Here is a 57,507-nt window from a genome sequence, read left to right on the forward strand (position 1 = left end):
ACGCGGAAGCCGGTGATAGACCAGCGCGCCCGAGCGCAGGTCGTCGGAAATGTAAGACGCCATGGAAACAGTTCCCTACCCGGAAATTCTGGGCGGAGAATAGGCATTCCGGGCGGCGGTACAACGACTTTCCGAATTTGTAATGCTGGCCTTCCGACGGTTGGTTATGGTTTGACCTGCACCGGGGCGGGCACGGGTCTGCCACGGAAAATCGCTTTCGGGTCACCGCCTCATGCGCAAGACGTTTCTCATCGCCCTCGCGGCGCTCCTACTGGCGGTCGGCGCCGGCTATTTCGGGCTGATCTTCTATGCCGACTACGCGGCGCGGCGGCAGATCGACACGCTCGTGGCCGCGCTGGCCGCCGACGGCATCACCGCCAGCCATGGAGCGGTCGATTTCGACGTCTTCGAGCGCCGCCTCGACGTCAAGGATCTGGCGGTCGAAGCGCCCGGCCAGGGCAAGGTGCGAATCGCCGCCCTCACCGCCCGCGGGCTGGACCAGCCGGCCGCCGACCGGGTCTCCGTCCGCGAGGTGGAGATCCGCGAGTTGGAGGCCGACGGCCCGCTGCCGCTGGCTCCCGACGTCACCGGCCGATTCGCCGCGCCGCTGATCTCGCTCACCGATGTGGTCGGGCCGGCGCAGGTCGCCACCGCCGGCCAGCAGCCCTGGCCGCTGGTCCTCGCCATCGTCGAGGCGACTCATATCGGCCGCATCGACATTCCCGCCTCCAGCACCTCCACCGTCACCGGCGAGGGACCGACGCGGGTGGAGACCGACGTCACCTATGGCCCGCTGACGCTCGAGCGTTTCGAGGCCGGCAAGATCGCCCGCCTCGGGGTGGAATCGACCACCTTCCAGGTCGGCGGCACCCCGGCGGTGGCGGCGCAGGGCGAGATGGGACCGGTGGTGGCGGAAAATATCGACATTGTGCCGCTGCTGGTGCTGCTCGACCCGGAGCGCCGCCGCAAGGAGACCGAGTTCCGCACCGTCTATGGCAGCATTCGCGCCGAGAAATACGGCTTCCGTGCCGAGAATGGCACCGCTGAGACATGGGCGGCGATGAAGGTGAACGACGTCGCGCTGCAACCCTCTGGGGTGCCGGCGGAAGACCTGCTCACCATCGGCCGCCGCGTCAGCGAGGTGGCGGCGCAGGGTCGCGAGCCGGCGCCGCAGGAAGTCGCCGATCTGCTCGTCGGCATCGCCGGCGCCTATGACGCGCTGCGCATCGGCGGCGCCAGCTTCGAAGGACTGGAGGCCAAGGAGAAAGACGGCCCTACCGTCACCGTCAAAAGCATCGCCCTCGGCAAGCTGGACGGCGGGCGGCTCGACCTCATCGCCATCGAAGGACTGACCGGCAAGGAGACGGACGGCGCCAGCTTCCGCCTCGACCGGCTGGCACTGGGCGGCCTCCATCCGGGCAACACGCTGCGCTTCGCCGCAGAGGTGGCGACCTCCCCGGCACGGATGCGGGAGCCGGCACAGCTGATGGCGCTCATCGGCATGTTCGGCAGCGTCGAGCTCGCCGGCCTCGAGGCGTCGGTCGTCGACAAGGGCGAGCCGGTGCGGCTCGACACGCTGTCGCTGTCCTGGGACGCCGCCGAGGGCGCGGTGCCGACCCGCCTTGCCTTCAAGCTGCGCGGCTCCGGCCCCACCGCCGGCCTGCCGCCGGGCAGTCCGGTGGCGCTGCTGGTGCCGGACGGCGTGTCGCGCGCCAGCCTGTCGGTCGACCTCGCCGCCCGCTGGAATCCCGGCGACAAGGCGGTCGTCGTCGAGCCGGTCTATGCCGAGATGTCGGATTCCTTCGCGCTGCACGGCAAGGCCCGGCTGGGCAATGTCGAGCCCGCCGCCTTCTCGCCGGACCCGACGGCGGCGCTCGGCGCGGCGATGACGGCGAATGTCGACATGGTCCAGCTGACGCTGACCGATTCCGGCATCTACGACCAGAAGCTCGCCGAGGCGGCGCGCGAGCAGGGCGTGCCGCCGGAAATGCTGCGCCAGCTGTTCGCCGGCTTCGCGGAAATGCTGCTCGGCCCGGTGGTCGGCGATCGGCCGGACCTCGATCCGGCCGTGCAGGCCCTGGTCGCCTTCCTGCAGAAGCCGATGGGCACGCTGTCGCTGCGCGTCACCCCGCGCGGGCCGACGTTGCCTCTGCTGACCGCGGTCGAGGCGCTGCGCAACGACCCGACCAGCCTGCTCGACCAGGTCAATATCCAGGTGGTGGACAATCCGTAGCAGCGGCGGACGGCACGGCCGGTCCGGCGGTGCCGTCACATCGTCCGGGGCCGGCCGTCGGCCGGAGGAGAGTGACTGCCGGAGCCGATGGCGACCGTCGGAAGTCGGCCATCCGACAGCCGCACGCGGCGACGGCGGCGCAGCGGATCACGGCGCACCGGATCATGGTGCGGCGGGAATGGCGCAATCCTCATCCGTCTGGTCGCCGGATTGCTGGCCGCAGGCCAGATAGGCCTGCAGGTCGGTGACGCGCTTCTGCGTCAGATCGGTGGCGCAGATGTTGAAATTCATCGGGTTGATACTGCCGCCCGCCGTGCGAACCGTCGACAGCGCGCACTCGGCATCGCGAAAGGCGACCCATTTCTTCTGGGCGTCGACAAGCAGCTTCCGGGTCGTATCGTCGCCCTTCAGGCGCGCCTGCATGTCCTTGTAGCGCTTGTTCAGCTGGTCATCGACGAGCTTCAGATCATCCACCGAACAGGCGGTCAGCGCGGCCTGGCTCTGCGCCCTGTCGTAGCAGGCCTGATCCGCGTGAGCGGCTGGCGACGACGCGAACGCCGCGAATCCCAGCAGTGTGGCACGGCAGACGGAGGAAGGGCGCATCTCGCTCTCCTGTGGCGGCTCCGAAACGAAGCGTGCGGCAACCAGCCTGCACGCCGCGCGAGGAACCACAAGAGCCCGCCCCGCATCCGGGAGGCGGCGCCACGGCCGCCTTCCGAAGGGGGCGGTTACACGCGTCGGCGCGGCGCGTGCCCCGGCCTCACTTCTCCGGCGCGTTGACGCGGATGTGCAGCTCGCGCAGCTGCTTCGGCGTCGCCGCCGAGGGCGCGCCCATCAGGATGTCCTGCGCCTGCTGGTTCATCGGGAAGATGGAGATCTCGCGCAGGTTCGATACGCCGCACAGCAGCATGACGATGCGGTCGACGCCGGCCGCCATGCCGCCATGCGGCGGCGCGCCGTACTGGAAGGCGCGGTACATACCGCCGAAGCGCTCCTTCACCGTCTCCTCGTCATAGCCGGCGAGTTCGAACGCCTTCACCATCGCCTCGGGGCGATGATTGCGGATGCCGCCGGAGGCGATCTCGTAGCCGTTGCAGGCGATGTCGTACTGGAACGCCTTGATGGTCAGCGGGTCCTGGTTCTTCAGCGCCTCAAGCCCGCCCTGCGGCATGGAGAACGGGTTGTGCGAGAAGTCGACCTTCTTCTCCTCCTCGCTCCACTCGTAGAACGGGAAGTCGACGATCCAGGCCAGCTCGAAGCGGTCGAAATCGACCAGCTTCAGCTCCTCGCCCACCTTGGTGCGGGCGGCGCCGGCGAACTTGACGAACTTCTCCGGGTTGCCGGCGACGAAGAAGGCGGCATCGCCATCCTTCAGCCCCAGCTGGTCGCGGATCGCGGCGGTGCGCTCTGGGCCGATATTGTTGGCGAGCGGGCCGGCACCTTCGCCACCCTCGCGCCACATGATGTAGCCGAGCCCCGGCTGGCCCTCGCCCTGCGCCCAGCTATTCATGCGGTCGCAGAAGGCGCGCGAGCCGCCGGTCGGGCCGGGGATCGCCCACACCTCGTTCTTCGGGTCTTCGAGCATCCGCGCGAACACCTTGAAGCCCGAACCGCGGAAATGCTCGGACACTTCCTGCATCTCCAGCGGGTTACGCAGGTCCGGCTTGTCGGTGCCGTATTTGCGCATCGACACCGCATAGGGGATGCGCGGCCAGCTCTTGGTGACCGGCTTGCCCTCGGCGAACTGCTCGAACACGCCGGTGATCACCGGCTCGACGGCCGCGAACACGTCGTCCTGCTCGACGAAGCTCATCTCCAGGTCGAGCTGGTAGAACTCGCCCGGCAGGCGGTCGGCGCGCGGGTCCTCGTCGCGGAAGCAGGGGGCGATCTGGAAGTAGCGGTCGAAGCCGCTCATCATGATCAGTTGCTTGTATTGCTGCGGCGCCTGCGGCAGCGCGTAGAAGGTGCCGGGGTGGATGCGGCTCGGCACCAGGAAGTCGCGCGCGCCCTCCGGCGAGGAGGCGGTGAGGATCGGGGTCTGGAACTCGAAGAAGCCCTGCCCCTTCATGCGGGTGCGCATGGCGTCGATGATGGCGCCGCGCGTCATGATGTTCTTGTGCAGCTTCTCGCGGCGCAGGTCGAGGAAGCGGTAGCGCAGCCGCGTCTCCTCCGGATAGTCGATGTCGCCGAACACCGGCAGCGGCAGCTCGGCGGACGGGCCGAGCACCTCGATCTCGGTGGCGTAGAGCTCGACCTCGCCGGTTGGCAGCTCGGCATTGGTGGTGCCCTCGGGGCGGTTGCGCACCCGGCCGTCGACGCGGATCACCCATTCGGCGCGCACGGTCTCGGCCAGCTTGAAGGCCGGGCTGTCGGGATCGACCACCACCTGCGTCAGGCCGTAATGGTCGCGCAGGTCGATGAACAGCACGCCGCCATGGTCGCGGATGCGATGGCACCAGCCGGAGAGCCGCGCAGTGGCGCCGACATCGCTGGCGCGAAGGGCCCCGCAGGTGTGCGAGCGATAGCGATGCATGGCGTAACCTCAAACCGGATCGGCGGACGAACAAGAACGCCCTGCGGCGCCGATCCCCGGCGCCATGGGCGGGCGGAGGGGTGCATGCAGGCGCACGGTTTGTCAATGTCCAAGGCGCGGTCCAAGGCACCGGGCGGCGCCTTCTGCCTACTCCGGCGGTGCGGTCGAGGTCCATTTGGCGGCGGAGATCTGCGGCGAGCGGCTGAACTCGCCGACCAGCCGCTCCACCCGCGCATCTTCCTCGCGGCTGCTGAACACCATCGCTTCGACCTCGACGTCGCCGCTGCCCTCGATGAGATGGCTTTCCAGCGCCTGCAGGCGCAGCTCCTGCTTCTGGATGGCGGCGAGCAGCCGCGTGCGGGTCTCCGCCTCGTCCGGCGCCGTGCAGGTCAGCTCGATGATGTAGTAGCGCTCGACCTTCGGTTCGGGTGCCAGGCGCTCCAGCACCACGCTCAGCCGCGGCATGACGAGATTGATGAACACCACCAGCGCCGCGGTTTCCGCCGCCTCGATGGCGAAGCCGTAGCCGGCGAGCGCGCCCACCGCCCCGGTCGACCAGACGGTCGCCGCGCTCGACAGGCCGCGCACGCTCAGCCCGTCCCGCATGATGAGGCCGGCGCCGAGGAAGCCGATGCCGGTCACCACCTGCCCGCCGAGGCGCACATCGGTGGCATCGCCGATCAGCACCGCGAGCGAGGTGAAGGCCGCCGCGCCGAGCGCCACCAGCGCATGGGTGGTGAGCCCGACGAAGCGCTGGCGGAACTGCCGCTCCAGCCCGATCGCCGCGCCGAGCAGCGCCGCGACCAGCAGATTGGGGGCGATCGACAGTGCCGGGTAGCCGTTGGCGAACGACATCACGCCTTTGCTCCTCGCTTGCACGGCCGTGCATATGCCTCGCGGCAGGCTGGCGGCCGGGCCGCCGGCACGCTCACGGCAGGTAGGTCAGCGTCATCTCGGCGACGCCCAGCGCCAGCGAGGCGCCGAGATTACCCTCGACCGAAATCGGGTTGAGGGCGATCGACTTGTCGGTACCGACCAGCGCGTTGGCTCCGACGCCGACGCCCAGCGCCACGTCGGCGGAGACGCCGGCATATTTGCCGGCGAGCGCGCCCGGCGCCACGCTCTTGGTCAGCGCCGCGACGCCCCAGGTCATCATGCCCGCGCCGGTGATGCCGAGATCGAGGCCGACCCGGCTGATGACGCCCTTATAGTTGGCATCCGGCCCGTTCACCGGCTTGAAGGTGCAGCTCAGTTCCTGCTTCGACGACACGATCATGCTGATCGAGGAGCCGACGCTGCACACCAGCACGCCGGCATCCACGCGTTCGGCCGCCGAGGCGGGCACGCTGGCGACGACTGCGGCGGCGAAGGAAAGAGCAAGAAGCGTCTTCGTCATGGTCTATTCCTGTTGAGGGAGCGACCATCCGCCGGGCGCTCATGCCGGCGGACACTAGCGCCCGATGGTTAATGCTTTCGCTAGGTCATGGCGGATTCCCGGTCGTTTCCATCCGCTTAATCGGCTATGAAATTGCCACTATGGACATGATCACGACCACTGATTCCCTCGCCGCCGCGTGCGAACGCCTTTCCCGGCATCCCTTCGTCACCGTCGACACCGAGTTCCTGCGCGAAAGCACCTTCTGGCCGAAGCTGTGCGTGGTGCAGCTCGCCTCGACTGACGAGGCGGTGGTGGTCGACGCCATCGCCGAGGGCATCGATCTCGCGCCGCTGTTCGAGCTGATGGCGAACGAGCAGGTGCTGAAGGTGTTCCATGCCGGCCGGCAGGACATCGAGATCGTGTGGCATCTCGCCGGCATCATCCCGCACCCGGTGTTCGACACCCAGGTGGCGGCGATGGTGCTCGGCCATGGCGACAGCATTTCCTACGACCAGCTGGTGCAGCGCCTCACCGGCGCGGTGCTCGACAAGTCGCTGCGCTTCACCGACTGGTCGCGCCGGCCGCTCTCGGCCGCCCAGATCACCTATGCCGAGGCCGACGTCACCCATCTGCGCGACGTCTACCGCAAGCTCGACGCCGATCTCGTCAAGCGCGGCCGCAGCGAATGGGTGACCGAGGAGATGGCGGTGCTCATCTCGCCGGACACCTATCGGCAGGAGCCGGAGCGGGCCTGGGAGCGGCTGCGCTCGCGGGTGCGCAAGCCGAAGGACCTCGCCGTGCTGATGGAGGTCGCCGCCTGGCGCGAGCGCGAGGCGCAGTCGCGCGACATTCCCCGCTCCCGCATCATCAAGGACGAGGTGCTCGGCGAGATCGCCGCCCAGCACCCGACCACGCCCGAGCGCCTCGCCGGCCTGCGTTCCATCCCCAAGGGCTTCGAGCGCTCGCGCACCGGCGAGCAACTGCTGGAGGCCGTGCGCGCCGGCCTCGCCCGCGACCCCAAGACCCTGCCCGAGATCGAGCGCGAGCGCCCGCTGTCCAACGGCGCCTCGGCGACGGTGGAGCTGCTGAAAGTGCTGCTGCGCATGACCTCCGAGCAGCACGGCGTCGCCGCCAAGGTGATCGCCACGGTGGACGACCTCGAGCGCATCGCCGCCGACCACGAGCCGGCGGTGCCGGCGCTCAATGGCTGGCGGCGCGAACTGTTCGGCGAGAAGGCTCTGGCGCTGAAGGACGGTCGCCTTGCGCTGGCCATGCAGCGCGGCCGGGTCATCGCGCTGGAGCGGCCGGCGGCGGATTGAGCCCGGAGCCGCCACAAAACGGCGGGGCTCGCCTCTCTGATCGTCCCGCCAGCCGCCTCCGTCGAGGCCAGTTCTAGGGCCGGACATCTCGGGATCGCCGAGCTCAGGCGGAAAGCCGAGCCTCACCGGAAACGGACGGCATTCCGCCCGTCCCTTCCTGGCACGTCGCCCTCGACATCCCTCTGTCCCCTCCTGTCCAGACCGCACGGCCTCATCCCGAGGGGCGAGCCCGGCGAGCCTCGAAGGATGGGTCTCCGGACGTCGTCGCGCCTCCATCGCCGCGAGGTTCCCCTTGCGCCGTCGCGCCGGAGGCAAGGCCGCCGGGCCGGAACGACCGTGCCGCCGCCACTTGCGGCGTCAGCCGGCGGGCAACGACAATTGCGGGAAGGCGGCGACCATATCCTCGAAGGTGATCACCGCCCCGAATTTCGGCAGATGCGGAGCGAATTTGCCGAGGCATCCCGACCCGCAAAGCAGAACGGTGGTCGCCGTCATGTGCGGCAGCACGGCCTTGGGCGGCGTGCGCGCCCAGCACGCGGCACGCGGCACGCAAGGCATAGTTTCCAGCCTGATCCTTGTCGGTCGGGAAACGATCCGCGGGAGGCTTCACCTCGAAATGGACAGCGAAGCGACCGCGCGGCAGGTCCTCGAAAACCGCGAGCAGGTCGGTCTCCTGGCCACGACATCCGGGACAGCGGCAGGCTTCGGTGAAATGGGATCTCCACCACGTCGTGGCGGTAGCCCCACGAGCCGCCCTCATCTCCTCGTGGAGAAGCCGCGCCCCCTCGGCCAGATGCCCGAACCGGGTCCGTCGCAAGACCCAGGCCTTGAAGGCAGAATCCGCCGCCAGCGTGTCGGCAACCGGCTGGGCATAGGCGAACTCTTTGTCGCCATACCCCATCGGCCGCCCTCGCGTGTCTTCCTACGTCACCACCGCCGGCTCGCGACCGATCAGCCGGGCCAGCGTGCGCAGGCGGCTGATGATCCGCTCGCTGGCGAGCGGCGCGAGTTCGCCTTCGAGGCGCAACACCAGCTTGCCCTTGTCGACCGTCATCGGCGCGATCGGCAGCGTGCCTGGCATGGCGGCGGAGATGATGTAGCCCACCCGCATCGCCGCGCCGAGGATGCGCGCCCGGTCGAGCAGCCGCGTCGAGACCAGTTCGCGGATGCGCGGCGAGAGGTCCTCGTCGACCAGCCCCATGTGCCGGTAGTAGATCGCCAGCGCCAGGAAGGCGCGGCCGGGATGGTCGAGGCCGATGAAGGAGGCATTGGCGATCAGGTTGAGGCTCTGCTCGCCGCGATAGTCGGGATGCGCCCGCCAGCTCATGTCGGCGAGCAGGCAGGCGGCGTGGCGCAGCCGCTTCTCCTCATGGCTCTCCTCGATGCCGCTGGAGGCCATGAAGCGGTCGGTCCAGGCGATCAGTTCGTCGCCATGCTGCGGCGAGCGCGAACGCAGCGTGTTGACCTCGGCGCTGGCGGCGATCAGCGGGTCGATCTTGCGCTCGTCGGCGTCGAGCGCCTCGAACAGCAGGCCCTCGCGCACGCCCTGGGCGGAGATGTAGACGTTGGACGGCTTGCCGATGCGAAGAATGTGCTCCAGCACCACGGCGCCATAGGCGAGCAGCGGCCGGCGTACGTCGGACACCGTCTCGATGCGCGAAAGCGTGTCGATCGGTACGCGGCGCAGCAGGCGCACGAACTCCAGCGCCTCCTTGGCCGGGATGACGTAGCCATGCATCACATGCAGCGGATAGCCGCGCTGGAACATGTGCAGCCGCGCCACCGCGCGCCAGGTGCCGCCCACCGCGTAGAAGGTCCGGCCCTTCAGATGCTCCAGCCGCGTCTCCTTGGCGAGCGCGTCCTTGACGATCTTGTCGGCCTTCTTGAGCGAGTTCTCGGAGCGCTCCTGCAAGGCGAGGCCGCCGAGCTGGAAGGTCACGCCGGAGCCGATATGCTGGCCGTGCACGTCGGCGAGTTCCAGCGAACCGCCGCCGAGATCGCCGACCACGCCATTGGCATGGTGCACGCCGGAGATGATGCCCATCGCCGAGAGCTGCGCCTCGCGCTTGCCGGAGAGCAGCTCCACCTCGGTGCGGCAGATCTCGGTGCAGGCGGCGACGAAGTCCGGCCCATTCTCGGCGTCGCGGGCGGCGGCGGTGGCGATCACCCGCAGCGTGCCCACCCCCATGCGGTCGCACAGCACGCGGAAGCGGCGGAGCGCGGTGAGCGCCTTGGCCACCGCGTCGGCGTTCAGCCGGCCGGTGGTCGCCACTTCGCGGCCAAGCGCGCAGGAGGCCTTCTCGTTGAAGATCGGCGTCGGCGAGCGCGACAGGCGCTCATAGACCACCAGTCGGACGGAGTTGGAGCCGATGTCGATGACCGCCACCGGCGTGCCGGAAACGAGGCCGTTCGACGCCCCGCGCATCATGTCGCTCATGATGTCACGCACGGCCTCGGCGTCGGATGAGGTTGCGCGGCGAGGAGTCCTTGAGCGATTTGCCACGGCCCGACAAGCTCGGATTGGTCATGAAATATTGCTGCGCGTTGAAGGGTTCGACGCCTTCGTCCGGGACTATGCGTTGCGACGAGCCATCCGGCAAGACGCGCCAGCTCTGCTGGTTGTCCTCGAAATTGGCAACGAGGATCTGGTCGAGGATCTGCATGTGCACCGTCGGGTTGGTGATCGGGCAGAGCGATTCCACCCGCCGGTCGAGATTGCGCGGCATCAGGTCGGCGGAGGAGATGTAGACCGCCGCCTCGGCATGCGGCAGGCCGTGGCCGTTGCCGAAGCAGTAGATGCGCGGATGTTCGAGGAAGCGACCGACGATCGACTTCACCCGGATATTGTCGGACAGGCCCGGCACGCCGGGGCGCAGGCAGCAGATGCCGCGCACGATGATATCGACCGAAACGCCGGCCTGGCTCGCGCGGTACAGCGCGTCGATCACCGTGGGGTCCACCAGCGCGTTCATCTTCAGCCAGATCGTCGCCGGCTTGCCGGCCTTGGCGAATTCGATCTCGGCATCGATGTGGTCGAGGATGCGCTGCTTCAGCGTCAGCGGCGCCACCGCCATCGCCTCCAGCTCCGCCGGCTCGGCATAGCCGGTGATGAAGTTGAAGATCCGCGCCACGTCGCGGCCGATCACCGGGTCGGCGGTGAAGAAGGACAGGTCGGTATAGATGCGCGCGGTGATCGGGTGGTAGTTGCCCGTGCCGACATGGCAGTAGCTGGTCAGCGCGCCGCCCTCGCGCCGCACGACGAGCGACAGCTTCGCGTGGGTCTTCAGCTCCAGGAAGCCGAACACCACCTGCACGCCGGCGCGCTCCAGGTCGCGGGCCCAGCGTATATTGGCTTCCTCGTCGAAGCGCGCCTTCAGTTCGACCAGCGCGGTCACCGACTTGCCGGCCTCGGCGGCCTCGGCGAGCGCTTTCACGATCGGGCTGTCGGAGGAGGTGCGGTACAGCGTCTGCTTGATGGCGACCACGTTCGGATCGCGCGCCGCCTGCCGCAGGAACTGCACCACCACGTCGAAGGACTCGAAGGGATGATGGACCACGAGATCCTTCTCGCGGATCGCCGCGAAGCAGTCGCCGGCATGGTCGCGGATGCGCTCGGGGAAGCGCGGGTTGTACGGCTTGAACTTGAGGTCCGGCCGGTCGATGCCGACCAGCTGGCTGAACTCGTTGAGTGCCAGCACGCCGTCGACCAGGAAGATCTCGTCCTCGGCGACGCCGAGCTCGCGGGCGACGAAGTTGCGCAGTTCCTCCGGCATGGTGGCGTCGACCTCCATGCGGATCACCTGGCCGAGGCGGCGGCGCTTCAGCGCCGTCTCGAACTGGCGCATCAGGTCCTCGGCCTCTTCCTCGACTTCGAGGTCGCTGTCGCGGATGACGCGGAAGCTGCCATGGCCCTTCACCTGGTAGCCGGGGAACAGGCGGCCGATGAACAGGCCGATCATCTGTTCCAGCGTGATGAAGCGCGCCGCCCCGCCCTCGCCGTCCGGCAGGCGGATGAAGCGGTCGATCTTGGCCGGCACGCGGATCAGCGCGTTCATCTGCCGCCCGTCATGGATGCGCGCCAGCTGCAGCGCCAGCGAGAAGCCGAGATTGGGAATGAACGGGAAGGGATGCGCCGGGTCGATGGCCAGCGGGGTCAGCACCGGGAAGACGCGGCTGAGGAAGAAGTCGTCCAGCACCGCGCGGTCGGCCTTCTGCACCTCGGCGCCGTCGACCAGCACGATGCCGGCATCGACCAGCTCGCCGCGCAGCTCGCGCCAGCGCCCCTGCTGGTCATGGCCGAGCTCGGCGACGGCCGCGGCGATCAGCGGCAGCTGCTCGGCGGGGGAGAGCCCGTCCGGGCTCTTGGCGGTGAAGCCCTCGCGCAGTTGCTCCTTCAGGCCGGCGACGCGCACCATGAAGAACTCGTCGAGATTATTCGCCGAGATCGACAGGAAGCGCAGTTGCTCCAGGATCGGATGCGCGCGGTTGGAGGCCTCCTCCAGCACGCGGCGGTTGAACTGCAGCCAGGAGAGCTCGCGATTGATGAAGCGCTCGGGCGAGGCCATCAGTTCCTCGTCCAGCCGCAGCTTGGCGACCACCGGTGTGGGCAGGCTCGCTTCGCTTATGTTCACCTCGGTCTCCATTACCGCTGCCGGCCCTGTCTCTTCCACGCGCTTGGCGACGCGACGCACCCGCCTTTTCGGCGCGGAAGGTCGCTGGGCATCGTGACGGTTGGATGACATAGAACGCTTCACCTTGGGTCAATCCCCTTCGTCGGCCCCTGGGCCGTCCTCGTCGTCGTCATATTCCGCTTCGTCCAGGCCCGCATTGGCGCGCGTCCGCAGTAATTTGGCGGCCAGTGCACGGGTCAGCGGCCGCTTGCGCGCCAGCGCCTCGCGGTCGAGTTCGGCGATCAATTCGCCGATGGCGGCGTAGGAGCGCTCCACCCGCGCCATCAGATAGCCGATCAGCGCCTCGTCGGGGGTGATTTGGCGGTCGGCGAACAGCTTCACCGCCAACGCGGCGAGCAGCGCGTCGTCCGGCGCGCCGAGCCGCACCGCCGGCATCGCCCTCAGGCGCGAGCCAAGGTCGCGCGTCGCCACGGTCTCGGCCAGCACCGCCGGCAGCTGGCGGGAGGTGACGAGCAGATGCGCGCGTTCCTCGCCCACGAGATTGAGCAGGTGGAACAGCGCCGCCTCGTCGAGCACCCCCTCGCCGAGGTCCTCCAGCACCAAAGCCCCGGCCGCCAGCGCCTCGGGCACCGTCTCGCGGGTCAGCGCCGCCGCCGGCATGAGGCGGGCGCCGCTTGCCTCGGCGAACAGCGCGGCGAGATGCGATTTGCCCGATCCCGCCGGGCCGGTGATCGCCACCGCCCGCGCCGGCCAGTCCGGCCAGGCGTCGATCAGCGCCAGCGCCGGCTCGTTGGCCGGGCCGACGAGGAAATCGGCGCGGCCACGGTTCTCCACCGGTGGCAGGTCCAGCGGCAGCTGGCGGCTCGGCACGTCACGCACAGACATGGGTCAGCGGACCTCGGAGCCGGCGTCGGGCTCGCCCTTTTCCTCGCCGGTATAGAGTGGGCTGTCGAGATATTGCCGGATCGCGAAGCGCACCAGCACCCCCACCGCCGCCGCGAGCGGCACGGCGAGCAGCAGGCCGAGGAAGCCGAGCAGGTAGCCGAAGGCCAGCAGGGCGAACATCAGCCACACCGGGTGCAGCCCGACGCTGTCGCCCACCAGCTTCGGCGAGAGGATGTAGCCCTCGATGAACTGGCCGAACACGAAGATGCCGATGACGAGGCCGATCATCGTGTAGTCCGGGAAGAACTGCACGATGGCGACGCCGCCGGCGAGCAAGAGGCCGGTCAGCGAGCCGACATAGGGAATGAAGGTGATGACGCCGGAGACGAGGCCGATGACGAAGCCGAAATTCAGCCCGGTCAGCGTCAGGGCGATGGCGTAGAAGCTGCCGAGGATCAGGCACACCAGCGATTGCCCGCGCACGAAGCCGGCGATGGCGCGGTCCATCTCGCGGGCGAGTTCGCGGATCTTGTCGCGGTTCTTCACCGGCAGCCAGGAATCCACCTTGGCCACCATGTCGTTCCAGTCGTTCAGCAGGTAGAAGGCGACGACGGGGGTGATGACCACCAGCGAGAACAGCGAGATCAGCGCCTGCCCGCCGGTCCAGACCGACTGCACGAAGCTGAGGATATAGGAGGCGCCCTGCGTCACCAGCTGGCTGAGGCTCTGCTGGATGTTGGGCAGCCGGTCGCCGATCGCCGTCTTCAGCCAGAGCGCGCCCTCGCTCGTCACCATGTTCTGCAGCTTGACGATGTATTCCGGCAGCCGCTCCAGGAAGGCGGAGAACTGCGCGCCGAAGATCGGCACCACCAGTAGCAGCAGCAGGATCGCGACCAGCACCGTCAGCGCGATGGTGGCGAGCGACGCCACCAGCCGGTTGACGCCCCAGTGTTCGAGATGCGTCGTCACCGGGTTGAGGAAATAGGCGAGCGCGAGACCGGCGACGAAGGGCAGCAGAACCCCCGAGAGCAGCCAGCAGATCAGCACGATGGCTGTCAGGAAGCTCAGCCAGAACGTTACCTGCTTGTGCCACATCATGCGGTTCGACCGATCCCGGCTGTCACGTTTCGTCACCCGCATTGATATCAGGAATTATTGCGGCGCAATGGCGTCTCCCCGCAATTCAGCGGGCGAGGTGCCGGCTCCACTCGAAAAGATAGGCGAGCGCGGAGAGCGTGGTGAGGCCGGCCACCAGCACCAGCCCCACCTCATAGGCATGGCCGAGCGGGATGTCGAAGCCGCGCGTCCCGAGCATCAGCGCCGCGAAGCCAATCTGCGCGGCGGTGTTGAGCTTGGAGACGATCAGGGGGCGGATCGTCACCGGCCGCTCCATGGCGAAGGCGGCCGCCACCGCGGCGACGATCAGCACGTCGCGCACCACCACGGCGAGCGCCAGCCAGCCCGGCACCTGCCCGGAGAGCGCCAGCGCGACATAGATCGACACCAGCAGCGCCTTGTCGGCCAGCGGGTCGAGATAGGCGCCGAGTTCGCTTTGCAGGTTGAAGTGGCGGGCGATGAAGCCGTCCACCGCATCGGAGATGCCGGCGGCGAGGAAGATCCAGAAGGCGAGCGCGATGCGGCCATCGGCGATGGCCCACACCACCGCCGGCACGGCGAACAGGCGCAGGATGGTGATGGCGTTGGGCAGGTTCACGTCGGGCGGGACTCCTCGCAGCGCACATAGTGCGCAGGACGGGCCTTGCCAAGGCGCCGCCCCCAAGCACACGGGAACCACGTCCCCCCGAGCGCCCGCAGACCCGGGCGTCTTCCCGGCCCACCGGTGCTCCGCCTGTCCGCGTGGACAGCGAGGTCAGGCGCCGCTCCCATGCCTCTCCTGCCTGCCCCTGTCGCCGGACGCACGCCCGCATATGTCCCCCCTCCTCCCTACTCCCTACTCCCATGCGCGGCGGGGCTCAGGTGTGACGGCGACAGGAAAGTCGGCGCCCCGGCGAAGACCGAAGTCTCACGCCCTATGCCGCGAGCGGCCGCCTCGGTTGACAGGCCCGGCGGTACCGCGTTCCCTGCCGCGCCGTCCTTGATGACGCCATCAAGGGCCATGTCACACCATGAGCGCGGACAGGAGGAAGCTCGACATGACCGATGCCCGCCCCCTCCACCACGACCCGCTCTATACCGACGCCGCGCTGGTGGCGTTCTACGATGCCGAGAACGAGGGCGGCGCCGATGTCGCCTTCTGCGCCGAACTGGCGCGCGGCGTCGGTTCGGTGCTCGATCTCGGTTGCGGCACCGGCAGCTTCCTTGCCGGCCTCGCAGCGCCGTTCCGCGTCGGCGTCGACCCGGCCGCCGCCATGCTCGACGTCGCCCGCACCCGGCCGGGCGGCGCGGCGGTGCAATGGGTGGAGGCGGATGCCCGCCTTCTCGATCTCGGTCGCCGCTTCGATCTCGTCGTGATGACCGGCCACGCCTTCCAGGTCTTCCTGACCGAGGACGACCGGCGCGCCGCCCTCGCCACCATCGCCCGCCACCTCGCGCCCGGCGGCCGCTTCGTCTTCGACAGCCGCAATCCCGCTTGCCGCGAGTGGGAGGAATGGCAACCGCACAATTCCCGCCGCCTCGTGTCGCATCCGCGCCATGGCGAGGTCGAGGCGTGGAACGGCGCCGTCCACGACCCCGCGACCGGCATCGTCACCTACGAGACCGTCTACCGGCTGCCGGACGGCCGCGAACTGGTCGCCGCCAGCCACATCGCCTTTCCCCCGCGCGACGAACTGGCCCGGCTGATCACCGAAGCCGGCCTCGTCGTCGAGCGCTGGCTCGGCGACTGGAATGGCGGGCCGCTCGCCGACGACGCCCCGGAATTCATCCCGATCGGCCGCCTCGCCTGACACGCGAAGGACCGGCGCGCGGGACCGGGCTCCTCTCCCCTTCCTGCCCGAGGGGAGGCCGCCTCGTGGCGCCAGGGCGACTGATGCCGCTGGGAGAGGCCGGATGAGCGCCGGCAGAACGAGCGCCGGTACATGTGAGCCGCCCGATCGCCCCCACCCTCTCCGCCCCCCGTCGGCCAGCTGGGGCGGAGGCCGGCTCCGGCGGGACCGAATGCCAGGTTCCCGGCCGTTGCCGGACCCGTCGATGGCGCCGGCGAATCGAGAGCGCGGAAGAAGCGGAAGCCGGAGGAGCGGAAACCCTCTTGGAGGGTCGAACCCAAGCGCCCGATCGCCGCCGCCGCGATCGCGGGATCCGGTCCCGCCCGGCGTGACGCCGCCGCGCCGGCATGGCACAAGCGATGGACCGCAATCTTCTCGTTCTCCGCCCTCGTACCCATCCTCGCCTCCCCGCCGTCCCGCCGCCTGCCGTGGTGCCCGCCCATGCACGCCCCCGCCCAAACCCCGCCCGCCCCTCCTGCCCCCGCCCTGCGCGCCTCGGTCGTCACCTCCGCCGTCGTCGCGGCGCTGGTCGGCTTCGGCGGCACGCTCGCCCTCATCGTCGCCGCCGCCCAGGCGGTCGGGTCGAGCCCGGCGCAGACCTCCTCGGCGGTGATCGGCCTCTGCCTGTCTATGGCGGCGACCTCCGCCTTTCTCGGCTGGCGCTTCCGCATGCCGATCATCACCGCGTGGTCGACACCCGGCGCGGCGCTGGTGGCCGGCTCGCACGGGCTCACCCCCTCGACCGCGGTCGGCGCCTATCTGCTCGTCGCGCTGCTCATCCTCGCCACCGCGGCGGTGAAGCCGCTCGGCGCGCTGGTGCAGCGCCTGCCGGTCGCCATCGCCGCCGCCATGCTGGCCGGCGTGCTGTTCCGCTTCTGCGCCGCCGTGTTCACCTCGGCGCAGGCCGATCCGCTGCTGGTGCTGCCGCTGGTGGTGCTGTTCCTCGTCGCCCGGCGCATCAGCCCGTTCGGCGCGGTGCTGGCGATCCTGGCGCTCGGCATCGCCTTCGCCTTCTTCCTCGGCCGCGTCGGGCCGCTGCCGGACGCCATCCCGGCCCCCGCGCTCACATTCATCTGGCCGCAATTCGACATGGAGGCGCTGATCGGCGTCGGCGTGCCGCTCTACATCGTCACCATGGCCTCGCAGAACCTGCCCGGCCTCGCGGTGCTGCAGGCCGCCGGCTACCGGCCGCCGACCCCGCCGATCCTCGCCGTCACCGGCCTGTCCTCGCTGGTCACCGCCTTCTTTGGCTCGCTCACCTCGAACCTCGCCGCCATCACCGCCTCGATCTGCACCGGGCCGGACACCCATCCCGATCCGGCCAAGCGCTGGCTGGCGAGCCCGTTCTACGCCTTGTCCTATCTGGTGCTGGCCGCCGGCGGCGCCTCGCTGGTGGCGCTGATCGCCGCGCTGCCGCCCGGCCTCATCGCCGCCTTCGCCGGCCTCGCTTTGCTCGGGCCGCTGGTGAACGCGCTCGGCACCGCCATGGCGGATGCGCCCCGCCGTTTCCCGGCGGTGCTGACGCTGGCGGTGACCGCCTCCGGCGTGTCGATGCTCGGCATCGGCTCCGCCTTCTGGGGCCTCGCCGCCGGGCTCGCCGCGCTCGGCATCGACCGCGCCGGCCATCGCTGAGGCCGCACACAAGCACCCGCGCGGGGATCGGCGCGGCCGCCTCGGCTTGCCCCACGCCCGATAAGCGGCTAATCCGCGTGCTTTCCGATGAAGGGGCGCAACATGAGCGGCAACGGGCAGGGTCTCAGCTATCGCGACGCGGGCGTCGACATCGATGCCGGCAACCGGCTCGTCGACCTGATCAAGCCGCTGGTGAAGGCCACCCGCCGGCCCGGCGCCGATGCCGATATCGGCGGCTTCGGCGGCGTGTTCGATCCCAAGGCCGCCGGCTTCAAGGATCCCTTGATCGTCGCCACCACCGACGGCGTCGGCACCAAGCTGAAGATCGCCATCGAGACCGGCCGCCACGACACCATCGGCATCGACCTCGTCGCCATGTGCGTCAACGACCTCGTGGTGCAGGGCGCCGAGCCGCTGTTCTTCCTCGACTATTTCGCCACCGGCAAGCTCGCCCCCGAGGTCGGCGCCAAGATCGTCACCGGCATCGCCAAGGGCTGCACCGAATCCGGCTGCGCGCTGATCGGCGGCGAGACCGCCGAGATGCCCGGCATGTATGCCGAGGGCGACTACGACCTCGCCGGCTTCTCGGTCGGCGCGGTGGAGCGCGGCGAGCTGCTGCCGCGAGCGGATATCGCGCCGGGCGACGTGCTGCTCGGCCTCGCCTCCTCCGGGGTGCATTCCAACGGCTATTCGCTGGTGCGCCGCATCGTCGAATTGTCCGGCCTGTCTTGGGACGCCCCGGCGCCGTTCCACGCCGGCCAGACCGTCGGCGAGGCGCTGCTCACCCCGACGCGGCTCTATGTGAAGCCGGCGCTGTCGGTCATCCGCGAGACCGGCAAGGTGAAGGCGCTCGCCCACATCACCGGCGGCGGCCTCACCGAGAACCTGCCCCGCGTGCTGCCCAAGGGCACCATCGGCCGCATCGACCTCGACGGCCTGCCGGTGCCGCCCGTGTTCCGCTGGCTGGCCCAGACCGGCGGCGTCGCGGCCGAGGAGATGCTGCGCGCCTTCAACTGCGGCATCGGCATGGTGGTGGTCTGCGCCTGCGAGCATGCCGAGACGGTGGCCGATGCCTTCGCCGACCAGGGCGAAGAGGTGATCCACCTCGGCGCCATCGAGCCCGGCGAGGGCGCGGCGCATGTCGTCTATGACGGCGCGCTCGACCTCGCCTGCCCGCTCTGAGCGGAGAACCGGACGTGGCAAGCTCCCGCACCGGCGCCCCCCGCATTGCCGTGCTGATCTCCGGGCGTGGCTCCAACATGATGTCGCTGATCGAGGCGGCGGCGGTGCCCGGCTTTCCCGGCGAAATCGCCTGCGTGATCTCCAACCGGCCAGACGCGCACGGCCTCAACCGGGCGCAGGCCTGCAACATCCCGGTCCGCGCCATCGACCACATGCTGTTCCGCGACGAGGCCGGCAAGCCGGACCGCGCCGCCTTCGACGCCGCCCTCGACGCCGCGCTGGAAGCCGAGGAGATCGACTTCGTCTGCCTCGCCGGCTTCATGCGGCTGCTCACCCCCGGCTTCACCCGCAAATGGCAGGGCCGGATGATCAACATCCACCCCGCTTTGCTGCCGAGCTTCAAGGGGCTGCACACTCATGAGCGGGCGCTGGCCGAGGGCGTGAAGATCCACGGCTGCACCGTGCATTTCGTCACGCCGGAGATGGATGTCGGCCCGATCATCATGCAGGCTGCCGTCCCGGTGCTGGAGGGCGACACGCCCGAGGCGCTCGGCGCCCGGGTGCTCAGGCAGGAGCACGTCATCTACCCGGCAGCCCTGCGCCTCGTCTGCGAGGGTCGCACCCGCATCGACGGCAGCGTCGTGCGCGTCGACGAATTCGAGCTCGACGCCCACGCTCTGGTGGTGCCGCCGGCGGCGGTCGGCTGAGCCCGGCTCAGTCGTAGAGCAGCGCCACCACCCGCGCCGGCGCCGCCGAGGCGCCCTTGATGCGCAGCGGGAACACCGCGACGTCGAAGCCGTGTGTCGGTAGCTGGCCGAGCCCGGCCAGTTGCTCCATGTGCCAATAGGGCTTGCGCCTTCCCACCAGATGCGCGGCCCAGAAGACCTCGCGGTCGTTCTCCGCTCGGCTGCGGCGGATCTGGTGGTGCAGCGGCACGTCCCAGCCCCATTGGTCGATGCCCATCACCTTCACGCCGTGGTCGATCAGCCATTCGGTGGCGGCGGCGCTCATGCCGGTGCCCAGCGTCCAGTAGTCCCGCCTGCCGAGGAAGCGGTCGCGCCCTGTGCGGATCAGCGCGATGGTGCCCGGCCCGACGCTCGCCCCGCTGGCCGCGAGACTGGCTTCGATATCGGCGACGGTGATCTCCTCGCCCTCGCTTTTGTGGGTCATGTCTAACACCACGCCCGGCCCGAAGCCGAGTTCGAGCGGCATCGCTTCGATGCTCGGCAGCCGCCGGCCCTCGGCATCGGTCGGGCCGTAATGCCAGGGCGCGTCGATATGGGTGGTGGCGTGCACGCCGAGGCGGGTGATGACATCGTCCGCCCAGCCGGCGAAAGCGCGGGGAAACAGCCGGAACGGCAGCTTGCCGACGAGACGCACCAGCCAACGCGCGCGACCATGCGGGCGATGGGTGATCTTCACCCGCATGAAGGCGGGGTCGGCCGGATTGTCGGCGATTTCTCGCGAGAGATCGACGATTCGCGAAGGGCGCAGCCCGGTCATTGCTCACATCAGTGCGGGTGCGCGCCGGATGGCGGCGACGCAGCCTGCCGATTAGCCGAGGCCGGCGCCGGCGTCTTGCACGTTCCCACCGTGCCCCGCTGGAAAGCGCCTCCCCTGTCATCCCGGACCACCCACGGGAACGAACCAAGTCGCTTTCCCGAAGGCATCATCCCGAAGAGGTCGTCCCGGACGGTCCGCGGGGCCGATCCGGCATCGCGCAGACATTGGCGAGCGATCCCGGCTCGAAGCTGCACTTTGGCCGGAATGACGGCGAACGGCCGGCTCCCGATGTCGCTCCTGTGCCGAGGGCCTGACCCGAAACGCGACTTCCACCAGTTGCATCCTCATCCTGAGGCGCCCGACCATCGGCCGGGCTTTGAGGGATGCGCGTCCGGGTGCGCTTTACCGAACATCCTTCGAGGCTCATGGAGCCTGTCCTTGGGTTTGCCGGAGGCCAGACCCGAGGGCTCGCACCCGAGTATCTGACCCGTCATTGCCGCAAGAGCGGCAAAGCCCCCTCTCCCGGCGGGGGGTGGGGTGAGGGGTCTCCAACGCTCCGCAATGTCGTCCCCCTCATCGACCCGCTTTGCGGGCCCTCTCTCCCCATTGGGGAGAGGTCGTCAGGAATTGCGGATCAGGCGCTCTCAGGACGAGGGGGACTTTGGGCTTCAAGGGGCTTCAAGGGCAGACGACAAGCGCACCTCGAAGCACGCAGGCCCTCCCCGCCCCGGCAAACCGTGCGAGAGAGCCCTACCCCACCCGCGCGATGCGCACCCGGTTGTCGTGCAGCGCCGCGCCGCCCACCGGCGCCACCGGGTCGGCGCCGGTCAGCGTGTTGATGCCCCGCCCGCCGACGTGCTTGCCGTTCGGCCAGATCGATTCCGCCACCACCACGCCGCGCCGCAGCCCGTCGAAGATCGCCGCGTGCAAGGTCACCGTGCCGCGCGCGCTGGTCACCCGCACCTCGTCCTCGTCGGCGATCCCGAGCCCGGCGGCATCGTCGGGGTGGATCATCAGCGTCGGCCGCTTCTCGCGGGCCAGCGAGCCGGGGGTCTCGGTGAAGGTGGAGTTGAGGAAGCTGCGTGCCGGCGCCGTCACCAGCCGGAACGGGTACTCCTCCGTCGCCTCCTCGATCACCGCCCAATGGTCGGGGAACGCCGGCATGTCCGCCACCGGCCCGAACTTCCCCGGCGATTTGAACGGCACCTTGGCCCAGTCCGGCTTCAGCCGGAACTTGCCGTCCGGCCAGGAGAAGCCCTTGAGGAAGTGCGCCGTCTCGAAATCCGGCTGCACGTCGATGAAGTGCTTCGCCTCCAGGTCCTCGACCGTGCCGCGCCCGGTTGCCTGCAGCGTCCAGTCGACGATCTCGCGCGAGCTCATCTCGAAGCCGCGATGCCGCGCCCCAAGCCGCTCGGCCAGCGCGCAGATCACCTCGTGGTTGGAGCGACACTCGCCCGGCGGGTCCACCAGCTTGGGACCGAGGGTGACATACTGGTTGCCGCCGCCCTGATAGATGTCGTCATGCTCGGTGAACATGGTGGCCGGCAGCACGATGTCGGCCATGACCGCCGTCTCGGTCATGAACTGCTCGTGCACGACGACGAACAGGTCCTCGCGGGCGAAGCCGGCGCGCACCTTCTCCTGCTCGGGGGCGATGGTCACCGGGTTGGTGTTCTGGATCAGCATGGCGGTCACCGGGGGACCGCCGGCCAGCGCCTCCTGCTCGCCGCAGAGAATGGCACCGATGCGCGACTGATCGAGCTGGCGCGTCGCTCTGGCCTCACCGGTCACCCGATCAGTCTGACCATACACCTCACCGGACAGCAGGTCGGTGCCTTCGATCAGGCTCTTGTTCCAGCCGAAGATCGCCGAATTGGAGTGGAAGGCGCCGCCGCCCTCATGCTGCCAGGCGCCGGTAACGGTCGGGATGCAGGTGACGGCATGCATGTTCACCGCGCCGTTGCGCGAGCGGGTGAAACCGTAGCCGGCACGGATGAATGTCTTCGGCGTCCGCCCGACAAGTCGAGCGAAATCAATGATTTCCGAGGCCGGAAGCCCGGTGATCGCGCTCGCCCATTCCGGGGTTTTGCCTTCGAGATGCGCCTCGAAACCCTCGGCGTCGCGGGCATAGCGGGCGAGATAGGCCCGGTCGGCGAAACCCTCCGCGAACAGCACATGCATGATCGCGCAGGCGAGCGCGCCGTCGGTGCCCGGGCGGATCAGCAGCGGGATATCCGCCTGCTCCATGGTTGGCGAGCGGTATACATCCACCACCGCGATCGGCGCGCCGCGTTCCTTGCGTGCCCTAACCGCATGAGTCATCACATTAATCTGGGTCGAGACCGGATTGGTGCCCCAGATGACGTTGAGATCGGCCCGCCCCATCTCGCGCGGGTCCGGCCCGGACAATCTCCCCGCCCCGGCCATGAAGCCGGACCAGGCCGGATTAACGCAAATGCTTGAAAAGAAACGCGAATATCCCTTGGCATGGGTCAGCCGGTTGATGCCGTCGCGCATGACGAGGCCCATCGTGCCGGCATAGTAATAGGGCCACACCGCCTCCGGCCCGTGCGCCGCCTCGGCTGCGACAAATTTTTCGACAACGATATCAAGCGCTTCGTCCCAGGAGATCGGCTCGAAGGCGCCCGATCCCTTGGGGCCTGTCCGCCGCAGCGGCTGGGTCAGCCGGTCCGGGTGATGCGCCCGCTCGGCATAGCGCGCCACCTTGGCGCAGATCACCCCGGCGGTGAAACTGTTGTCCCGCGAACCGCGCACCCGGCCTATCCTATTGCCGGATATCTCGATTTCCAGCGAGCAGGTGGACGGACAGTCATGCGGGCAAGCCGAATGGCCGATACGCACGGACGGGTTCTTCGCAGGGGACGTATGCTGATTCATGAAAAAGCGCTCCGCCACCATCGTAGCGGAGCGCCTGTCTCATTGGAACGGCGTCGGCGGGCTCAGTGCGAGCCGGAAGCCACCGCCTCGGAACGCCGGCTCTTCACGATCCAGCCGAAGGCCACCACGAAAGCCGCGCCGATCGCCGCCGCCAGATAATGCGGCAGCGCAGCTGGCTTCAGCCCCACCGGATCCTCCGGATCGGCAATGGTTTCAACCATTTGCGGCGACATGGTCTGCATCGTCTCAAGCACGATCTTGTCGCTGACCAGCATCTCGCCGGCGATCCAGCCCAGCAGCGCCGCACCGAACCAGATCAGCACCGGGAAGCGCGAGATCAGCTTCAGGATCAGCTGCGAGCCGAAGATGATCAGCGGGATGGTGAGCAGCAGGCCGAAGATGAACAGCTCGGCATGGCCGCGCGCCGCGGCGGCGATCGCCACCACATTGTCGAGGCTCATCACCGCGTCGGCGATGGCGATGGTGCGCACCGCCTTCCACAGGCTGTCGGCGCTCTCGACATGGTGGCCTTCGCCACCCTCGTCGAGCACCAGCTTGATGGCGATCCAGAACAGCAGCAGCGCGCCCACCACCTTCAGCAGCGGCACGCCGAGCAGGTAGGAGACGGCCAGCGCGAAGATGATGCGCAGCCCGACAGCAGCAGCAGCGCCGAGCAGAATGCCCCATTTCCGCTGCTTCTCGGGCAGCGAACGGCACGCCAGCGCGATAACGACGGCATTGTCGCCGGACAACAGCAGATCGATCCAGATGATCTGCAACAGCGATACCCAGAATATGGGACTAGTGAAATCCATCGCGTCCTCTCAGGTCGTCAACGTCTCGATGAGTGGAACGATCCCGCTTCGCGCAGGGAATTCTGGCATACGGAATTATCTGTACCAGAACGCTCCCTGCCAACTGAAGGCGCCCGCAACCTTTTCAGGTGCGGGCGCCTCTCAGGCGACGAGATCGCGAAGCTTGTCAGTGCGTCGCGTCGTGCCGCGCCGAACCGGCGCTGATACGCCGGGCCATGAACCAGCCAATCGCCAGCACCAGCGCCGCCCCGAGAGCCGCCGCCGGATATTCGAAGCGGTGCACGAAGGCCTCGCCGAGATATTCGACGATCTTGATGTCCGACACGAACATCTCGCCGGCCACCCAGCCGAGCAGCGCCGCGCCGGCCCATACCAGGGCCGGGAAGCGCGACAGCAGCGACATGATCAGCGCGGCGCCGGCCACGATCATCGGGATCGAGATGACAAGACCGATGGTGATCAGCACCCAGTTGCCGTCGGCAACCGCGGCGATGGCGACCACATTGTCCAGGCTCATCACCAGGTCGGCCACCGCGATGGTGCCGACGGCGCGCCACAGGCTGTCATGCGCCTGCACGCCGCCCTCGCCGTCCTCGCCCTCGGGCACCACCAGATCGACCGCGATATACATCAGCGCCAGCGACCCGACGATGCGCAGCCAGGGCAGGCCGAGCAGCACCGCGATGATCGCGGTGAACACGATACGCATGCCGACCGCCACGCCGGCGCCGAGGATCATGCCCCAGCGGCGCATATTGTCCGGCAGCGACCGGCAGGCCATGGCGATGACGACGGCATTGTCGCCCGATAGCAGCACGTTGATCCAGATGATCTTGACCAACGCGAGCCAGAATAGAGGCTCAAGATAGCTCATATGATTTCCCTCACCGCCCGTCCGCCCGCGGACGAGGCACGATTATGGTTTTCCCTCGGCGTTGGCGCGCCGGTTTACGGTGAGGCAAGAGGAGGTGGCTCCGGCGGGCCCACTCCCGGGCGCTCTTGGCGCGCCAAATCGGCATCCCCGCTGCGGGCCACTTCTCCTGTGGCCGGACCCCCGCAGCGCCCATGTAAGCAACATACATAATAATCGACGAGGTGGCCAACCCCAGGACGGGAAATTTCCTGCCGTAAATGCTGTTGCGCGTGCAACAAGTCTTCGCCGCCGCACAAAAAACAACACCCCGCCCGGCAAGCCGAACGGGGTGCGGTATTAAAGGACGGCGTAGCGAAGGATCGCGACGCTCAGCCGACGATCTCGTTGCCGGAGAAGAACTGCGCGATCTCGATCGCCGCGTTCTCCAGGCTGTCGGAACCGTGAGCGGAGTTCTCGCCGACGGACAGGGCGAAATCCTTGCGGATGGTGCCTTCCGCCGCATTGGCGGGATTGGTGGCGCCCATCACTTCGCGATACTTGGCGACGGCGTTCTCGCCCTCGAGCACCTGCACGACGATCGGCTCGGAGATCATGAACTCCACCAGCTCGCCGAAGAAGGGACGCTCCTTGTGGACGCCATAGAACGTCTCGGCCTGCGCCTTGGTCAGCAGGATGCGCTTCTGCGCGACGATGCGCAGGCCGGCTTTCTCGATGTGGCTGTTGACCGCGCCGGTCAGGTTGCGGCGGGTCGCATCGGGCTTGATGATCGAAAAGGTGCGCTCGAGCGCCATGACGTTCTTTCCTACGTAGGGGGGAAGCAATTTCGCTGCGGCTTATAGCGATGGTGCGCTGCCGCGACAAGATGATGTCGAAGCCACAGGGAACCGTAAAATCCGGTCGATCACGACTTCATGATCGACCCTTGGAACTTTCCCACTCATCCACACGTTAAGACGGCGTTAACGTTGACAACAGGGTAGATACCCTACGTAGCGTTTGACATCGAAAGACGGCGGTGAAGTCGATTTGAATAAATTGGGTCGCAGTTCAAAGACTTAGATGCCGGCGGCACTGTATCCGCCGGGAGGCGGAGGCGTGTGTCATGACGAAGGCTTTTGTCATTGGATCGATTGCGGCCCTGATGGCGCTCACCGCCATCTTTGTGGGTGGAGCCTCTGCCACCGGTTATTTCCGGCCCACACCCGTCGTCAACACCGTAGAGCTTCCGCTTGACCCGATCGCGGGTGATTGCGTGGTGCAAACGCGGTGGGTCAGTGACGCCGGCCAGATGCGACAGGTCGAGCGAGCCGTCTGCTACTGAGAGATTTACGGTTAGGCTCGCGGCATCCCACTCCCCCAAGCCCCACGCGAGCCCATAGCGCCCCGGCTTCTCCCCCAAGAGGCCGGGGCATTTTTTCGCGCGGCTCGCCGGCCTCCCTCACACAGCACGGGATGAATGGCAGCCAACGGAATGTTCAGCCCCTGTTCCGCTGCCGGGTCCTAGCGTGAATCCTGCCGGTCAAGGCCGGCTGACGACGGTGCGATCCGTTTCGCCGACCCCGGATCCGCGCTGATCCGCCCCGGCTCGCCCAGGCGAGCCGGGGCTTTCCATCTTTGCGGCCCAGAACGTCTCAGCCTCGACACCTCCATACCGTCGGGCCACGAGGCAGGCTCGCAAACGCAACGGGCGGCGAACTCGCGTCCACCGCCCATCTCATCTTCCAAAGGCCGGCTGTCGCGGATTAGTCTTCCAGCAGCTTGGCCCGGAACAGCAACCCGGCCAGCAGGGCGCCGATCGGCGGGATCACGATGAACAGCCAGAGCTGCTCGATCGCCTTGCCGCCGACGAACAGCGCCGGACCGATGCTGCGCGCCGGATTGACCGACACACCCGTCACCGGGATGAACACGATGTGGATCATCACCAGCGTCAGGCCGATGGCGAGGCCGGCCACCGGCGTGACGCCGCCCTTGCTGGTCGAACCGAGGATCACCACAAGGAAGACGAAGGTGCCGATCAGTTCGGCAAGGATGGCCGAGCCCGTCCCATAGCCGCCGCCATAGCCCTCGCCCCAGCCATTCTGGCCAAGCCCGGAGGTCGCGAGATCATAGCCGCCGATCTTGCCGGACACGATGAGATAGAGCAGTGCGGCACCGGCGATACCACCCAGCACCTGGGAGACGACATAGCCGACGAGATCGCCGGTCGACAGGCGGCCGGCCGCCCACACGCCGACGCTCACCGCGGGATTGATGTGGCAGCCGGAGATCGGGCCGATGCCATAGGCCATCGTCGCCACCGACAGGCCGAACGCCAAAGCCACCGCAAGGAACCACACAGGTGAAATTGCAGCGAAACCGGTGACCGCGACAGATCCACAACCGAAAAGTACAAGCACGGCCGTGCCGATAAATTCAGCAAGATACTTTTTCATGGTCAGTGCCCCAGGTCGAACGGTATTTTAAAACCGCACGACTCCCAACAATGCCCCCATATGAAGCACATTCCTTGTGGCGCTCGTCGTCAAGTCCAATAATCCCCCGCCAGCCGTCACAAGTCTTGCGTGCAGAGGTGAAGTCGATGACAGCAACACGCTACCTCACCCTATCCCGCTACAACGCCTGGGCGAACCGACGGATCTATCGGGCGGCCGCACAGCTATCGCCACTGCAATTTCGAGAGGATCGCGGCACCTTCTTTCGCTCCGTCCACGGCACGCTCAACCATCTGCTGGTCACGGACCGCATATGGATGAAGCGCTTTACCGGCATGGGCGAGATTGCAGCGCACCTCGACGCCATCCTGTTCGAGGATCTGGACGCTCTCGAGCGCGCCCGCCTCGATGAAGACGCCCGCATCATCACCTTCGCCACCGCGCTTGACGAGCCGGCGCTGGCCGCCGACATCCGCTACGCCAACAGTTCCGGCGCCAGCTTCACCCAGCCGCTCGACACCGCGCTGGACCATTTCTTCAATCACCAGACCCATCATCGCGGACAGACTCATGCGCTGCTGAGCCACTTCCTCGGCAATGTCGGGGCTCCCTCGCTGGATCTCGTCGCCTTCCAGCGCGAGAGCGGACTGGCCACGCCCCTCTGACCTCGCCCGAATGACACAGCCTCCAGTGCGACGCCGCCTCTTGCCCCGGCTCGCGTGGCAAGGCAAAAGGCGCGGGTGATCACCCTCGACGACATATCGCTGCGCCTCGCGGGGCGCCTGCTCATCGACCACGCCTCCGTCGCCATACCGGAAGGCGCGCGGGTGGGGCTTGTCGGCCGCAACGGTGCCGGCAAGACCACGCTGTTCCGCGCCATCACCGGCGAGCTGTCGCTGGAGAGCGGACAGATCCGCATCCCTAACGGCGCCCGCATCGGTCAGGTCGCCCAGGAGGCGCCGGCCGGCCCGGACAAGCTCATCGACGTGGTGCTCGCGGCGGACACCGAACGCGCGCGGCTGATGGCCGAGAGCGCGACCACGACCGATCCGAGCCGGATCGCCGAGATCGAGACCCGTCTGGTCGACATCGACGCCCATGCGGCGCCGGCCCGCGCCGCCCGCATCCTCGCCGGCCTCGGCTTCGACGATGCCGCGCAGCAGCGCCCCTGTTCGGAGTTCTCCGGCGGCTGGCGCATGCGCGTCGCCCTTGCCGCGATCCTGTTCGCCGAACCGGACCTGCTGCTGCTCGACGAGCCGACCAACTATCTCGATCTCGAAGGCACGCTTTGGCTACAGGATTACCTGGCCCACTATCCGCGCACCGTACTAATCGTCAGCCACGACCGCGAACTGCTGAACGAATCCGTCTCCTTCATCCTGCATCTCGACCAGGGCAAGCTGCAGCTCTGGCGCGGCGGCTATGATTCCTTTGAGCGCCAGCGCGCCGAGAAGCTGCTGCAGAACCAGAAGCTGCGCGCCAAGCAGGAAGCCAAGCGCCGGCACATGGAGGCGTTCGTCGAGCGTTTTCGCGCCAAGGCGACCAAGGCCCGGCAGGCCCAGTCGCGGCTGAAGGCGCTGGCACGCATGGAGCCGCTAGCCGAGGAGGCCGGCGAGGCCGCGGCGGCGATCGCGATCCGTCACCCCGAGCGCATTCCCTCGCCGCCCATCCTGACGCTGGACGGTGTGTCGGTCGGCTATGAGCCCGGCAAGCCGATCTTGCGCAACCTCACCTTGCGCATCGACCATGACGACCGCATCGCCCTGCTGGGTCCGAACGGCAACGGCAAGTCGACCTTCGCCAAACTGATTTCCGGCCGGCTCGAGCCGCTGTCCGGTCGGATGGTCCGGGCGGCCGGCCTCGACATCGCCTATCTGGCGCAGCATCAGCTCGACGAGTTGGTGGCGGATGAAAGCGCTTATCATCACGTCCGCCGGCTGATGCCCGACGCCCCGGAAGCGAAGGTGCGCTCGCGAGCGGCCGAGCTGGGGTTCTCCGGCGGCGCCGCCAACACGCCGGTGTCGTCACTGTCGGGCGGCGAGAAGGCGCGGCTGCTGCTCGGGCTCGCCGCGTTCCACGGACCGCATTTGCTGATTCTCGACGAGCCGACCAATCACCTCGACATCGCCGCGCGTCAGGCACTGGTCGAGGCGATCAACGACTATCCCGGCGCGGTGATTCTGGTCAGCCACGACCGCTCGCTGCTCGACGCCTGTGCGGAACAGCTCTGGCTGGTCGCCGACCGCACCGTCGCCCCCTATGACGGCGATCTCGACGAATACCGCAAGCTGGTGCTGCGTCGCTCAGACCGCAAGGACGACCGCGCCGCCCCCAAAGCCGACACCGCCAGGCAGATCGCAGCACGCCGGCGGGCGGAGGCCGCGCCTTTGCGCAAGAAGCTGAAAGACGTCGAGACACGGATGACACGGCTGGAGCGGCAGATCGCCGAGCTCGACGGCCAGCTGGCAGACGCGTCCCTCTATGCCAAGGATCCGCAAAAGGCCGCCGATCTGGCCCGCCAGCGGAGCGAGCAGAGCGGCAAGCTCGGGCTCGAGGAAGAGAGCTGGATCACGCTCTCTTCGGAAATCGACGCGCTGGAAGCCGCCGAGAGCTGAATCCTTCGATACGCCGCCGCCGGCGAACGGGTTTCGCCGCTTCGCCCTTCCCGCTGAATCCGCCGGCTCGCAGTTCGAAACGTGCGGGGCATAGACGCACGCCCTCTACGGTCGAGCGAATGCCGAACGGCAAGCGTTCCGCCCCAAGGCGGCTTAGCGAAATAGATCGCACCTGAAGGACAGTAACGCGGCCGGAAGGCAAGCGTGGCGCCACGCCATCGCCCGGACGAACCGCAGGAGTGACGCAGGTCCCGGCCGAAACCGGCAGCTCCTTCGCGCAACCGCCACCCATTGCGTGCAGCGGGGGGATGGAGAATGTCCAATGAGACCTGTTGGATCAGCCCTCGTCGATGGATGGGCCAAAAAAGAAACCCCGGCGCAAGGCCGGGGTTTCCAAAACTTCAGATCCGAAAGGATCAGAAGGAGCGACGGACCGACAGGATGACCTGCTGGGCGTCCGAGCTGTCGATGTAGGAACCGTAGGGGTTCAGCACCGGGTTGTCGTAGCTGGTCTGGGCGTAGGTGTACTGCGCAACGAAGACCAGGTTCTTGACCGGAGCCCAGTTCAGGCTGCCGCCGAGGCTCCACAGGCTGAAGTCGGAGAAGAACGGATCGGCGCCCGACGGGACGCTGTTCTCGCCGTAGTTGCCATACAGCACGCCGAAGACCTGGGGCGTGAAGTAGTGGGTGAGTTCGGCGGCGACCGTCCAGGCATCACCCGACTGCAGGGTGTTGGTGGCGGCGTTGTAGTACAGGTCCTGAGCCAGCTGGTCAGAGATGGTCGAGTAACCACCGTTGATGCCGGTGTAACCAACCGCGCCGCTGCCGTAGTTGAATTCGACGTACAGAGTGTCACCGTCGCCGAGGGTCGGCAGGTTGAACTTCACGCCGGCCAGAACGGCCCAACCCACGGAGTCATCGGTGCTGATGCCGAAGGGGTCATAGTAGGAGTCGTCCAGCTGACGGATCGCGCCGGCAACCTGGAAGCCGCCCCACTCGCCTTCGTAGTTGATGTTACCGATCAGCGCCGGGATGTCGGGCTGAGTGGTGACGCCGAGGCTGTCGCCGTTCGAACGCGAGGAGTCGTCTTCGATCGAGATCGTGGCCGTGAAGCCGCCGCCGAAGTCAGCGGTGTAGGCAGCCGCGGTCACGTTGCTGTCGGCCGAGATCGCCGGGGAGTCGAAGCCCCAGATGTTGTTGTCGGCGTAGTAGTCGAAGAACGACTGAACCTTACCGAAGGTGAAACCAGCGAACTGGATGTAGCCCTTGTCGAGGTTCAGAGCGGTCGAGTCGCCACCGTCGCCGTAGACGTTGCCGAGACCGTCGCCGTAGGTGGCGCGCAGGTCGATGAACGAACGCAGGGTGCCGTACTCGGTCTGCGTGCGGGCATCCAGACGGAGCGAAGCGCGCGAGCGGAAGTACGAGGACTGGAAGTCCGCGTTGTTCAGGTAGTCGTAGTCCTGGTAGTAATAGTCGGCCTGCACGAAGCCGCCGACCTTCAGGCAGGTATCGGTGCCCGGAATGTAGTAGAAGCCCGCGCCGTAGGTCGAGCAGATCTTCACATATTCCGCAGCCTTCGCCTTCACAGGCAGATCGGCCGCCGCAGCAGTCCCGACCATCGCGAGCCCAGCCACCGAGCCGAGCAGGATATTCTTCATGACCGTCTTCACTTCATTCTCCCCCAAATTGGACAATGTTGGGTTTTCGATTGTCAGGACCCACCGCACGTGAAGCACGGCATCCGCTGAGGATATTGTTTGAATCGGTTTCGGGGCGCAAAGCCAAAGTGCCGGAATTGGGCGAGGACGCGGCATTCCGCGGGCAGGTGTTGCGCACTAGACACAATTTCGAGAGGGCAGCCGGGTAGGAAACGCCCCGGAACGCCGGAACGGAAAGCTTTTTGAAATCAATGGGTAAGCTTAACCGTTTCTTAACGCGCCGCTAAGGTCATCCACAGGCGCCCGGGAGCGGCGGTCCAACCCGCGCCGCATTGGCCCGCGGACGGCTCAGCATTCCTGCCTTACTTGCGCGTCCAGCGCCCCTGGGCATCCTGCTGCCAGTAGGCGACCTCATGGCCGGCCGCGCGCGCGGCCTTCCAGCTATGCCGTGCCCGCTCGATATGGGCGGGCTCGCGGTCGTCGAACATGTGAATCACGCGCAGATAGGGAGAAGCGTCGTCGAGCTCCGCCGCCTCGACGAGAAAGCGGACCTGCGCGCCGTTCGGATTGCTCTCGCCGTCCGTCAGCAGAATCGGCTGGCGATGCGGTTCCGGCTGTCGGTCCGTGCCGTGCGGGAGGAAGGACGCATCGTCATAGGTCCACAGGTGCTGGTCGAGTGCATCGACCCGCTCGGGCGAGGCGGCCTGCACCACGCAGCGCCAGCCTCGCTCCAGGCATTTGAGCAGCAGTTGCGGCAGGGCGGCCTCGAGCGGCCGCTCCTTGAGGTGATAGAAGAAGACCTCCGCCACGACCGCGCCCCGCCTCAGTCCTCGTACTGGCGCGCCACCAGATGGTCGAGCAACCGCACGCCCCAACCCGCGCCCCAGCTGCGGTTGATCTCGCTCGCGGGCGACGACATGCCGGTGCCGGCGATGTCGAGATGCGCCCACGGCACCGAACCGACAAAGCGCTGGAGGAACTGAGCGGCAGTGATCGAGCCGCCGAATCGCCCGCCCGTGTTCTTCATGTCCGCGAACTTCGAATCGATCAGCTTGTCGTATTCGGGAGAAAGCGGCATGCGCCACACCTTCTCGCCAGTATCGAGCCCGGCCTCGTGCAGGCTGGCGGCCAGCGCGTCGTCATTGGAGAACAGCCCGGCATTCTCGGTGCCGAGCGCGACCATGATGGCGCCGGTGAGCGTGGCGAGGTCCACCATGAAGCGCGGCTTGAAGCGCTCCTTCGTGTACCAAAGCACGTCGCCCAGCACGAGGCGCCCCTCGGCGTCGGTGTTGATGATCTCGATCGTCTGGCCGGACATGGAGGTGACGATGTCGCCCGGCCGCTGCGCCTTGCCGTCCGGCATGTTCTCGACGAGCCCGATGACGCCGACGGCGTTCACCTTGGCCTTGCGGCGCGCCAGGGCATGCATCAGGCCGACCACGCAGGCGGCGCCAGCCATGTCGCCCTTCATGTCTTCCATGCCGGCCGCCGGCTTGATGGAAATGCCGCCGGTGTCGAACACCACGCCCTTGCCGATGAAGGCGACCGGCGCGGAATCGCTCTTGGCGCCGCTCCAGCGCATCACCACGACCTGACTTTCCTCGCTGGACCCCTGCCCGACACCGAGCAGCGCACCCATGCCGAGCTTCTTCAGGTCCTTCTCCCCCATCACCTCGACATCCACGCCGACCTTGGCGAGATCCCCGGCGCGGCGGGCGAATTCATTGGGGGTGAGAACGTTGGCCGGCTCGTTGACGAGATCACGGGCGATCACCACGCCCTCGCCGATTCCCTCGCGCTTGCGCCACGCCCGCTTGGCTGCCGCCTCATCCTTTACATAAAGGGTGACGCGCAGCTTGGTCGCCGAATCCTCGGACTTCTTCTTCGTCTTGTAGCGATCGAAGGAATAGGCCCGCAGCCTCAGCCCGAGCGCCACTTCGGCCGCCGCCTGGGCCCCGGCTTCCGCACCCGGCAGATCGACGAGAATGCCGACCTCGCCCGCCGTGTCCGGCAGCTTGCCCATGATCGTGCCGCCCAGCGTCAGCCAGTCGAGCGGCCGGAGCTCGGGCGCCTTGCCGACACCGACGACGAGAAGACGCGGCACGGCGAGCCCGGCCGGCGCGAGAAGGTCGAGGATGGCTCCGCTCTTGCCGTCGAAGCGGTCCGTACTGCCGGCGCGTTCGACGAGATCGCCAGCCGGAGCGACCAGCGCCTCGGTCGCAGCGGACAGACTCGCTCGCCCACCAGCCGCACCCGAAGCGGCCAGCAGCACGCTGAAGCCTTCGAGAGTCGCAGGAAACGGAGCAAAGCTGATCTTCACGCTGTCGGCCATAATCGGGCACCTTTGTACTGGCAGGTTCGAGCCATCGGGTCTGTTTAGACCATTCGCGACGCCACGACGAGGGGCGCCGTCGAACCGGAGTTAACAGCCTCCGGCGTGTCGGCATTTGCACCGGGCGGCGAGCCCGCTTATTCATCGTGGCGAAAGAGGTCGCGCCCCGGAGCGCGATGGTCGCAGGGGGCGTTTCGGAAGGCATGATGAGGAACGCCCGTTGATGACCCGCCTTGACCGCTACGTGTTCCGCTCGGCGGGCATAGCGTTCGCCGGCACGCTTGCCGTGCTGGCCGGCATGATCTGGGTGACCCAGGCGCTGCGCCAGCTCGACATCATGACCACGCAGGGCCAGACCATCCTGGCCTTCGTCTTCATCACCAGCCTCGCTTTGCCGGCACTGGTGCTGGCGCTGGCGCCCGCCGCGCTGTTCCTCGCGGTCGCCCACACCCTGTTCCGCATGAACAGCGATTCGGAGATCGTCGTCTCCAGCGCGGCCGGCATCTCGACCATCCGCTTCCTCCGGCCGCTGATCATCCTCGCCGTCCTCGTCGCCGCGCTGTGCACCGCCCTTTCCATGGAGCTGGTGCCGGCGGCGCTGCGGCAGTTTCGTTATGAGATCACGCGCGTGCGCGCGGACGTGGTCGCCTTCATCGCGCAGCCCGGCCGCTTCACCACCCTGGCGCCAGGCATGGTGTTCAACGTGCGCGAGCGCAACGCGACCGGCGTGCTGGGCGGCATCTTCATCAACGACGCGCGCAATCCAGAGGAGATCAGCACCTATCTCGCCGACCGCGGACAGATCGTGGATACCGAGAAGGGCACCTTCCTCATCCTCGAGGAGGGCGCGATCCACCGCCGCACCCCCGGCAAGCCGGACAGCAACGTCGTCGAATTCCAGCGCTATGCCTTCGACCTGTCGCCGTTCACCGCCGGCAGCGACAGCCCGGTCTACCGCGCGCCGGAGCGCAGCTTCCGCGAATTGCTGAACCCGCCCGCCGACGATCCTGCTTATAAGAGCGATCCCGGCCGGTTCACCGAAGAGATCCACCGCCGGCTGTCGCTGCCGCTCTATGTCCTGGCCTTCTTCGGTATCGCAGTCGCCGCGCTCGCCGAACCGCGCACCACCCGCGAAGGGCGTGGGCTCGCTTTGGCCGCCACCGCCCCCTTCGTCATCGCGCTGCAGGTGATCAGCTTCGGCCTCATCCAGCAGGTACGCAACAATCCGGCGTTGGTGCCGTTCGTCTATCTGGTGCCGCTCATCGTCATCGCCGGTTCGGCCCTGCTGCTCAGCGGCCGGTTCAAGCCGCGCATGCCGGAGGCGATTCGGCGCCGGCTCGATGCCCTCGCCCAGCGCGTCGTGCGCGAGACGGTGAACTGAACCGCATGTGTACGATTCGGACGATGGGAGCGCGGCGGTGATCGGACGCACGCTCGGATTTTATTTCGCTCGCCGCTTCCTGAGCTCGGTGCTCGGCATCTTTTTCGGCTGCGTGTTCCTCATCATGCTCATCGACTTCCTCGAGATGTCGAGGCGCGTGGGCGAGAGGGACATCGACACGCTGACGATGTTCCTGCTGACCGTCTACCGGGCACCGTTCTTCACCGAGCAGTTGCTGCCCTTCGCGGTGCTGTTCGGCGCCATCGGCACCTTTCTCACCCTGTCGCGCCGGCTCGAGCTGGTGGTGGCCCGAGCCGCCGGCATCTCGGCCTGGCAGTTCATCGCGCCGGCGGCGATCTGCGCGCTGATTCTGGGGATCCTCTCGACCACGCTCTACAATCCGATCTCGGCCGACTTCAAGGAACGCGCGAATCGCATCGAGGCGGAGATCTTCAATCGCCAGACCGGCCTGTTCTCCTCGACCAACAGCGGCTTCTGGATTCGCCAGCAGAGCGTCGACGGGCAGGCCATCATCGAAGCGGCGGCCCAGACCGGCGGCGGACGCCAATTGTCCGGCGTTAACGTCTTCTTGTTTGGTTCCGATGGAAAGCTGGTGGAACGGATCGAGGCCCGCAACGCCACCCTCGAAGCAGGAGCGTGGCGACTCAACCAAGTGCGGGTTCTCACCCCCACGATAGGCATTCAGAACTACGACACCTACATGGTCGCAACCAATCTCACCCCCGATCAGGTTCAGGAAACCCTGCAGAGCGAGACCGTCTCGTTCTGGGACCTGCCGGCGGCCATCGAGGCGGCGACCCGCGTCGGCTTCGGGGCCGAACGCTATAGATTGCAATATCAGAGCCTCTTGGCGCGGCCGGTTCTGCTGCTGGCGATGGTTCTCATCGCCGCCTCGGTCAGCCTGCGGGTGTTCCGCTTCGGTGGCATCGGGCAGACGATTCTCGGTGGCGTGGCCGCGGGGTTTCTGCTTTATGTAGCGACCAAGCTCGCCGAGGATCTCGGAGAGGTTGGGGTCGTGCATCCCATTATCGCAGCGTGGTTTCCAGCAGTCGTTGGGGCATTGGTGGGGGTTCTCATCCTGCTTCACCGGGAGGACGGATGAAGGTCGGCCGCGTACCAGCCGGCTACATTGGCAAGGTCGCCCCGGTGTCCAGCGGACATCGCAGGCGCTTCGCCGGTTGGCTGTTCTCGACGTTTTTGTGCAGTGCGCTGGGCGTTCTCGCTCCGGTGAGCGGAGCTATGGCCCAGGACGCGGCCACGCCCAGCTCGGCGGCGGCGGGCGAACTGCTGACCCAGCGCAAGACCGATCCCAATGCCAAGATGCTCGTGACGGCGGATGAGCTGGTCTACGACTACAACCGCAACGAAGTCATCGCCGACGGCAACGTGCAGATCTATTACGACGGCGCCGTCCTCGAGGCGAAGCGCGTCGTCTATGATCGCGCCAACAACCGCCTGAAAGCGGATGGCGGCGTTCGGCTGAAGGACAAGGACGGCAAGGTCATCGCCGCCGAGAGCCTCAACCTGTCGGAAAACTTCGCCGACGGCTTCGTCAACTCGCTGCGCATCGACACGCCGGACAACCTGCATTTCGCTGCTGCCCGGGCTGACCGCGAGGGCGGCGACACCACGGTGCTGACCAGCGGCGCCTACACGCCCTGCGAACCGTGCAAGACCGACACCACCAAGCCGCCGCTGTGGCAGATCAAGGCGGCGCGCATCATTCACAAGGAGAAGGAGCAGACCATCTATTTCCAGAACGCCAGCCTGGAATTCCTTGGCGTTCCGATAGCATGGGTGCCCTATCTCGAGGCGCCGGACCCGACCGTCAAACGCAAGTCGGGCTTCCTGATGCCGCAGTTCATCAACACGTCCGAAATCGGCTTCGGCGGTACGGTTCCTTATTTCTGGAACATCGCGCCGAACATGGACATCACCTTCTCGCCGCTCATCGTGTCCAAGCAGGGCGTGGTGGTGGACGCCGAGTTCCGCCATCGGCTGGAAACCGGCAGCTACAGCGTGCGCGGCGCCTGGATCAACCAGCAGGACAAGGACGAGTTCCTCGACACGCCGGGCTACCGCGACAATCGCGGCTTCGTCGAGACCCATGGCCGGTTCAACATCAACCAGAACTGGTACTGGGGCTGGGATGGCTGGCTGACCTCGGACAAGACGTTCCTCGAGGACTACAAGTTCATCAAGGACAGCGTGAAGGAAGTCACCTCGCAGGTCTATTTGGTCGGTCAGGGCGACCGCTCCTATTTCGATCTGCGTGGCATGTATTTCCAGGGCCTGACGGAATACGACATTCAGGATCAGCAGCCGGTCGTCGGCGTGCTAGACTACAGCAAGACGCTCGGCCAGTCGGTATTCGGCGGCGAGTTCAGCTACGACTTCAACTTCACTACCCTCACCCGGCAGCAAGCCGATCTGCGCGCTACCTCCGCCGCCTTCGCCATGCCCGACACCTATGAGGGCGCGGCCAATGCGTGCGACCTGACCGCGGTTGGCGCCGATCCGGCGCAGCAGCGCCAGGATTGCCTGATGCGCGGCATGGCGGGCACCTATACGCGCCTGTCCGGCGTCGCCAACTGGCGCCGTACCATCATCGACGACGCCGGCCAGATGTGGACGCCGTTCCTCAACGCGCAGGTGGATGTCGCCTCCGTGCAGGCCGAGGAACAGGACTATCCCTGGCTGTCGAGCAGCGACCAGTCGCTTGCCCGCGCCATGCCCGCCGTCGGCCTCGAATACCGCTATCCCCTCATGTCCACCGAGAAGTGGGGCACGCAGACCCTCGAGCCAATCGCGCAGGTCATCATCCGGCCGAACGAGACCGATATCGGCCAGTTCCCGAATGAAGATGCGCAGAGCATGATCTTCGACGACACCAACCTGTTCGAGATCAACAAGTTTTCCGGCTATGACCGGGTCGAGGGTGGCTCGCGCGTCAATTACGGCCTGCAGTACAACGCCTTCCTCAACAATGGCGGGCAGATCAACGCATTGATCGGCCAGTCCTACCAGTTCGCGGGCCAGAACTCCTACGCCATCGGGGACATGGCCAATACCGGCCTCGAATCCGGCCTGGACGAAGACCTGTCCGACTATGTCGCGCGCCTCTACTACGCGCCGATGCAGAACTTCGCGCTGATCAACCGCTTCCGTTTCGACGAAGACGACTGGTCCGTGGAACGCTACGAGGTCGAAGGCCGCGCCACCATCAACAAGCTGACGCTCGGCGCCATCTACGGCCTCTACGCTCCCCAGCCGCTGCTCGGCTATTACGAGCAGCGCGAGGGCGTGCTGGGCACCGGTAGCTACAAGATCAACCAGAACTGGAGCCTGCAGGCAGCCGCCCGCTACAACTTCCAGGTCGACGAGATCGACTACACGCTGTTCGGCGTGAGCTACATGGACGAGTGCTTCGGCATCACGCTGAGCTACAAGTCCGACTATACCGAAAGCGGCAATCGCGAGCGGGTGGATACCGTGCTGCTGACTCTCACCCTGCGCACGCTCGGAACGGTCGGCGTCTCCACCGGCCTCGGCAGTTCCTCGTCCGAGTGACGGCACCCACGTCGCATTGACGCCACAACCGGCGGCCAGAACAGCCAGGATCGCGGCGACGTCCGCCGGCAAGAGGGAGAAGGAAAGCGGCATGCTTACGACGGGTCATCGCAAGGGGATGGTGCGCGTCCATCCGAACCCGGCGTCCTTCTCGCTGAAGAGCCTCTGCCGCGCCGCCCTGCTGTGCGCCGGCCTTGCCCTGCCGGCGCTTCTGGCCCCTGCCCCTGCCCAGGCGCAGCAGATCCTCGTCATGGTGCAGGGCGACCCGATCACCAGCTTCGACGTCAGCCAGCGCATCAAGCTCGCCCAACTCACCGAGCGACGGTCGCTGAACAACAAGCAGGCGCTGGAAGAGCTGATCGATGAGCGGTTGAAGATCTTCACTGCCAATCGCTACGGCATCACCATCGATGACGCGGAAGTGAACAAGATGTTCGCCAACATGGCGAGCCGTTCCGGCCGCACCTCCGACCAGCTCACCCAGGCGCTCTCCGGATCGGGCATCGATGCCCGCATCCTCAAGCAGAAGATGCGCGCGGACTATGTGTGGAACAACTATGTCCGCGGTCGCTTCTCGTCCGCGACCACGGTGCGCGATTCCGACATCTTCGCCGCGCTGGGCGCCAAGGGCGCCGACGTCGCCCAGGCCCAGCGCACCACCGAATACACCGTGCGCCAGATCGTTCTTGTCGTGTCGCGCACCGCACCGCCGGCGCTGCGCTCGCAGCGCATGGCCGAGGCGAACGCGCTGCGCCGCTCCTTCGCCGATTGCGATGCCGGCGTCGCCGCCGCCCGCCAGTTGCGCGAGACCGTCGTGCGCGAGCCGGTGATCCGCACCTCCGCCGACATGGCGCCGGCGCTGCGCAAGATCATGGACGACACCCCTATCGGCCAGACCACCCAGCCGGAAGTGACGCAGGCGGGCATCGAGATGGTCGCCGTTTGCAACCGCCGCGAAGTGGTCGGCGAGAGCGCGCAGAAGCGCGAGGTGCGTAACGAACTGCAAAACAAGCAGTTCGACTCGCAGTCGGCCCGGCTGCTGGCTGAAGCCCGCAAGGGCGCCATGATCCAGTACCGCTGACACCTACATCCATGGGCGCCCTCCTCTCCCCGCTTGCGCTGTCGCTCGGCGAACCGGCGAGCGTTGGACCAGACATCGTTCTGGCAGCCTGGCTGCGGCGCGAGGAATTGCGCCTGCCGCCCTTCTTCGTCACCGGTGACCCCGCCTGTCTCGCCGCCCGCGCCGCGTATCTCGGCCTGAGCCTCGACATCGCCGAGGTGACGCCGGAAGAAGCGGCAGCGGCCTTCGCCACTGCCCTGCCTGTGGTCGCGACCGGCCCGGCCGTCACCGCGCGTCCCGGCCGCCCGGACGCCTCCAGCGGACCGGCGGCGAAGGCTGCTATCGACGCCGCCGTGGCCTTCGTCCGCCAAGGCCGGGCGCGCGCCATCGTCACCAATCCGATCGCCAAGTCGGTACTCTATGCCAATGGCTTTCCCTTCCCCGGCCATACCGAATATCTCGCCCATCTGTGCGGCGAGCCGGCCCCCCGACCGGTGATGATGATCTGGTCGCCCGAGCTGGCGGTGATTCCCGCCACCATCCACGTGCCCATCGCCGAGGTTCCGCGCCTCCTCACCGTTGAGTTGCTGGTCGAGACCGGCCGTATCGCCGCCGCCGACCTGATCCGGCGGTTCGGCATCCCGGCGCCGCGCCTCGCCGTCTGCGGACTCAATCCGCATGCCGGCGAAGAGGGAACCATCGGGCGCGAGGACGAGGAAATCACGCGCCCGGCGGTCGAGGCTCTGCGGGCGCTGGGCATCGACGCACGCGGCCCGCTGCCAGCCGACACGCTGTTCCACGCCGCCGCGCGCCGGACCTATGACGTCGTCATCGGCGCCTATCACGACCAGGTGCTGGCGCCAGTGAAGACGCTGGCCTTCGATACCGGCGTCAACGTCACGCTCGGCCTGCCCTTCGTGCGCACCTCGCCCGACCATGGCACCGCCTTCGATATCGCCGGCACCGGCCGCGCCAATCCGTCCAGCCTGGTCGAGGCACTACGCCTCGCGGCGCGGCTCGCCAGCGCCGACGAAGCGATGGGAGCCGCGGCATGAGTGGCATCGACGAACTGCCGCCGCTCCGCGACGTCATCCGCACTCATGGCTTGTCTGCGCTAAAGTCGCTCGGCCAGAATTTCCTGCTCGACCTCAACCTCACCTCCCGCGTCGCCCGCACCGCCGGCAAGCTGGAAGAGATGACGGTATTCGAGGTGGGTCCGGGTCCCGGTGGCCTCACCCGCGCGCTGCTGGCGCTGGGGGCGAAGCGCGTGGTGGCGGTGGAACGGGACAGCCGCTGCATCGCGGCCCTGAATGAGGTCGCCGCGCATTATCCGGGCCGGTTGGAGATCATCGAGGGCGACGCGCTCGCCACCGACTTCGCGCCGCTCGCTGCCGGCGGACGCGCCTGCATCGTCGCCAACCTGCCCTACAATATCGGCACGCCGCTGCTCATCGGCTGGCTGTCGGCCGAGCCGTGGCCTCCCTTCTACGAGAGCCTGACGCTGATGTTCCAGCGGGAGGTCGCCGAGCGCATCGTCGCCACCCCGGGCACCGATCACTATGGCCGGCTGGCGGTGCTGACCGGCTGGCGGGCCGTGGCGCGCATTGCCTTCGACGTCGCGCCGTCCGCCTTCGTGCCGCCGCCCAAGGTGACGTCCTCGGTCGTCCACATCGTCCCGCGTCCGGCCCCTCTCGCCTGCGACCGGCGGACGCTGGAGCGGGTGACGGAAGCCGCCTTCGGCCAGCGGCGCAAGATGCTGCGCCAGAGCCTGAAGAGCCTCGGCGTCGATCCGCTCGCTCTGCTGGAAGCCGCGGGCATCGAGCCGACCGAACGCGCCGAACAGGTGCCGGTCGAGGGCTTCGTCGCGCTCGCCAACGCGCTCGTCGCGTTGCGGGCCGGACAGGCTCCCCGTCAGTCGGTGAGCCCGGCGAGTTCCTGATCCAGCCGTTCGATCACCGGCGGCAATCCGAGCTGGCGCTCACGGCGCAGGCGCTCGGCGGCGAGGATGTTGCGCAGGGCGGTGAAGGTCTTGTCGAGATCCTGGTTCACCAGCACGTAGTCATACTCGGTCCAGTGGGCAATCTCGGTGCGGGCGTTGCGCAGCCGCTTCTCGATCACGCCGGACGCGTCCTCGGCGCGGCGCTCCAGCCGCTGCTTCAGCTCGGTTGCCGAGGGCGGCAGGATGAACACGCCGACGATATCGGCACGCATCTTCTCGTAGAGCTGAAGCGTGCCCTGATAGTCGATGTCGAACAGCACATCGCGTCCGGCGGCCAGCGCCGCCTCCACCGGCTCGCGCGGCGTGCCGTAGAAATTGCCGTGCACTTCGGCCGATTCCAGCAAATCGTTGGTGTCGCGCAGCCGCTCGAAGCGCTCCCGGCTCACGAAATGATAGTGGACGCCCTCCACCTCGCTCGGCCGGCGCTCGCGCGTCGTCACCGACACCGAGAGGTGGATCTCGGGGTGCTTCTCCAACAGCAGCCGCGCCAGCGTCGATTTGCCGGCGCCGGAGGGCGAGGACAGCACCAGCATCAGCCCACGCCGGGCGATGGAGATTTCGGTTCGGGCCGGGATCATGCGCCTCACTCGATATTCTGAACCTGTTCGCGAAACTGCTCGACGATGCCCTTCAATTCCAGGCCGATCGCCGTCAGTGAGACGTCATTGGCCTTGGAGCACAGGGTATTGGTCTCGCGGTTGAATTCCTGGGCAAGGAAGTCGAGCCGCCGGCCCACCGGACCGCCCTCCGCCAGCGTGGCGCGGGCGGCCGCCACATGGGCCACCAGCCGGTCGAGTTCCTCACGCACATCGACCTTGCTGGCAAGCATCAGCGCTTCCTGATGCAGCCGGTCGGGATCGAACGTCTTGCCATTGCCGGCCATCAGCGTCGCGATCTGCTCGGCGAGCTTGGCGCGGATCGCCTCGGGCTGGCGAGCGGGATTGGCCTCGGCCGCCGCCGTCAGCCGCTCGATGCCATCGAGTCGCTCGTTGAGAACGATGCCGAGCGCCGCGCCCTCGCTGGCGCGCATGGCGATCAGCGCATCGAGCGCCGCCTCGAAACCGGCGACCACCGCCGCCTCGGTCGCCTTGCGCTCTTCCGGCGTGTCCTCGGCCTCGGCGATCTCCATCACGCCCTTGAGGCCGAGCAGGCTCTCCAACTGCACCGGCGGCGCGTCCATCTCGCGGGCGATCCGCGAAACCGTTGCGGCCACCGCGCGCAGCACATCCTCATTGACCCGCACGCTGACGGCCGAATCGCCGCGCGTCATGGCCAGATTGGCGTTGATGTTGCCGCGCGACAGCTGCTTGGCGGCGATGGCCTTCAGCGGCGCCTCGAGGACGTCCCAGCCGGTCGGAAGACGAAGCCGAAGGTCTAGACCCTTGCCATTGACCGATTTGAGCTCCCACGCCCAATTCCAGGCGCCCGAGAGCCCCTGCGTGCGCGAAAACCCCGTCATGCTGGCCAACGCCATGGACACCACTCCCCACCCGAACCCTTCGGGAGGGCGGGACCATAGCCAGCGATGCCTCGGCCCTCAAGCCATTGCCGCGTTCAATCCGCCGGCGGTGCGCCAGTATTGCCGGAAACGCCGGCGGAGGCCGGCTGCTGGCGCTCGATCTGGCGCCATTTCGCGACGTTCCGGTTGTGTTGGTCAAGCGTCTCCGCGAAGACATGCCCGCCCGTGCCATCGGCGACGAAGTACAGGTCCTTGGTCTTGGCCGGATTGGCGGTAGCCGCCAGCGAAGCCCGGCCGGGATTGCCGATCGGGCCCGGCGGCAAGCCGGGAATCGCATAGGTGTTGAACGGCGTCGGGGTCGCGATATCCGCTCGGGTGATCGGTCGCTCCAACCGCCCCTTGCCGCGCACCAGCCCATAGATGATCGTCGGATCGGACTGGAGCCGCATCTTCTTGTCGAGCCGGTTGATGAACACCGCCGCCACCCGGGAGCGCTCGTCCGGCTCGCCCGTCTCCTTTTCGACGATGGAGGCGAGGATCACCAGCTCCTCGGGGCTCTTCAGCGGGACGGCAGGATCGCGTTTCTGCCAGATCTCCTGCAGCACCGCCTGCTGAGAACGCGCCATGCGCCGCAGGATATCCTCGCGCGAGGTGCCGCGAGTGACCTTGTAGGTCTCGGGCAGCAGGCTGCCTTCGCGCGGCGTCTGGCGCACCGCGCCCGACAGCACCTCGAATTCCGCCAGCCGTTGGACGATCTGGTCGCTGGTAAGCCCCTCGGGAATGGTCAGGTTGTATTCGATGACCTTGCCGGAGACGAGCGTATCGAGCACGTCGCGCGAGGAGGCGCTAGCGTCGAAGGCATATTCGCCGGCCTTCAGCTTGCCTGACGAGCGCGTGCCGACCGCGGCGGCGACGAAGACCCATTTGTCGTTGATGATGCCCTTGGTGGCGAGCAGGTCGGCGATGTCCATCAGCCCGTAGTCGCCGGGAATGATCAGCGTGGTGTCGGCAGTCAGCGGGCCCGGTGCGACATAGCGCGACTTGCCGATCCAGAACGCGCCGCCTCCGAGCAGGATGGCGACCAGCAACAGGGTGAACACCGCGCTGCCGGCCACCACCAGCGGGTGATTCGCGCGGTCCGACGCCTTGCGACCCGGCTTGACCTTCTTCGCGGGGCGCGGAGGCGGAGGCGGAGCAGCGGTGGCGGGCTCGAAGGCCGGGGGCGGAGCCGATGGCTCTCCGGCGGGGTTGGATCCGGGTGCCGGCGAATTCTCGTCAGTCATCGGGAGCCTCGCAGAAAGCCTGTTCCGGGCGGATCGATCCAACCCGCCGGGCGGACCATGCCGCCTATGCCGAATTCGCGGTCCCGCCCGGAAGACCGGACCGCAGCGTCCGCGCCTGGGCGCGACGCAGGAGGCAGACTACCTCCAAATATGGCGAAAGCGGGAAGCCGGCTCGCGACTTCCCCACAGGCAGATCGGTATCGTCCGTTCAATGCGCGTAGCGCTTGAACACCAGCGAGGCATTGGTCCCGCCGAAACCGAAGGAATTCGACAGGGCATAATCCACCTGTCGCTCGCGCGGCGTATGCGGAACGAGATCGATCGCCGTCTCCATCGACGGGTTATCGAGGTTGATGGTCGGCGGCACGATCTGGTCGCGAATGGCGAGCAGCGAGAAGATGGCTTCCACCGCGCCGGCCGCGCCGAGAAGATGGCCGATCGACGACTTGGTCGAGGACATCGAGATGGTCGCCGCCGCATTGCCGACCAGGCGCTGCACCGCGCCCAGCTCGATCTCGTCCGCCATGGTCGAGGTGCCATGAGCGTTGATGTAGTCGATCTCGGAGGCCGAGATGCCGGCCCGCTTCAGCGCCGCGCCCATGCAGCGATAGGCGCCGTCGCCATCCTCCGAGGGAGCGGTGATGTGGAAGGCGTCGCCGGACATGCCATAGCCGACGATCTCGCCATAGATCTTGGCGCCGCGCGCCAGCGCGTGCTCGAGCGCCTCGACCACGACAACGCCAGCCCCCTCGCCCATGACGAAGCCGTCGCGATCCTTGTCATAGGGGCGCGAGGCCTTTTCCGGCGTGTCGTTATAGCTCGTCGACAAGGCGCGGCAGGCGGCGAAGCCGGCAAGGCCGATGCGGCTGACCGGCGATTCGGTACCGCCGGCCACCATCACGTCGGCATCGCCGAGCGCGACGAGTCGCGCCGCATCGCCGATGGCATGGGCGCCGGTCGAGCAAGCCGTGACCACCGCGTGATTCGGCCCCTTGAGGCCGTGGGCGATCGAGACATAGCCACCCGCGAGATTGATCAGGCGGCCGGGAATGAAGAAGGGGGAGACCCGGCGCGGACCGCGCTCCTGCAGCAGCAGGCTGGTCTCGGCGATGCCCTGCAGGCCGCCGATGCCGGAGCCGATCAGCACGCCCGAGACGATCTGCTCCTCATAGGTCGAGGGATGCCAGTCGGCATCGTCGAGTGCCTGCTTGGCCGCCGCCATCGCATAGATGATGAAATCGTCGACCTTGCGCTGCTCCTTCGGCTCCATCCACTCATCCGGATTGAAGCTGCCGGCAGAGCCGTCGCCACGCGGAACCTGGCAGGCGATCCGACAGGGCAGATCGTCTACCTGAAAATTGTCGATGACGCGCGCGCCGCTCTTGCCCGCCAGGATGTTCTTCCAGCTGGTATCGACGCCGCAACCAAGCGGCGTCACCATGCCAAGGCCGGTAACGACGACACGCCTCATTCAATCTCTCCGGAACCAGGAGCACAGCGTGCCGCGACAGCGTTCTCCCCGAGGGAGAACCGGCCATCGCGGCCGCGTTCCACCACCCTCAGGCAGCGTTCTTTTCAAGGAACTTGATCGCGTCGCCGACGGTCAGGATCGTCTCGGCGGCGTCGTCGGGGATCTCGCAGTTGAAGGCCTCTTCGAAGGCCATCACCAGCTCGACAGTGTCGAGGCTGTCCGCGCCGAGATCGTCGATGAAGCTGGCATTCTCAGTCACCTTCTCGGGCTCCACGCCCAGGTGCTCGGCGACGATTTTCTTCACGCGCTCGGCAATATCGCTCATCGGTTCACCCTCGTCCGTATCAGGAGGTTGCTACGTTGTTTCACTCTCGGCCGTCGCCCGGAACTCCGGATGAACGGCCCGCTTATCTGCCCCGATTAGAGGATGTCGCGGACGACTCGCACGCTCCGTGCAGCATCCGCCCCCCTGTGAGCCGAGGCGGTCGTTAGCACACTTCATCCGGCAAAACCAGCGCCCCCGAGGGCGCCGGAATGGCCGGATTCAGCGGCTTTGATCAGATCATCGCCATGCCGCCGTTCACGTGCAGCGTCTGGCCCGTGACATAGCCAGCCTCGTCGGAGGCGAGATAGACGGCGGCGGCGGCGATGTCTTCCGGGGTGCCGAGGCGCGCGGCCGGCACCGAGGAGAGAATCGCATCCTTGGTCTTGTCGTTCAGCACATCGGTCATCGGCGTGGCGATGAAGCCAGGGGCGATGCAGTTCACCGTCACCCCGCGCGCCGCCACTTCCTTGGCCAACGCCTTGGACATGCCGATCATGCCCGCCTTGGCGGCGGCATAGTTGCCCTGGCCAGCATTGCCGGTGACGCCGACGATGGAAGTGATGCCGATGATGCGGCCGGTGCGGCGGCGCATCATGTTGCGCGCAGCAGCCCGCATCAGGCGGAACCCGGCGGTGAGGTTCACCGCGATCACCGTGTCCCATGCCTCGTCGGAGATGCGCACGAACAGGGCGTCGCGGGTGATGCCGGCATTGTTCACGAGAATGTCGAGATTGCCGCCGAAGGCCTCCTCGGCCGACGGCACCAGCGCCTCGACCTCTTCGGTGGAGGCGAGATTGCACGGCAGCACCACGACGCGCTCGCCGAGCTCGCCAGCAAGCGCCTCCAATGCCTCGCGGCGGGTACCGGAAATGGCAACGGTGGCGCCACGCGCATGCAGGCCCTTGGCGATGGCGCCGCCGATGCCGCCGGTGGCACCGGTGACGAGGGCGGTCTTGCCGGTCAGGTCGAACATGAAAACTCCTGCTGCTCAGGCCGAAGCGGGGGAGGCCGTGAAGGCCGCCACGTCTTCGGCAGTGCCGACATTGGCCGAAGCCACCTGCCGGGCGATGCGCTTGGTGAGGCCGGACAGCACCTTGCCGGCGCCGACCTCGACGAGACGGGTCACGCCCTGCTCGGCCATGAAGGTGACCGATTCGCGCCAGCGCACCGTGCCGGTCACCTGGCGGACGAGAAGATCGCGGATTTCATTGGGATCCGTTACCGGCGCGGCGGTCACATTGGCGACGACCGGCACCTTCGGCGCCGCGACCGCGACGGCGGCAAGCGCCTCGCGCATCGCCTCGGCAGCGGAGGCGATCAGCCGGCAATGGAAGGGAGCCGACACCGAAAGCAGAATCGCGCGGGCCGCCCCCTCGCGCTTGGCGATCTCGACGGCACGCTCGACCGCCGCCACGTCGCCGGACACCACGACCTGCCCCGGGGCATTGTCATTGGCGATGTCGCAAACCTGCCCCTGCGCCGCCTCGCCGGCCACCGCGACCACCTTGTCATAGTCGAGGCCGAGAATCGCCGCCATGGCGCCGGTGCCCACCGGCGTCGCCGCCTGCATCGCGATGCCGCGCAGGCGCAGCAGGCGCGCCGCGTCGCCAATGGAGAACGCGCCGGCGGAGGCGAGCGCCGAATATTCGCCGAGCGAATGGCCGGCCACGAAGGCGGCATCGCGGGCAAGGTCCAGCCCGGCCTCGGCCTCCAGCACGCGGATCGCCGCGAGCGAGGTCGCCATCAGTGCCGGCTGGGCGTTGGCGGTCAGGGTCAGCGTCTCGATGGGACCGTCCCACAGCACCGCGGACAGCTTTTCGCCGAGCGCCTCGTCGACCTGCGCAAAGACGTCACGCGCGACGGCGAAGTTGTCGGCGAGCGACTTGCCCATGCCGACCACCTGGCTGCCCTGCCCGGGAAAAACGAAAGCTGTGCTCATGCAGATGTTGTCCGCAGGTTAACGAATGAAGCGCGGGCAGGAACACCGACCCGCCCGCGCTGTCAAGCATGGCCACGGCCGAAAGCAACCGAAAGCGGCGGGAAGACGCCGTCTGCCCACAGCCACGCCCTCGCTCGCGGGCGCGTCGGCACCCGGAATAGGTATGCGGCATCGACGCCGGCAACCTTGATTTCCCGGCATTTTCGCGTATAAGCCCGCGCACTGTCGGTCCCGGCCGGGGGCTGAACGGACGGTCGCGCTCGTCGCGATGTCGGAATTCTACGGATTTCCGCGCGTCCCGTGTCCCCGCCTTCGAGATTGTTCGAGCCTTTCCTGGGCTCGAAGGGCTCGGCGTCGGGACGATAGCCGCAATAGTGCGGAAACAAAAGGAAAGGCACGAGACATGGCTCTTTATGAGCATGTGTTCCTCGCGCGCCAGGACGTGACGGCGCAGCAGGTCGAGGAACTGACCGCCCGTTTCAAGGGCGTGATCGAGGCGAATGGCGGTTCGGTCTCCAAGACTGAATATTGGGGCGTGAAGACGCTCACCTATCGCGTCCGCAAGAACCGCAAGGCTCACTTCTCGCTGCTCAACATCGACGCCCCGGCTCCGGCCGTCGCCGAGATGGAGCGCCAGATGCGCATTGACGAGGACGTCCTGCGCTTCCTCACCATCCGGGTCGAGGAGCTTGAGGAAGGCCAGTCGGTCATGCTGCAGAAGCGCGATCGTGACGATCGCGGCGAGCGTGGCGACCGCGGCTTCGGTGGCGACCGCGGCTTCGGCGGCGGTGGGCGCGGCTTCGGCGGCGGCCGGGACGATCGTCCCCCGCGCCGTGACCGTGAAGAAGCCAACGCCAATGTGGAGAGTGAATGATGGCTTTCGGTAGCACTGGCGGTTCCGCCGCGGGCGGCGCCCGCCGTCCCTTCTTCCGTCGTCGCAAGACCTGCCCGTTCTCCGGCGCCAACGCCCCGAAGATCGACTATAAGGACGTACGTCTGCTGCAGCGCTACATTTCCGAGCGCGGCAAGATCGTTCCGTCCCGCATCACGGCGGTGTCCGCCAAGAAGCAGCGCGAGCTCGCGGCCGCCATCAAGCGCGCCCGTTTCCTCGGCCTGCTGCCCTTCGTGATCCGCTGATCGCGTGACTTTCGGCCTCCGGCAGCCATGCCGGGGGCCTTCGCCTGAAATGTTTCCGACCGGCCCCCGGGATTGTCCCGCCGGCCCACAGCTGAGGCGGACCTTTGCTCCGCTTCTAACCGCCCCAAGGAGCGGGACAGCTCGTCGATGATGATGATCTGGCTCATAGCGTTCGGCGCCGGTGCGGCGTCCGCCCTGATGGTCGCCGCGGTCGCGACCGGCAGCGCCTTGGCCGTGCCGTTGTTCTATCTCGCTCCCCTCCCCGTGCTGATCGCCGGCCTCGGCTGGTCGCAGCTGGCTGCGTTGGTCGCCGCCTCCACCGCGGCCGTGCTCGCCGGCGTGTTCTTCGGGCTTGAACTGATGCTGGCCTATGTCGCCGGCGTCGGCCTGCCCGCCTATGTCATGGCCTATCTCGCGCTGATGGCGCGGCAGGAGACGCCCGACGCGGCGCTGGAGTGGTTCCCGGTCGGCCGGCTGGTGCTGGCGGCGGCCGTGCTCGGCTCCCTTGCAGTTGCCTCGCTGATCCCGCTCATCGCCGGCGATTTCGCCGATTATGAAGCGGCGCTGCGCAGCCTGTTCCAGGCCATGCTCACCGAGCGAGCCGGGGAAGCCGGCCCGGATGCCGAGCGCCTTGCCGACCTTCTCGTCGCCGTGATGCCGCCGGCCGCGGCGGTGGTGACCATGGCGACGCAGCTGGTCAATCTCTGGCTCGCCGCCCATGTCGCCCGGATGTCGGGTCGGCTGATGCGGCCCTGGCCGGACCTCTCCGCCATGGTGCTGCCGCGCACCGCCGCCGTGCTGCTGGTCGGAACCTTCCTCGGCGCCGCCATCACCTCCGGCTTTGTCGGCCTGCTGGTGGAGTTGCTCGCCGCGACGCTGCTGCTGGCCTTCGGCCTGCTCGGCATGGCGGTGGTGCATGCCGTTACCCGCGGGGCGCCGGGGCGCAGCCTCGTCATCGGCACGGTGTGGCTCGCCGCCCTCGCGCTCGGCTGGCCGTTCGCCGCCCTCGCTCTGCTCGGCCTCGCCGAGACCCTGTTCGGCGTGCGCGCCCGGTTTCCCCGCAAGGGCGGCCGTGGCGGACCGCCCGCCGCCAACGACATGTGAACCCCTCGAAATCGACTGCACTGAAGGAGAACCAAGATGGAAGTGATTTTGCTGGAACGCGTGGCCAAGCTCGGCCAGATGGGTGAAGTGGTCCGCGTGAAGGACGGCTTCGCGCGCAACTTCCTGCTGCCGGAGGGCAAGGCCCTGCGCGCCACCAAGGACAACAAGACCCGCTTCGAGAGCATGAAGGCGCAGCTCGAAGTCCGCAACCTCGAGCTGAAGAACGAGGCGGCCAAGGTCGGCGAGAAGCTCAGCGGCACCGAAGTGGTGCTGGTCCGCCAGGCCGGCGAGACCGGCCAGCTCTACGGTTCGGTGTCGAGCCGCGATCTCGCCGATGCGCTGACCGCCGCCGGCTTCACCGTCGCCCGCTCGCAGATCGTGCTCAACCACCCGATCAAGACCATCGGCCTCCACACCGTGCCGGTCACCCTGCACCCGGAAGTCGAAGTGACGGTCAAGGCGAACGTCGCCCGCAGCGCCGACGAGGCTGCCCGCCAGTCGCGCGGTGAGGACCTGTCGATCGTCCGCGACGACGAGGATGAGGACGAGGAAGCCGCCGAAGTCGTCGAAGTCGCCGAATCGGCTGAGGCCGAAGAGGCCGAGCAGGCCTGAAGCTGACCCCGCGTAAGTAACCTTACGTTATCGGTCGAAATGCGTAGCCCGGTCGTTCGCGACCGGGCTTTTTTACGTTCTGAATGGAAAATCGGAGTGTTGCGAGGGTGGCAATGTTGTGATGCAATGAAAAGCATCAAATGCAGACATGCCCTGTGAATGGGCAAGCAGTCTCGGCTGCGGGACTGCTGGTATTGTGGAGCCGGCCGATGGAACGGTTGCTCAGGAGCGCGCTAGCGCGCGTTGTCCGCCGTGGTTCACTTACTATCGCTTTCGCCTCCGGCGAAAAGGTTGTCTTGGGGGATGGGAGTGGGGCACCGCTCGTCCTGCGCTTCACCTCACCGGCTTGGCAGAAGCAGGTTGCACTCGATCCGGAGCTCAAATTCGGCGAGGCCTATATGGAAGGCGGGATGGTCGTCGAACGTGGCGACATTGCCGACCTTCTAGCGCTGTTGATGTCCCAGGTCGGCCTCCAGGTGCCGAGCCTCCCGGCCAAGGCATTGATGAAGCTTCGCTTTCTTTTCCGTCACCTCGCGCAGTTCAATCCCCGCGAACGCTCCCAGGAGAACGTCGCCCATCACTACGATCTCGACGGCCGGCTCTATTCGCTGTTTCTCGACGCCGACCGGCAATATTCCTGCGCCTATTTCGAGCGCCCGGATCAGACGCTTGACGACGCCCAGCTCGCCAAGAAGCGCCATATCGCCGCCAAACTGCTGTTCAGCCAGCCAGATCTTGCCACGCTCGACATCGGTTGCGGTTGGGGCGGCATGGGGCTCTACCTCGCCCAGAATGCCCGTGCCCGCGTTACCGGCGTCACCCTTTCGCAGGAACAGCTCGGCGTCGCCCAGTGCCGCGCCGACGAGCGCGATCTCACCGACCGCGCCGAATTCCGGCTACAGGATTACCGCGATGTCCCCGGCCCCTTCGACCGCATCGTGTCGGTCGGCATGTTCGAACATGTCGGCATCGGCCATTACGACGAATATTTCAGCAAGATTGCCCAGCTTCTGAAGGATGACGGCGTCGCGCTGATCCACTCCATCGGCCGCTCGGAAGGGCCCGGCATCACCAATCCGTGGATCGCCAAATACATCTTCCCCGGCGGCTACATCCCCGCCTTGTCCGAGGTGTTGCCGGCGATCGAGCGGGCGGGCCTCTTCGTCACCGACATCGAGATCCTCCGGCTGCACTATGCGGAGACGCTGAAGGCCTGGCGCGAGCGCTTCCTCGCTCATCGCGAGGAGGTCGAGCGCATCTATGACGAGCGCTTCGTACGGATGTTCGAGTTCTACCTCGCCGCGTCGGAAATGGCGTTCCGGCATCAGGGAATGATGATCTTCCAGGTCCAGCTCGCCAAGCGCGAGGGCGTGGTGCCGATGACCCGAAACTATATCGCCGAGGCCGAGGCGACACTGAAGGCGATGGAGAAAAGGAATCGCCCGGGGTTGCGGCTGGCGGGTGAATAGGCGGGGACGACGCGTCCCCGTTATCCCCGCATTTACGCCTGGGCAGGCACAGGAGCGGCGTACCCGATGCCCCCCAACGCAGTTTGAGGGCGATGTCGGGTTAAGGATGCGTTAACCTTTCCCCGCTCGTTCAGCCGTACCCGGAGCCGTTATGCTCGATTCCCCCGCGCGCGCCACCGCCGCGTCCGAACCGCATTACCGTACGGCTCCTCATAATATCGAGGCGGAGCAGGCCTTGCTCGGCGCCATTCTGGTGAACAACGAGGCGTTCTATCGCGTCTCCGACTTCCTGCAGCCGCGCCATTTTTTCGATCCGGTGCACACGGCCGTCTACGAGACCTCCAGTGCGTTGATTCGCGCCGGCAAGGTGGCAACCCCGATAACGCTGAAGACCTTCCTGCCGGCCGAGCTCGACATTGGCGGCCTCACGGCGCCGCAATATCTCGCACGCCTGGCGGCGGAAGCCACCACCATCATCAACGCCGAGGACTACGGCCGCACCATCTACGACCTGTCCGTGCGGCGCGATCTCATCGCCATCGGCGAGGAGGTCGTGAACGAAGCCTTTGAAGCGCCAATCGATTCGACGCCGCAGCAGCAGATCGAGGAGGCGGAGAAGCGCCTCTACGAGCTGGCCGAAACCGGGCGCTACGATGGCGGCTTCCTCCGCTTCAACGACGCGCTGAAGGAAGCCGTCGACATGGCGAGCCGCGCCTTCCAGCGCGACGGGCATCTGTCGGGCACCGCCTCCGGCCTCGACGACCTCGACCAGATGATGGGCGGATTGCAGCCCTCCGACCTTATCATCCTCGCCGGCCGCCCGGCGATGGGAAAGACCTCGCTCGCCACCAACATCGCCTTCAACGTCGCCGCCGCCTACCAGTCCGAGACGCTGCCGGACGGCTCCATCCGCGCGAAGGATGGCGGGGTGGTTGGCTTCTTCTCGCTGGAAATGTCGGCTGAGCAGCTGGCCACCCGTATTCTCGCCGAGCAGGCCGAGATCGCCTCCTACAAGATCCGCCGCGGCGACATCTCCGAGCACGAGTTCGACAAGCTCGCCAGCTGCGCCCAGATGATGCAGACGATCCCGCTCTATATCGACGACACCGGCGGCATCTCCATCGCGCAATTGCGCGCCCGCGCCCGCCGATTGAAGCGCCAGCGCGGCCTCGACTTCATGGTGGTGGACTATCTCCAGCTGCTCACCGGCTCCTCCAAGAGCTCCTCGCAGAATCGTGTGCAGGAAATCACCGAGATCACCACCGGCCTGAAGGCGCTCGCCAAAGAACTCGGCGTACCGATCATGGCACTGTCCCAGTTGTCGCGCCAAGTTGAATCACGCGACGACAAGCGGCCTCAGCTCTCTGACCTTCGCGAATCCGGCTCGATCGAGCAGGACGCCGACGTCGTCATGTTCGTTTTCCGTGAAGAATACTATCTGAAGAGCAAGGAGCCAAAGGAAGGCACCGAGGAATGGTTCAAGTGGGACCAGGAGATGAAGGCGGCCCAGGGCGTCGCCGAGGTGATCATCGGCAAGCAGCGCCACGGCCCGACGGGCACGGTGAAGGTGGCGTTCGAGGCGCAGTTCACCCGCTTCTCGACGCTGGCCCGCCAGGACCACCTGCCCACGCATGACTGAGGTGCTCCATGGTTGATTTTTTCCGGGCGAATGCCGAGGTGGGCGGTCGCCTGATCGTCGATCTACAAGCGATTTCAGACAATTACGCGGAAATCGCCGCGCGCGTGGCTCCCGCCGCCTGCGCCGCTGTGCTCAAAGCCGACGCCTATGGCACCGGGCTGGAGCCGGCGGCGACGGCGCTGTGGAACGCCGGCGCCCGCAGCTTTTTCGTCGCCCTGCTCGTCGAGGCGCGGCGGCTGCGCGACCTGCTGCCCCAGGCGGAGATCTTCGTGCTCAACGGCCTCTTCGCCGGGACCGATGAGGTGTACGATGAGTACGATCTCCGGCCGGTTTTGGGCAGTCAGGACGAAATCGTCCAATGGCAGGCCTATTGCCAACGCGTCGCCCGCCCACTGCCGGCGGCGCTGCATGTGGATACCGGCATGAACCGGCTCGGCGTCTCGCCGGCGGAGGCGATCAGCCTCGCCGAGGGGCGCGACGAACTCGGCTTCCCGCTGGTGCTGGTGATGAGCCACCTCGCCTGCGCCGACGAGCCCGACCACCCGCTCACCGCCCGGCAACTGGAGGACTTCCGCGCCGTCGCGGCGCTGTTCCCCGGGGTACGGGCCTCGCTCGCCAATTCGGCGGGCGCGCTGGGCGACAGGGCGCTGCATTTCGACATGGTCCGGCCCGGCATCGCGCTCTATGGCGGGCGCTTCCGCAGCGACCGCGCCCCGCTGCGCCCGGTGGTGCGGCTCGATCTGCGGATCGCGCAGATCCGCGAGGTGCATGAGGGCGAGACCATCGGCTATGGCGCGGCGCAGACCGCGCGGCGACCCACCCGTGTCGCCATCCTCGCGGCCGGCTATGCCGACGGCATTCCACGCCTCGCCGGCGCCTCCGACACGCAGGTCGGCGCCGAGGTGATGATCGCCGGCCGGCGCTGCCCGCTCGTCGGGCGCATCTCCATGGACCTGATGACGGTCGACATCACCGACCTGCCGGCGGATGCCGTCCGCCCCGGCGATGTCGCGACGCTGATCGGCGAGGGCATCGGCGTCGACGACCTCGCCCGGCACGCGCAAACCATCGGCTATGAGGTGCTGACCTCGCTGGGACGGCGCTTCCACCGGCGCTGGACCTGACCACCGCCCGCCTTGCGCCGGGCGGCAGGGATGAGACATAAGGGGAACATCGTTCCTCGCCGACAGGTACCCGCCGTCCATGGCCAAGAAATCCCCGTCCTTCATCTGCCAGGCCTGCGGCGCTCTTCACTCCCGCTGGCAGGGCAAATGCGAATCCTGCGGCGCCTGGAACTCGATCGCCGAGGAATCCCCCGCCGCCGTCACCCTGCCGGCGGCGCACCGCTCCGGCCGCAAGGGGCGGCTGATCGAACTTCAGTCACTCGCCGGCACCAATGACAGCCCGCCGCGCACCCAGACCCGCATCGCCGAATTCGACCGCGTCGCCGGCGGCGGCATCGTGCCCGGCTCGGTGCTGCTGATCGGCGGCGATCCCGGCATCGGCAAGTCGACGCTGCTGATCCAGGTCTCGGCGACGCTGGCCAGCGCCGGCCACCGCGTCATCTATGTCTCCGGCGAGGAGGCGGTCGAGCAGGTGCGGCTGCGCGCCGACCGGCTCGGCCTCGCCAACGCCCCGGTGGAACTGGCGGCGGAAACCAATGTCGAGGACATCGCCGCCACCCTGTCGCAGGGGCGCACCCCGGTGCTGGTGGTGATCGATTCGATCCAGACCATGTGGACCGACAGCGCCGAATCGGCGCCGGGAACGGTGACGCAGGTGCGCTCCTCGGCGCAGATCCTGATCCGCTACGCCAAGCAGGCCGGCGCGGCGGTGATCCTGGTCGGCCACGTCACCAAGGACGGGCAGATCGCCGGCCCGCGCGTGGTCGAGCACATGGTCGACGCCGTGCTCTCCTTCGAGGGCGACGGCGCGCACCAGTTCCGTATATTGCGGGCGCAGAAGAACCGCTTCGGGCCGACCGACGAGATCGGCGTGTTCGAGATGACCGGGCTCGGGCTCGAAGAGGTGCCGAACCCCTCCGAGCTGTTCCTATCCAACCGCGACCGCGGCGCGCCGGGCACGGCTGTTTATGCCGGCATGGAGGGCACGCGCCCCGTGCTGGTCGAGATCCAGGCGCTGGTGGTGCCGACCAGCCTCGGCACGCCGCGCCGCGCGGTGGTCGGCTGGGATCCCTCGCGGCTCTCCATGGTGCTGGCGGTGCTGGAGGCGCGCTGCGGCATCAAGCTCGGCGGGCACGACGTGCATCTCAACGTCGCGGGCGGCTTCCGCATCTCCGAACCGGCTGCCGACCTCGCCGTGGCGGCGGCGCTGGTCTCCTCGCTGTCGGGCGCGGTACTGCCGGCCGACAACGTGTATTTCGGCGAGATCAGCCTCACCGGCGCCGCACGGCCGGTGCCGCACGCCCCGGCGCGGCTGAAGGAAGCCGCCAAGCTCGGCTTCGCCCGCGCCGTGGTGCCGGACGCCAAGGCGAGCGAACGCGGCAGCAAGGAGCGCGGCGGCAAGGAGCGGGACGGTGGCGCGCCGCCGATCCCGCTCGACGTCATCAGCTCGCTCGCCGACCTCGTCGCCGGCATCGCCGCGCGAGGCCCGCGACGTGGCGCGCGGGCCGTCGAGGAGGCGTGAGGAGGCGTGAGGAGGCGTGAGGGGGCGTGAGGGGGCGCCACTTCCCAGGGGCGCGCGGTGGGCACGCCGAGCGGCTCCTCTCCCGCCCGGAACGCGGCTGTGCCGGGTGCCGCATTCAATGAGATCCGCACCGGACAATGGCGATGGCGATGGAGACGGGCGAAGGGTCCACCCGGCTTCCCAATCGCGCGCGCCTCGCCGACCCGTTATGCGGGCGCCCCGTCGGCGCGAGTGCGGAAAAGAACGCGCACTTCCGTCCGCCCGACGAGCGCGAGGCCGGTTCAGAATCGCGCGAATGCCGGAGAACCAGCCCTCGCCTTCACGACGCGTCGGCGGGATGAATATGTGAAGCCCGCGTCATGGCCCTCTCACCCCTCTCTCCCTCACAGAAAGAAGGGATGACGCGGGACAGGCCGATACGGGATGCCTTGAATGTCTGGAAGCAGTCCCGCCCGGTATTTCGCTCCGGCCGGGGCGATCGCGGATCGACATGGAGGCGGAATAGTGGAAGGGACGGACCGGGG

Annotated in this window: 49 protein-coding genes; 23 read left to right on the forward strand and 26 right to left on the reverse strand. The window is 67.4% G+C overall.

Annotation, left to right across the window (positions count from 1 at the left end):
* Nucleotides 1–232: 232 nt before the first annotated feature.
* A complete protein-coding gene (locus tag LGR54_RS11430) occupies nt 233–2,233 on the forward strand; it encodes a hypothetical protein (RefSeq protein ID WP_230362098.1) in 2,001 nt (666 codons plus the stop codon).
* Nucleotides 2,234–2,395: 162 nt separating this feature from the next.
* Here LGR54_RS11430 and LGR54_RS11435 read toward each other — a convergent pair whose 3' ends face one another.
* The 4 genes from LGR54_RS11435 to LGR54_RS11450 form a co-directional block, all read right to left on the reverse strand.
* Nucleotides 2,396–2,836: a lysozyme inhibitor LprI family protein gene (locus LGR54_RS11435; protein ID WP_230362099.1), complete on the reverse strand. Its 441-nt coding sequence runs from the start codon at nt 2,834–2,836 to the stop codon at nt 2,396–2,398.
* Between the two features lie 157 nt (nt 2,837–2,993).
* A complete protein-coding gene (gene aspS / locus LGR54_RS11440) occupies nt 2,994–4,766 on the reverse strand; it encodes an aspartate--tRNA ligase (protein ID WP_230362100.1) in 1,773 nt (590 codons plus the stop codon).
* A 147-nt stretch (nt 4,767–4,913) separates the two neighbouring features.
* Entirely contained in the window at nt 4,914–5,621 is a 708-nt protein-coding gene (locus LGR54_RS11445) for an MgtC/SapB family protein (RefSeq protein WP_230362101.1), read from the reverse strand.
* A 73-nt stretch (nt 5,622–5,694) separates the two neighbouring features.
* Complete coding sequence (locus LGR54_RS11450) at nt 5,695–6,162, reverse strand: DUF992 domain-containing protein (protein WP_230362102.1); 468 nt, start codon at nt 6,160–6,162, stop codon at nt 5,695–5,697.
* Between the two features lie 140 nt (nt 6,163–6,302).
* Between LGR54_RS11450 and rnd the strand changes: the two genes are divergently transcribed.
* On the forward strand, nt 6,303–7,463 hold the full coding sequence (rnd, locus tag LGR54_RS11455; RefSeq protein ID WP_230362103.1) for a ribonuclease D: 1,161 nt from the start codon (nt 6,303–6,305) through the stop codon (nt 7,461–7,463).
* A 357-nt stretch (nt 7,464–7,820) separates the two neighbouring features.
* On the opposite strand, the gene LGR54_RS11460 is transcribed toward rnd, so the two are convergent.
* From LGR54_RS11460 to LGR54_RS11485, 6 genes are all read right to left on the reverse strand, one after another.
* Entirely contained in the window at nt 7,821–8,012 is a 192-nt protein-coding gene (locus LGR54_RS11460; RefSeq protein WP_230362104.1) for a hypothetical protein, read from the reverse strand.
* Between the two features lie 373 nt (nt 8,013–8,385).
* On the reverse strand, nt 8,386–9,900 hold the full coding sequence (gene ppx / locus LGR54_RS11465; RefSeq protein WP_230362105.1) for an exopolyphosphatase: 1,515 nt from the start codon (nt 9,898–9,900) through the stop codon (nt 8,386–8,388).
* 4 nt (nt 9,901–9,904) lie between these two features.
* Nucleotides 9,905–12,106, reverse strand: coding sequence for an RNA degradosome polyphosphate kinase (locus tag LGR54_RS11470; protein ID WP_230362485.1), 2,202 nt, complete (start codon nt 12,104–12,106; stop codon nt 9,905–9,907).
* Nucleotides 12,107–12,223: 117 nt separating this feature from the next.
* Nucleotides 12,224–12,979, reverse strand: a complete 756-nt coding sequence (locus tag LGR54_RS11475; RefSeq protein ID WP_230362106.1) for a chromosomal replication initiator DnaA — start codon at nt 12,977–12,979, stop codon at nt 12,224–12,226.
* A gap of 3 nt (nt 12,980–12,982) precedes the next feature.
* The gene (locus LGR54_RS11480; protein WP_230362107.1) at nt 12,983–14,077 is read right to left on the reverse strand and encodes an AI-2E family transporter; all 1,095 of its coding nucleotides are present in this window, start codon (nt 14,075–14,077) and stop codon (nt 12,983–12,985) included.
* A gap of 85 nt (nt 14,078–14,162) precedes the next feature.
* Complete coding sequence (locus LGR54_RS11485) at nt 14,163–14,693, reverse strand: CDP-alcohol phosphatidyltransferase family protein (protein WP_230362108.1); 531 nt, start codon at nt 14,691–14,693, stop codon at nt 14,163–14,165.
* A 439-nt stretch (nt 14,694–15,132) separates the two neighbouring features.
* On the opposite strand from LGR54_RS11485, the gene LGR54_RS11490 reads away from it, so the two are divergent.
* From LGR54_RS11490 to purN, 4 genes are all read left to right on the forward strand, one after another.
* Nucleotides 15,133–15,885: a trans-aconitate 2-methyltransferase gene (locus tag LGR54_RS11490; protein ID WP_230362109.1), complete on the forward strand. Its 753-nt coding sequence runs from the start codon at nt 15,133–15,135 to the stop codon at nt 15,883–15,885.
* A 525-nt stretch (nt 15,886–16,410) separates the two neighbouring features.
* Complete coding sequence (locus LGR54_RS11495) at nt 16,411–17,556, forward strand: benzoate/H(+) symporter BenE family transporter (protein WP_230362486.1); 1,146 nt, start codon at nt 16,411–16,413, stop codon at nt 17,554–17,556.
* A 102-nt stretch (nt 17,557–17,658) separates the two neighbouring features.
* On the forward strand, nt 17,659–18,738 hold the full coding sequence (gene purM / locus LGR54_RS11500; protein WP_230362110.1) for a phosphoribosylformylglycinamidine cyclo-ligase: 1,080 nt from the start codon (nt 17,659–17,661) through the stop codon (nt 18,736–18,738).
* A 14-nt stretch (nt 18,739–18,752) separates the two neighbouring features.
* Nucleotides 18,753–19,445 (forward strand): phosphoribosylglycinamide formyltransferase, encoded by a 693-nt coding sequence (gene purN / locus LGR54_RS11505; RefSeq protein WP_370638189.1) that lies wholly within the window; start codon nt 18,753–18,755, stop codon nt 19,443–19,445.
* Between the two features lie 7 nt (nt 19,446–19,452).
* Here the strand turns inward: purN and LGR54_RS11510 are convergent, their stop codons facing one another.
* From LGR54_RS11510 to ndk, 5 genes are all read right to left on the reverse strand, one after another.
* The gene (locus LGR54_RS11510) at nt 19,453–20,241 is read right to left on the reverse strand and encodes a cyclase family protein (protein ID WP_230362111.1); all 789 of its coding nucleotides are present in this window, start codon (nt 20,239–20,241) and stop codon (nt 19,453–19,455) included.
* A gap of 750 nt (nt 20,242–20,991) precedes the next feature.
* Nucleotides 20,992–23,139, reverse strand: coding sequence for a molybdopterin-dependent oxidoreductase (locus tag LGR54_RS11515; protein ID WP_230362112.1), 2,148 nt, complete (start codon nt 23,137–23,139; stop codon nt 20,992–20,994).
* 62 nt (nt 23,140–23,201) lie between these two features.
* Nucleotides 23,202–23,954 (reverse strand): TerC family protein, encoded by a 753-nt coding sequence (locus LGR54_RS11520; RefSeq protein ID WP_230362113.1) that lies wholly within the window; start codon nt 23,952–23,954, stop codon nt 23,202–23,204.
* Between the two features lie 166 nt (nt 23,955–24,120).
* A complete protein-coding gene (locus LGR54_RS11525) occupies nt 24,121–24,828 on the reverse strand; it encodes a TerC family protein (RefSeq protein ID WP_230362114.1) in 708 nt (235 codons plus the stop codon).
* A 368-nt stretch (nt 24,829–25,196) separates the two neighbouring features.
* The gene (gene ndk / locus LGR54_RS11530) at nt 25,197–25,619 is read right to left on the reverse strand and encodes a nucleoside-diphosphate kinase (RefSeq protein WP_230362115.1); all 423 of its coding nucleotides are present in this window, start codon (nt 25,617–25,619) and stop codon (nt 25,197–25,199) included.
* A gap of 311 nt (nt 25,620–25,930) precedes the next feature.
* Between ndk and LGR54_RS11535 the strand changes: the two genes are divergently transcribed.
* Entirely contained in the window at nt 25,931–26,149 is a 219-nt protein-coding gene (locus tag LGR54_RS11535; RefSeq protein ID WP_230362116.1) for a hypothetical protein, read from the forward strand.
* A gap of 421 nt (nt 26,150–26,570) precedes the next feature.
* On the opposite strand, the gene LGR54_RS11540 is transcribed toward LGR54_RS11535, so the two are convergent.
* Nucleotides 26,571–27,263, reverse strand: a complete 693-nt coding sequence (locus tag LGR54_RS11540) for an MIP family channel protein (RefSeq protein ID WP_230362117.1) — start codon at nt 27,261–27,263, stop codon at nt 26,571–26,573.
* A gap of 146 nt (nt 27,264–27,409) precedes the next feature.
* Here LGR54_RS11540 and LGR54_RS11545 point away from each other — a divergent pair, with 146 nt between their 5' ends.
* On the forward strand, nt 27,410–27,928 hold the full coding sequence (locus LGR54_RS11545) for a DinB family protein (RefSeq protein WP_230362118.1): 519 nt from the start codon (nt 27,410–27,412) through the stop codon (nt 27,926–27,928).
* A gap of 75 nt (nt 27,929–28,003) precedes the next feature.
* Complete coding sequence (locus LGR54_RS11550; RefSeq protein WP_230362119.1) at nt 28,004–29,878, forward strand: ABC-F family ATP-binding cassette domain-containing protein; 1,875 nt, start codon at nt 28,004–28,006, stop codon at nt 29,876–29,878.
* 416 nt (nt 29,879–30,294) lie between these two features.
* Here the strand turns inward: LGR54_RS11550 and LGR54_RS11555 are convergent, their stop codons facing one another.
* From LGR54_RS11555 to LGR54_RS11565, 3 genes are all read right to left on the reverse strand, one after another.
* Nucleotides 30,295–31,536, reverse strand: coding sequence for a porin (locus LGR54_RS11555; RefSeq protein ID WP_230362120.1), 1,242 nt, complete (start codon nt 31,534–31,536; stop codon nt 30,295–30,297).
* A 362-nt stretch (nt 31,537–31,898) separates the two neighbouring features.
* The gene (locus LGR54_RS11560; RefSeq protein WP_230362121.1) at nt 31,899–32,345 is read right to left on the reverse strand and encodes a DNA polymerase III subunit chi; all 447 of its coding nucleotides are present in this window, start codon (nt 32,343–32,345) and stop codon (nt 31,899–31,901) included.
* 14 nt (nt 32,346–32,359) lie between these two features.
* A complete protein-coding gene (locus LGR54_RS11565) occupies nt 32,360–33,868 on the reverse strand; it encodes a leucyl aminopeptidase (RefSeq protein ID WP_230362122.1) in 1,509 nt (502 codons plus the stop codon).
* A gap of 223 nt (nt 33,869–34,091) precedes the next feature.
* On the opposite strand from LGR54_RS11565, the gene lptF reads away from it, so the two are divergent.
* The 6 genes from lptF (at nt 34,092) to rsmA (ending at nt 41,839) form a co-directional block, all read left to right on the forward strand.
* On the forward strand, nt 34,092–35,249 hold the full coding sequence (gene lptF / locus LGR54_RS11570) for an LPS export ABC transporter permease LptF (RefSeq protein ID WP_230362123.1): 1,158 nt from the start codon (nt 34,092–34,094) through the stop codon (nt 35,247–35,249).
* A 37-nt stretch (nt 35,250–35,286) separates the two neighbouring features.
* Nucleotides 35,287–36,372, forward strand: coding sequence for an LPS export ABC transporter permease LptG (gene lptG / locus LGR54_RS11575; RefSeq protein ID WP_230362124.1), 1,086 nt, complete (start codon nt 35,287–35,289; stop codon nt 36,370–36,372).
* Nucleotides 36,373–36,509: 137 nt separating this feature from the next.
* The gene (locus LGR54_RS11580; RefSeq protein WP_230362125.1) at nt 36,510–38,840 is read left to right on the forward strand and encodes an LPS-assembly protein LptD; all 2,331 of its coding nucleotides are present in this window, start codon (nt 36,510–36,512) and stop codon (nt 38,838–38,840) included.
* 91 nt (nt 38,841–38,931) lie between these two features.
* The gene (locus LGR54_RS11585) at nt 38,932–39,921 is read left to right on the forward strand and encodes a SurA N-terminal domain-containing protein (protein ID WP_230362126.1); all 990 of its coding nucleotides are present in this window, start codon (nt 38,932–38,934) and stop codon (nt 39,919–39,921) included.
* Nucleotides 39,922–39,932: 11 nt separating this feature from the next.
* A complete protein-coding gene (gene pdxA / locus LGR54_RS11590; protein ID WP_230362127.1) occupies nt 39,933–40,955 on the forward strand; it encodes a 4-hydroxythreonine-4-phosphate dehydrogenase PdxA in 1,023 nt (340 codons plus the stop codon).
* Nucleotides 40,952–41,839, forward strand: a complete 888-nt coding sequence (gene rsmA / locus LGR54_RS11595; protein ID WP_230362128.1) for a 16S rRNA (adenine(1518)-N(6)/adenine(1519)-N(6))-dimethyltransferase RsmA — start codon at nt 40,952–40,954, stop codon at nt 41,837–41,839. The genes pdxA and rsmA overlap by 4 nt, the downstream gene beginning before the upstream one ends.
* Here the strand turns inward: rsmA and gmk are convergent.
* The 7 genes from gmk to fabD form a co-directional block, all read right to left on the reverse strand.
* Nucleotides 41,812–42,477, reverse strand: a complete 666-nt coding sequence (gmk, locus tag LGR54_RS11600) for a guanylate kinase (RefSeq protein WP_230362129.1) — start codon at nt 42,475–42,477, stop codon at nt 41,812–41,814. The genes rsmA and gmk overlap by 28 nt on opposite strands.
* Nucleotides 42,478–42,482: 5 nt before the next feature.
* Nucleotides 42,483–43,373 carry a YicC/YloC family endoribonuclease gene (locus LGR54_RS11605; protein WP_230362130.1) on the reverse strand — a complete coding sequence of 297 codons (891 nt, stop codon included), beginning with the start codon at nt 43,371–43,373 and terminating at the stop codon, nt 42,483–42,485.
* Between the two features lie 80 nt (nt 43,374–43,453).
* Nucleotides 43,454–44,476: an endolytic transglycosylase MltG gene (mltG, locus tag LGR54_RS11610; RefSeq protein ID WP_230362131.1), complete on the reverse strand. Its 1,023-nt coding sequence runs from the start codon at nt 44,474–44,476 to the stop codon at nt 43,454–43,456.
* Between the two features lie 373 nt (nt 44,477–44,849).
* Complete coding sequence (fabF, locus tag LGR54_RS11615; RefSeq protein WP_230362132.1) at nt 44,850–46,112, reverse strand: beta-ketoacyl-ACP synthase II; 1,263 nt, start codon at nt 46,110–46,112, stop codon at nt 44,850–44,852.
* Nucleotides 46,113–46,200: 88 nt separating this feature from the next.
* Entirely contained in the window at nt 46,201–46,437 is a 237-nt protein-coding gene (locus LGR54_RS11620) for an acyl carrier protein (RefSeq protein ID WP_013165911.1), read from the reverse strand.
* Between the two features lie 232 nt (nt 46,438–46,669).
* A complete protein-coding gene (gene fabG, locus LGR54_RS11625) occupies nt 46,670–47,410 on the reverse strand; it encodes a 3-oxoacyl-[acyl-carrier-protein] reductase (protein WP_230362133.1) in 741 nt (246 codons plus the stop codon).
* A gap of 15 nt (nt 47,411–47,425) precedes the next feature.
* Entirely contained in the window at nt 47,426–48,376 is a 951-nt protein-coding gene (fabD, locus tag LGR54_RS11630; RefSeq protein ID WP_230362134.1) for an ACP S-malonyltransferase, read from the reverse strand.
* A 403-nt stretch (nt 48,377–48,779) separates the two neighbouring features.
* On the opposite strand from fabD, the gene rpsF reads away from it, so the two are divergent.
* The 8 genes from rpsF to radA all read left to right on the forward strand — a co-directional run bounded on the left by rpsF (nt 48,780) and on the right by radA (nt 56,983).
* Nucleotides 48,780–49,250, forward strand: coding sequence for a 30S ribosomal protein S6 (gene rpsF, locus LGR54_RS11635; RefSeq protein ID WP_214010558.1), 471 nt, complete (start codon nt 48,780–48,782; stop codon nt 49,248–49,250).
* Complete coding sequence (gene rpsR, locus LGR54_RS11640) at nt 49,250–49,513, forward strand: 30S ribosomal protein S18 (RefSeq protein ID WP_213363885.1); 264 nt, start codon at nt 49,250–49,252, stop codon at nt 49,511–49,513. The genes rpsF and rpsR overlap by 1 nt, the downstream gene beginning before the upstream one ends.
* Before the next feature lie 147 nt (nt 49,514–49,660).
* Nucleotides 49,661–50,617 carry a DUF2232 domain-containing protein gene (locus LGR54_RS11645; protein WP_230362135.1) on the forward strand — a complete coding sequence of 319 codons (957 nt, stop codon included), beginning with the start codon at nt 49,661–49,663 and terminating at the stop codon, nt 50,615–50,617.
* 36 nt (nt 50,618–50,653) lie between these two features.
* A complete protein-coding gene (gene rplI / locus LGR54_RS11650) occupies nt 50,654–51,229 on the forward strand; it encodes a 50S ribosomal protein L9 (protein WP_230362136.1) in 576 nt (191 codons plus the stop codon).
* 209 nt (nt 51,230–51,438) lie between these two features.
* Nucleotides 51,439–52,698, forward strand: a complete 1,260-nt coding sequence (locus LGR54_RS11655) for a cyclopropane-fatty-acyl-phospholipid synthase family protein (RefSeq protein ID WP_230362137.1) — start codon at nt 51,439–51,441, stop codon at nt 52,696–52,698.
* 151 nt (nt 52,699–52,849) lie between these two features.
* On the forward strand, nt 52,850–54,337 hold the full coding sequence (locus LGR54_RS11660; RefSeq protein ID WP_230362138.1) for a replicative DNA helicase: 1,488 nt from the start codon (nt 52,850–52,852) through the stop codon (nt 54,335–54,337).
* An 8-nt stretch (nt 54,338–54,345) separates the two neighbouring features.
* On the forward strand, nt 54,346–55,461 hold the full coding sequence (alr, locus tag LGR54_RS11665; RefSeq protein WP_230362139.1) for an alanine racemase: 1,116 nt from the start codon (nt 54,346–54,348) through the stop codon (nt 55,459–55,461).
* 79 nt (nt 55,462–55,540) lie between these two features.
* Nucleotides 55,541–56,983 (forward strand): DNA repair protein RadA, encoded by a 1,443-nt coding sequence (radA, locus tag LGR54_RS11670; protein ID WP_230362140.1) that lies wholly within the window; start codon nt 55,541–55,543, stop codon nt 56,981–56,983.
* Nucleotides 56,984–57,507: the final 524 nt, after the last annotated feature.

Origin of the sequence: Ancylobacter sp. Lp-2, from assembly GCF_020523795.1 — a bacterium.
Lineage (GTDB): Bacteria > Pseudomonadota > Alphaproteobacteria > Rhizobiales > Xanthobacteraceae > Ancylobacter.

Excerpts from the sequence above, each read along its gene's own strand:
- LGR54_RS11430 (WP_230362098.1), top strand. The coding sequence starts at position 233 with ATGCGCAAGACGTTTCTCATCGCCCTCGCGGCGCTCCTACTGGCGGTC.
- LGR54_RS11435 (WP_230362099.1), bottom strand. The coding sequence starts at position 2,836 with ATGCGCCCTTCCTCCGTCTGCCGTGCCACACTGCTGGGATTCGCGGCG.
- aspS (WP_230362100.1), bottom strand. The coding sequence starts at position 4,766 with ATGCATCGCTATCGCTCGCACACCTGCGGGGCCCTTCGCGCCAGCGAT.
- LGR54_RS11445 (WP_230362101.1), bottom strand. The coding sequence starts at position 5,621 with ATGTCGTTCGCCAACGGCTACCCGGCACTGTCGATCGCCCCCAATCTG.
- LGR54_RS11450 (WP_230362102.1), bottom strand. The coding sequence starts at position 6,162 with ATGACGAAGACGCTTCTTGCTCTTTCCTTCGCCGCCGCAGTCGTCGCC.
- rnd (WP_230362103.1), top strand. The coding sequence starts at position 6,303 with ATGGACATGATCACGACCACTGATTCCCTCGCCGCCGCGTGCGAACGC.
- ppx (WP_230362105.1), bottom strand. The coding sequence starts at position 9,900 with ATGAGCGACATGATGCGCGGGGCGTCGAACGGCCTCGTTTCCGGCACG.
- LGR54_RS11470 (WP_230362485.1), bottom strand. The coding sequence starts at position 12,106 with ATGGAGACCGAGGTGAACATAAGCGAAGCGAGCCTGCCCACACCGGTG.
- LGR54_RS11475 (WP_230362106.1), bottom strand. The coding sequence starts at position 12,979 with ATGTCTGTGCGTGACGTGCCGAGCCGCCAGCTGCCGCTGGACCTGCCA.
- LGR54_RS11480 (WP_230362107.1), bottom strand. The coding sequence starts at position 14,077 with ATGATGTGGCACAAGCAGGTAACGTTCTGGCTGAGCTTCCTGACAGCC.
- LGR54_RS11490 (WP_230362109.1), top strand. The coding sequence starts at position 15,133 with ATGACCGATGCCCGCCCCCTCCACCACGACCCGCTCTATACCGACGCC.
- purM (WP_230362110.1), top strand. The coding sequence starts at position 17,659 with ATGAGCGGCAACGGGCAGGGTCTCAGCTATCGCGACGCGGGCGTCGAC.
- LGR54_RS11510 (WP_230362111.1), bottom strand. The coding sequence starts at position 20,241 with ATGACCGGGCTGCGCCCTTCGCGAATCGTCGATCTCTCGCGAGAAATC.
- LGR54_RS11515 (WP_230362112.1), bottom strand. The coding sequence starts at position 23,139 with ATGAATCAGCATACGTCCCCTGCGAAGAACCCGTCCGTGCGTATCGGC.
- LGR54_RS11520 (WP_230362113.1), bottom strand. The coding sequence starts at position 23,954 with ATGGATTTCACTAGTCCCATATTCTGGGTATCGCTGTTGCAGATCATC.
- LGR54_RS11525 (WP_230362114.1), bottom strand. The coding sequence starts at position 24,828 with ATGAGCTATCTTGAGCCTCTATTCTGGCTCGCGTTGGTCAAGATCATC.
- ndk (WP_230362115.1), bottom strand. The coding sequence starts at position 25,619 with ATGGCGCTCGAGCGCACCTTTTCGATCATCAAGCCCGATGCGACCCGC.
- LGR54_RS11535 (WP_230362116.1), top strand. The coding sequence starts at position 25,931 with ATGACGAAGGCTTTTGTCATTGGATCGATTGCGGCCCTGATGGCGCTC.
- LGR54_RS11540 (WP_230362117.1), bottom strand. The coding sequence starts at position 27,263 with ATGAAAAAGTATCTTGCTGAATTTATCGGCACGGCCGTGCTTGTACTT.
- LGR54_RS11545 (WP_230362118.1), top strand. The coding sequence starts at position 27,410 with ATGACAGCAACACGCTACCTCACCCTATCCCGCTACAACGCCTGGGCG.
- LGR54_RS11555 (WP_230362120.1), bottom strand. The coding sequence starts at position 31,536 with ATGAAGAATATCCTGCTCGGCTCGGTGGCTGGGCTCGCGATGGTCGGG.
- LGR54_RS11565 (WP_230362122.1), bottom strand. The coding sequence starts at position 33,868 with ATGGCCGACAGCGTGAAGATCAGCTTTGCTCCGTTTCCTGCGACTCTC.
- lptF (WP_230362123.1), top strand. The coding sequence starts at position 34,092 with ATGACCCGCCTTGACCGCTACGTGTTCCGCTCGGCGGGCATAGCGTTC.
- LGR54_RS11580 (WP_230362125.1), top strand. The coding sequence starts at position 36,510 with ATGGCCCAGGACGCGGCCACGCCCAGCTCGGCGGCGGCGGGCGAACTG.
- LGR54_RS11585 (WP_230362126.1), top strand. The coding sequence starts at position 38,932 with ATGCTTACGACGGGTCATCGCAAGGGGATGGTGCGCGTCCATCCGAAC.
- pdxA (WP_230362127.1), top strand. The coding sequence starts at position 39,933 with ATGGGCGCCCTCCTCTCCCCGCTTGCGCTGTCGCTCGGCGAACCGGCG.
- rsmA (WP_230362128.1), top strand. The coding sequence starts at position 40,952 with ATGAGTGGCATCGACGAACTGCCGCCGCTCCGCGACGTCATCCGCACT.
- gmk (WP_230362129.1), bottom strand. The coding sequence starts at position 42,477 with ATGATCCCGGCCCGAACCGAAATCTCCATCGCCCGGCGTGGGCTGATG.
- LGR54_RS11605 (WP_230362130.1), bottom strand. The coding sequence starts at position 43,373 with ATGGCGTTGGCCAGCATGACGGGGTTTTCGCGCACGCAGGGGCTCTCG.
- fabF (WP_230362132.1), bottom strand. The coding sequence starts at position 46,112 with ATGAGGCGTGTCGTCGTTACCGGCCTTGGCATGGTGACGCCGCTTGGT.
- LGR54_RS11620 (WP_013165911.1), bottom strand. The coding sequence starts at position 46,437 with ATGAGCGATATTGCCGAGCGCGTGAAGAAAATCGTCGCCGAGCACCTG.
- fabG (WP_230362133.1), bottom strand. The coding sequence starts at position 47,410 with ATGTTCGACCTGACCGGCAAGACCGCCCTCGTCACCGGTGCCACCGGC.
- fabD (WP_230362134.1), bottom strand. The coding sequence starts at position 48,376 with ATGAGCACAGCTTTCGTTTTTCCCGGGCAGGGCAGCCAGGTGGTCGGC.
- rpsF (WP_214010558.1), top strand. The coding sequence starts at position 48,780 with ATGGCTCTTTATGAGCATGTGTTCCTCGCGCGCCAGGACGTGACGGCG.
- rpsR (WP_213363885.1), top strand. The coding sequence starts at position 49,250 with ATGGCTTTCGGTAGCACTGGCGGTTCCGCCGCGGGCGGCGCCCGCCGT.
- LGR54_RS11645 (WP_230362135.1), top strand. The coding sequence starts at position 49,661 with ATGATGATGATCTGGCTCATAGCGTTCGGCGCCGGTGCGGCGTCCGCC.
- rplI (WP_230362136.1), top strand. The coding sequence starts at position 50,654 with ATGGAAGTGATTTTGCTGGAACGCGTGGCCAAGCTCGGCCAGATGGGT.
- LGR54_RS11655 (WP_230362137.1), top strand. The coding sequence starts at position 51,439 with ATGGAACGGTTGCTCAGGAGCGCGCTAGCGCGCGTTGTCCGCCGTGGT.
- LGR54_RS11660 (WP_230362138.1), top strand. The coding sequence starts at position 52,850 with ATGCTCGATTCCCCCGCGCGCGCCACCGCCGCGTCCGAACCGCATTAC.
- alr (WP_230362139.1), top strand. The coding sequence starts at position 54,346 with ATGGTTGATTTTTTCCGGGCGAATGCCGAGGTGGGCGGTCGCCTGATC.
- radA (WP_230362140.1), top strand. The coding sequence starts at position 55,541 with ATGGCCAAGAAATCCCCGTCCTTCATCTGCCAGGCCTGCGGCGCTCTT.